The organism is Reyranella sp., from assembly GCF_004296935.1.
Lineage (GTDB): Bacteria > Pseudomonadota > Alphaproteobacteria > Reyranellales > Reyranellaceae > Reyranella.
On the sequence record NZ_SCVH01000163.1, the window covers coordinates 1 to 53896 of the forward strand.

The window sequence follows — 53896 nt, forward strand, 5'->3', positions numbered from 1 at the left end:
CGCTCTTGATCATGAGCGCGCGGGATGCGAGCGGTCCGGAAGACGATGATTGGAGCTCCGCGAAGATCTGCCAACCGATTCGAACTGATATCATCCCGATCTAGACGCCGAGCGCCACGAGGAGCGTCCTGACGGTCATGAAGATCAGAATGAGCGAGCCCACCGTCCACAAGGTGGCGCGCATGTCGTGGGTCTGGCCGGTGAAATAGGCGGCGAAGTGCAGCAGCCGCGACGCCACGTAGCCGTAGAGCAGCAGGCGCGCCAGCAGCAGCGACGGCTCGGTGAGGACGTAGAGGAAACCCGCGACCAGGAAGAACGGCAGGTTCTCCAGGTCATTCATCTGGATCCGCCGGATGCGGTCCACGCGCTCGTTGGGCTCGAGCTGTTTCGGATCGGGGGCGGGGTTGAGCGGAGTCTTCCGGAGATCCTCCGGCGAGCGGAAGCCGCCCTTCTCCTGCATCATGCGCACGACGGTGAGCCACGACATGCCGACGGCCTTCAGGATCATCAGCGTGGCGGCGATGGCGTAGGTGGCGAACAGCGGGTTCTGCAGGCTTAGCTGGGTCATGGCAGCCTCAAGCGGCGTAGAGCCGAACGGGCGCGTCGAACCCCTTGAGCTCGTACTCCCTGGCGGTGCTGTCCGGCAGCTCGGATCGGGCCTGCTCGTAGACGGCCTGCGTGACCAGGATCTGGCCGGCGCCGGCGGCGGATTGGGCGCGCGAAGCGGTATTGACCACCGTGCCGATGGCCGTCAGGTCGCGATGGGAACGGCCGAACTCGCCGAAACTGAGCTCACCTGAATGAATGCCGACGCCGACGCTGAGCGTCCCGTCGGACGGACCGGAAAACTCCGCCCGTCTGGCGTAAAACGCCCGCTGGATCTCGCGCGCCGCGAGGACCGCTTGCCGGGCGTGATCCTCCTGCCGGATGGGAAAATTGAAAACGGCCATCACGGCGTCGCCGATGGTCTTGTTGAGCAGACCGTCGAACTGCCAGATCGCGTTGGCGCAGTCGTCGTAGAAGGAATCGAGCAGGCCGCCCATCTCGGCCGAGGACAGCGACTGGGACAGGCTGGTGTAGGACCGGAGGTCGGCGAACAGGATGGTCGCATCGATGGTGACCTTGCGGGCCTTCATCACCCGCGTGAACATGAGCTCGCAGATCGTGCAGGTGTTCGGGTTCATCCGGCTGGGACGAATGCCGAAGACGCGAAACGGCACCGACAACACCCCCCTCAGCGGTATGGGTACGCGCATCTGCTGCCAGCATCCCTTGCAGATCGTCGATCGGTGCGGGGTCATTGGCGGATTCTACAGCGGGAACGGCGCCGGGCGCCAGCGCGCCGACCCGGACAGATTCCGGGCACCTCATGCCCGTTAATTTGCTATCTGTTGGACAACACATCTGGAGGAACGCGCAAATGGCATCGCCGCTTTTCGACCTCACCGGCAAGGTCGCCGTCGTCACCGGCTCGAGCAAGGGCATCGGCAAGTCGATTGCGATGCATCTGGCACTCCAGGGCGCCAAGGTCGTGGTGTCGTCGCGCAAGGCGCCGGCCTGCGAGGAGGCGGCGGCCGAGATCCGGGCGGCCGGCGGCCAGGCCACGGTGATCCCCTGCAACATCTCCAACAAGGCCCAGGTCGAGCGGCTGTTTGCCGAGACGAAGAAGCAGCTCGGGCCGGTCGACGTGCTGGTGTGCAATGCGGCATCCAATCCCTACTACGGGCCGAACGAGAAGCTGCCCGACGACGTCTTCATGAAGGTGATGCACAACAACATCCTGTCCAACATGTGGATGGTGAACCTTTGCCTGCCCGACATGCGGGCCAAGAAGGACGGCTCGATCATGATCGTGTCGTCGATCGGCGGCGTGCGCGGATCGCCGGTGATCGGCGCCTACTGCATCTCCAAGGCGGCCGACATGCAGCTCGCGCGCAACCTCGCGCTGGAATACGGGCCCGACAATATCCGCGTGAACACCATCGCCCCCGGCCTGGTGAAGACCGACTTCGCCAAGGCGCTGTGGGACGATCCCAAGTATCTCGAAAAGCGCCTGGCGACCGCGCCGCTGCGCCGCATCGGCGAGCCTGATGACATCGCGGGCCTCGCCGTCCTGCTGGCCGGCAAGGCCGGCGCCTTCATCACCGGCCAGACCCTCATCGCCGATGCGGGCGTGACGATCGGGGGGTAGAGTCGGCAAAACAGGGAGGAAACAACAATGAAGCGCATAAGCGTATTGATCGGAGTCCTCGGCGTTCTGTTCGCGACGGCCGCCGGTGCCCAGACTTATCCAACCAAGCCGATCCGCATCGTGGCGCCGTTCCCGCCGGGCGGCGTTGCCGACGTGCTGGCGCGGGCGATCCAGCCCGGGCTGCAGGAGGCGCTGGGGCAGCAGGTCATCATCGAGAACAAGCCCGGCGCCGGCGGCAACATCGGCGCCGATCTCGTCGCCAAGGCCGATCCCGACGGCTACACGCTGCTGCTGGCCTCGGCCGGCATCCTGACGATCAACGAGTTCCTCTATTCCAAGATGCCGTTCGATCCAGCCAAGGCCTTCGCCCCCATCACCGTGGTGGGCGACATGCCCAATATCGTGGTGGTCAACCCGAAGACCGGCCTCAAGACGCTGAAGGCGCTGATCGACAAGGCCAAGGCCGAGCCCGGCAAGCTCAACTTCGGCTCGGCCGGCAACGGCACCACGACCCATCTCGCCGTCGTGCTGCTGGAGCAGGCGGCCAAGATCAAGTTGGCGCACGTGCCCTACAAGGGCGCGGCACCCGCGGTTCAGGATCTCGTCGCAGGCCAGATCGACGGGCTCGTCGACAATCCGCCGCTGGTCATCGGCCACATCAGGAATGGCACCCTGACCGCGCTCGCCTGGGCCGCCCCGCAGCGCATGGCGATTCTGCCCGACGTGCCGACGGCGGCCGAAGCGGGCCTGCCGGGTTTCGAGGCGTCGTCGTGGTTCGCGCTGGTGGCGCCGGCCGGCACGCCCAAGGAGATCGTGGACAGGCTCAACGCCGCGACTGCGAAGATCCTGAAGGATCCCAAGATGGTCGAGCAGTTCGCCGCCCGCGGCGTGCGTCTGGTCGGCAATTCCGTGGCGTCGTTCACCGCGTTCATTCCGCCCGAACGCGCGCGCTGGGGCGAGATCGTGAAGACCTCGGGCGTGAAGCTCGACTGATGAGTCTCTATCAGGTTCAGAAGCTGATCTACGAGCTCAACCGCGACCCGCGCACCCGCGAGCGTTTTTCCGCGGGGAGGGATGCAGTGCTGGCCGAGTATCAGCTCACGGACGAGGAGAAGGGCGCACTGACAAAGCCCGACATCGGGTTGCTCTATGTGCTGGGCGTGAACGGCCAGCTGCTGATGCACTTCGCCGCCCTGCACAAGATCGAATGGCCGGACTATCTCGAGCGCATGCGGCAGGGATTGAAGGACCACGGCCAGGTGCGCGAGGGTGTCTATGCCGCGACCGGCTACGAGGGCGTCGAGGCGCACGATGCCCGCTTGAAGAATGAACGGGAGAAACGCTGATGCCCCTGATCTATTGCGGCGCCTGCAGCCACGCCCCCGGCATCACCGCCCGCGCCGAGCGGGCCGACACCCAGACGCGTCAGGCGGTGGAGGCGGCTTTCGGGCGCATGGGCGAGGAGATCCGCGCGACGAAGCCGGATGCGCTGGTGGTGATCGCGGCCGAGCATTTCGCCAATTTCTTCATGAACAACATGCCGGCTTTCGCGATCGGCATGGCCGACAGCTACGAGGGGCCGATCGAGGACGAGGCGTTCCTGCGGATCAAGCGCACCACGGTGCCGGGCAACAAGGCGCTGTCACGCAAGCTGATCGAGCGGGTGATGCAGACGGTGGACGTGGCCTATGCCGAGGAGTGGAAATTCGACCACGGCATCTCGGTGCCGCTCCATTTCCTGACGCCCAACTACGATCTGCCGATCATCCCGGCCAACATCAATTGCCAAGGCCCGCCGCTGGCGCCGCTGGCACGCGCCTGGGCCTTCGGCGAGGCTTTACGCGCGGCAGCGGATGCCGTTCCGGAACGCATCGCGCTGATCGGCACCGGCGGCATCTCGCATTGGCCGGCAACGCCCGATTCGGGGAAGATCAATGCCGCCTGGGACCAGGAATTCCTGCGCCGTTGGACGGCCAACGATCGCCAGGCGCTGCTCTCCTATACCGACGCCGAGACCTATCGCGACGGCGGTCAGGGCGGCTTCGAGATCCGGACTTTCATCGCCGCGGCGGCGGCGGCGAAAGGGGCGAAGGGCACGGTGCAGTTCTGCGAGCCGGTTCCGATCTTTGCGGTCAGCTGCACCGTCGCCAGGATGCAGATCGCGGCTTAGGTCTTCTTTCGGAACGTCACCACCAGCACGTCGCGATAGGCGGGCTGTGCGGGGTTCTCGGGCTCGACCGGCGTCACGCCGTGATAGCAGCGGCGATCGTCGACCAGGGCGGCATCGAGCGGATCTGTGAGGGTGAAGCTGCCGAGCGCGCGCTTGTCGAGATCATGCACCGTCGTGGTGCCGCTCCGGATGTTGCGGCGGTCGATCAGCAGCACCAGCACATAGTCGACGCCGTCCCTGTGCATGCCTTCGGGCGTCGGCTTGCCGTGCTGGCCGGGCTTGGCCTCGATGCGGAACTGATGGACCTCGACGTGCCACTTGATCGCGTCGGGTGCCAGCTTGCTGAAGAGGGCGCGGCAGTACTCCAGGATGGTGCGCATCGAGGCGCCGTCGCCGATCTCGTCGGCGACCGGCTTGAACCAGCGTTCGATGCCGCCGTTCAGCGTGTTGTAGTCGAGCCCCTGGTAGTGCGGCTGATGCGGCCCGCGCACGATCGCGCCCTGTCGGGGGGCGGCATAGACGGCGAAGCGCCGGCGGCGGTAGCGGCCGCCGTCGCCCATGTAGGTGTCGACCTCGAGATCGCCCCAGCTTTCGGCGAATTCAGGCCAGTCGGCCAGCGCCCCGAACCGGACGAGGGCAGTGCGCATGTCCGAGGCTTCGACGAAGGCATATCCGGCGCGGGCGACCGCGTTGCGGATGCCCGTGGCGTTTTGCAGGCCGGTTCCGATCTCGCTCATGACGGAAGCCTATCACTGCCGCCGGCGCCCGCCACATGAGCTATTGTCGGGGCCGACCCGGAGGAAAACGATGCCATATGCCAGGACCGACGACGGCGTGAAACTTTGGTTCGAGGAAACGGGGGCAGGGGTGCCCATCGTCTTCGTCCACGAGTTCGCCGCCGACCATCGCTCGTGGGAACTACAGATGCGCCATTTCGGCCAGCGCCATCGCTGCATCACCTACGGCGCCCGCGGCTATCCGCCGTCCGACGTGCCGGAAAAGCCCGAGAGTTACAGCCAGGACCGCGCCACAGACGACATCCTGGCGGTGATGGATCATCTCAAGATCGACAAGGCCCATGTCGTCGGCCTCTCCATGGGCGGCTTTGCCAGCCTGCACTTCGGTCTCCGTCATCCCAAGCGTGCCCTGTCGCTGGTGGTGGCGGGTGTGGGCTACGGCGCCGAGAAGGACCAGCAGGCCAAGTTCCGGGCCGAGGTCGAGGTCGTGGCCAAGTCGCTGCTGCAGGAGGGCATGCCGGCCTTCGCCGAGAAATACGCCTACGGACCCACGCGCGTGCAGTTCGAGAACAAGGACCCACGCGGCTTCGCCCAATTCAAGAAGGAGCTGGCCGAGCATTCTGCCTTGGGCTCGGCCAACACCCAGATCGGCTGCCAGGGTCGGCGACCCTCGCTCTACGACCTCGTCGAGGGGATGCGGGCGATGACGGTGCCGACCCTGGTCCTGACCGGCGACGAGGACTGGCCGTGTCTCGCGCCCTCGCTGCTGATGAAGCGCGAGATCCCTTCGGCGGCGCTGGCGGTGATGCCGAACTGCGGCCACACCATCAATCTGGAGGATCCCGACCAGTTCAACCGGATCGTCGGCGATTTCATCGCCCAGGTCGATGCAGGCCGCTGGCCCAAGCGCGACCCGCGTGCCATGAGCGCCTCGATCACCGGGATGAAGTCCTAGGCTGCTGCCCTACGCCGTCAGTCCGCCGTCGCAGACGAATTCCGAGCCGGTCGAGAAGGTCGATTCGTCCGACAGCAGGAACAGGATCATGTTGGCCACTTCCTCGGGCCGCCCGAGCCGGCCCAGCGGATGCAGCTCCTCGAGGAACTGGCGGCCGGACATATTCTCGACGTTCTGCTCGAGCCGTGGCGCGATCATCGGCGTGTCGATGTAGCCGGGATGCACCGAGTTGCAGCGGATGTTGTACTTCATCTGGGCACAATGCAGCGCCACGTTCTTGGTGAGCGACCGCACCGCGCCCTTGCTGGCCGAGTAGGCCATGGCGTGGGCCGCGCCGCGCAGTCCCAGCACCGAGGAGATGTTCACGATCGAGCCGCCGCCCGACGCTTTCATCGCCGGGATCGCCAGCTTGCAGCCGAGGAAAGTGCCCAGCGAGTTGATGTCGTTGACACGGCGGTATTCCTCGAGCGTGCAGTCTTCGATGGTGTTGCGCACGCCGACGCCGGCAGCATTCAGGAGCCCGTGCAGGGCGCCGAACTTTTCGACCGTCGCCGCGACGGCGGCCTGCCAACTCGGCTCCTGGGTGACGTCGAGCGGCACGAAATGCGCCGCCGTACCCAGTTCTGCGGCGAGCGCGAGGCCCTTGGCCTCGTCGCGGTCGGCGAGCACCGCCTTGCCGCCCTCGCGCACGACGAGGCGCGCCGTCTCGGCACCGATGCCCGATGCGCCGCCGCTCAGCAATACGACCCTGTTCTCAAGGCGGGGCAAGGAGTGACCTCCTCATCAGGCCTGCGGTGATGGCGCCGTCGGCCACGATCTCCGCCCCGGTGACGAAGCTCGAACGGTCGGAGGCCAGGAACAGTACGGCCTCACCCAGTTCGCTTGCTTCGGACATGCGGCCAATGGGATGGCGCGTGCCGATGAAGGCCTTGCCCTGGGCGTGGCCCACCATCTGCCACAGCGGATTGAAGATCGCCGTGTCGACGCCGCCCGGATGCACCGAGTTGCAGCGGATGTCGTATCTCTGCTCGGCACAGTAGAGCGCCACGCTCTTGCTGAGCAGCCGCACCGCGCCCTTGGCGGCGGTATAGGCGGTGGGTCCCGCCGAGCCGATCAGGCCGGCGATCGAGGAGATGTTGACGATCGAACCCTTGATGGCGGACTTGCCTGGCCCGGTCTTCTTCATGCCCTCGATGGCGTATTTGCTGCCCAGGAACACGCCGTCGGAGTCGACCGCCTGCACCTTCTGCCAGTTCTCGACCGTCGTTGTCTCGGGATTGCCCGAGCCGCCGGAGATGCCGGCGTTGTTGACCATGATGTCGAGGCGGCCCTCGCGCTTCAGCACGTCGGCGAGCAGGGCCTTCCAGGAATCCTCGGAGACGACGTCGTGGGCAACGAAGCGGCCAGGGCCATCGCCCTTGGCGTTCGGGCCTTCCTGGATATCGGCCACGATGACCGTGGCGCCAGCCGCCGCCAGCAGCGTTGCGGACGCCGCGCCGATGCCCGAGGCGCCGCCTGTGACGATCGCCACCCGTCCGGAAAGTTCACCGCTCATGTCCGACGGACCATAGCCGAGGAGCGGGCAATTGCAGTAGCCTCGTGTGCGAGGAGGATCGCATGGCGAAGCTCAGGGGACTTCTTTTCGGCGCGATCGCGCCTTTCATCGTGGCGGCGTGCACCCAGACGGCCGGTGGCCCGCCGGTGGGCATGACAGCGGCGCAAGGCATGGCCTACTGCACCCAGCTGGCGACCTTGTACTCCGAGTATGTCGGCGATACCGGCGATGACCTCGGCACGACCTACTCCGGCGGCGAGGAGGCCGATCTCCGGGCGCGCTTCGCCATCGCCGAATGCGAGGAAGGCAATACGGCCAAGGGGATACCGACGCTTCAGCACAGGCTGCGCGACGCCAAGGTTCCGGTGCCCCCGCCCGCGGGCTGATCGCCACGATCGAGCGAACGAACGGCGGACAAAGAAAAGCCCGGGCGGTCGCCCGCCCGGGCCTGGCGTTTCGGAATGAGGTGGCCGCTCTAGAAGAGCAGGTCGCCCTTGACCAGCACCCAGCGGCCGTTCTTGACCTCCTGCACCTGGGTGATCGTCGTCGCCAGATGGTTGGTCTTGGAGAACTTGGTCGGCGGCGAGGCGAAGATGTCCTGGTACACGCTGCCCGACTCCAGTGCGTCGAGCAGCTTCTGCCCCGTCAGGTCCTTGCCCGCGACCTGGGCATAGTGGGCGAAGGTCATGATGACGTTGTAGCCGATGACCGCCTGGCTGTTTGGTTCGACATTGAACTTCTTGAAGTAGGCCTCGCACCACGCCTTGACGGCGCCCGTCGAGGTGTCGCGGTAGGGGATCACGAAGCCCGCCGCGGCGTAGAGGCCTTCGACCAGTTCCTTGCCCAATGCCGGGATCTCGAGAACGTTGACCGGCGTGGCGCCGAGCCAGACCGGCGCGAAGCCGATCTTCTTGGCCTCGGCCATCAGGCCGATCGTCTCGCGGATCACGGTGCCCATCAGCACGAGGTCGCAGCCGTCCGACTTCATCTTGGCGGCCTGGGCACTGAAGTCCGAGGCACCGCGCTTGTAGGTCGTCACCGACGCCGCCTTCATCTTCATGGCGTCGAGCTGCTGGGTGAAGCCATCGAACACGTTCTTACCGTATTCGTCGTCCTGGTACATGATGCAGGCCGCCTTGGGCTTCTTCCATTCGATCATGTATTTCACGGCTGCCCGCGTGCTCTCGACGTAGGGCAGCAGGTTGTTGAACTTCAGCCGCTCCTGCGGCTTCTTCGGATCGAACTTGAAGGTGAATTCGGCCGCCGTCAGCGGGAAGAGCTGCGGCACGCCGGCATCGAACAGGACGTCCTGCGAGGCGAGCACGGTAGGCGAGCCCATCGGGCCGACCATGGCGAACACCTTGTCCTTCTCGACCATCTTCTGGCTGGCCAGCACGGCCTTCTTCGGATCGTACTGGCTGTCCTCGGCGACCAGACGCAGCTTGCGCCCGTTGATGCCGCCCTTGGCGTTCACCTCATCGACCCCGAGCTGCATTCCGTTGAGCACCGGCACGCCCCACACCTTGATCGGACCGCTGAGGTCCTGGTGGGTGCCGAGCACGATCTCGGTGGTCGTGACGCCCTGGTTGGTTACCTTGGTCTGTGCGAACGCCGGCAGGGCGGCGAGGCCGACCGCGACGCCCAGCAGGGCCGGTTTCAAGACTCTAAGTCTCATTGCGTTGCCTCCTAAATGCGGCGCCCGTCTCTAGACAGGGGAGAAGCGGGCGCCGACCCCCTCCCGTCCGGTGTTCCCCGGCTTAACGTCAATATGCCACGCCTGCGGCCAAATTAAAGGCCCGGCGCGGCGTCCGATCACGCCGCCTGGGCGCGATACATCGCATCGATCTCCGGCTTGTACTTCGTGTTCACGAAGCTGCGCTTCAGCTTCATGGTCGGCGTCAGTTCCTCGTCCTCGGGCGTGAGCTGCTGCTCGATCAGGAAGAACCGCTTGATGGTCTCGACCCTGGCGAAGTTGGCGTTGACCCGCTCGATCTCGGCCCAGATCAAGTCCTGAACCTCCTTGGAACGGCACAAGCTCGTGTAGTTGGTGAACGGCACGTCGTGGTCCTGGGCAAATTTCTCCACCGTCTCGCGCTCGATCATCACCAGGCAGGTGAGGTAGGGCCGCTTGTCGCCGATCACCACGGCATCGCTGATGTAGGGCGAGAACTTGAGCAGGTTCTCGATTTCCGATGGCGTGATGTTCTTGCCGCCGGCCGTGATGATGATGTCCTTCATCCGGTCGGTGATCTTCACATAGCCTTCATTGTCGATCATGCCGACGTCGCCGGTATGGAGCCAGCCCTCCTTGTCGAGGGTCTCGGCCGTCTTCTCGGGCTGATTGAGGTAGCCCATGAACACCATGTCGCCCTTGATCAGGATCTCGCCAGCCGGGGAGATTTTGACCTGGCCGTAGGGCACCGACTTGCCGACCGTGCCGAGTCTGATGGCGTTGGCGGGCATCGCCGTGGCCAGCCCGCAATTTTCCGTCTGGCCGTAGACCTCGTACATGTCGAGGCCCATCGCCAGGTACCAGCGGATCAGTTCGGGCGAGATCGGGGCGGCGCCGGTGAACAGCCAGCGGCAGCGATCGAGCCCGATCATCCGGCGGATGTTCTTTAGCACCAGCCAGTAGGCGATCTGGAAGTTGAGCTTCTGCAGCATAGAAGGCTCGCGCTGGGCGAGTCTTGCGTCGGCGACGGCGAAGCCCGCGTCGATTGCCTTCTTGTAGGCCCAGCGCTGCAGCGGCGTGGCGTCCTTGAGCGCGATCATGATGCCGGCGTAGAACTTCTCCCAGACCCGCGGCACGGCGCCGAACAGGGTCGGCTGCACTTCGCGGATGTTGTCGGGCACCGTCTCGGGGCTCTCGGCAAAGTTGCTGCAGACGCCTGTCGCGACCGAGTAGTAGCTGCCGGCGACGCGCTCGGCGACATGGCAGAGCGGCAGGAACGCCAGCCGCTCGTCGCCTTCGTACCAGGAGAGCGACAGATCGGGGTGCATGCAATTCTGCATGGTGTAGACGACGTTGTGATGGCTGTGCATGGCGCCCTTGGGCGGCCCCGTCGTGCCCGAGGTATAGACCAGGATGGCGAGATCGTCGGGCTTGCGCGCGGCGACCAGTTCGTCGAACAGGCCTTCCTTGCCCTGGGCGTAGTTACGCCCGGTCGCGATGAATTCGTCTAGCGACACGACCATGGGATCGCTGAAGGTGGTGAGGCCTTCCATGTCGAACACCACGATCTTCTTCAGCGTCGGACAGCGATCGCGGACCTCGAGCGCCTTGTCGAGCTGCTCGTCGTCCTCGACGAACAGCACCACGGTGCGGGAATCGTTGATCAGGTACTCGACCTGCTTGGCCGAATCGGTCGGGTAGATGCCCGACGAGACGCCACCGGCGCACAGGATGCCGAAATCGGCGTAGTTCCACTCCGGCACCGTATTGGCCAGCACCGAGGCCACGTCGCCGGGGCGGAAGCCGATGGAGTGCAAAGCGTAAGTGATGGCGCGTGAACGCTCCAGCCACTGGGTCCATGAGATGGCGTTCCAGATGCCGTAGAGCTTCTCGCGCATTGCCGGCTTGTCGCCGCGTGTCGTGCACGACAGCACGAAGCTCTTGGGCAGGGTTTCTGCAACCGTCAGCGTCGCTTTGTGGGCCATGGTCCGCTTGCCTCCCTGGTCGTCAGCGCCAGTTCTTCTTCTTTTTCCAGCGGCGTTCGCCGCGCGCACTTTCTTCCTTGGCGCCGAGGTAGAATTCCTGGATGTCCTTGCTGCTCATCAACCGTTCGCAGGTATCGTCCATCACCACGCGGCCGACTTCGAGGACGTAGCCGTAGTGCGCGGTCTCGAGCGCCATTTTGGCGTTCTGCTCGACCAGCAGGATCGACGTGCCTTGCTCGACGTTGACGCGCTTGATGATGCTGAAGATCTCCTTGACCAGGATCGGCGACAGCCCCAGCGAGGGCTCGTCGAGCAGCAGCAGCTTCGGCCTATTCATCAGGGCACGGCTGATCGCCAGCATCTGCTGCTCGCCGCCGGACAACGACCCGGCCGGCTGGTCGATGCGCTCCTTCAGTCGCGGGAAATATGCGAACACCCGCTCGAGGTCCTGGGCGACGCCGTCCTTGTCACTGCGCAGGAAGGCGCCCATCGCCAGGTTCTCGCGCACCGACAGGAACGGGAAGACCTCGCGGCCCTCGGGAACGTGGCTGAGGCCCAGTCGCACGATCTTGTCGGCGTCGATGCGCTGGATCGGCTTGCCTTCGAATTCGATCGAGCCCTTCTGCGGGTCGAGCACGCCGGAGATCGTCTTCAGGATGGTGGTCTTGCCGGCACCGTTGGCGCCCAGCACCGTGATGATCTTGCCGCGCGGCACCGACAGGCTGACGCCGCGGATCGCCATGATCGGGCCGTAGTAGCTCTCGATGTTGCTGACCTTGAGGATCGGCTCGGAAGTGTCGGTATCCAGAGGCATGTTCGCTCCGCTCAGGCGCCGAGGTAGGCCGCGATGACGTCGGGATGCGCCTGCACCTCCGACGGCGTGCCCGAGGCCAGCACCTTGCCGTAGTTCAACGCCAGTACGCGATCCGACACACGATTCACCAGGGTCATGTCGTGTTCGACCATCAGCACGGTGATGCCGAGCTCACTCCTGATGTCGCGGATCCAGAATGACATGTCGTCGGTCTCCTCGACGTTGAGGCCGGACGACGGTTCGTCGAGGAGAATGAGCTTGGGTTCCGAGCAGAGCGCGCGCGCCACCTCGATCACCTTGCGCACGCCGTAGGGCAGGCCGGCGATAAGCTTTTCGCGGTAGGCCTGCAGGTCGAGGAACTCGATGACCTCCTCGACCTTGCGCCGGTGGTCCTTCTCGGCGCGCCGCACCGAGGGAAGGAACAGCATCTCCTGCCACATCTGCGTGGTCGCGTGGCAATGCCGGCCGACCAGCAGGTTGGCCAGCATGGTGGCGTTCTCGAACAGCTCGATGTTCTGGAAGGTGCGCGCGATGCCGAGCTTGGCGATCTGGTGCGGCGGCACCTCGGTGATGTCGCGGCCCTCGAAGAACAGCTTGCCCGAGGTCGGATTGTAGAGCCTGGAGATCAGGTTGAAGATCGAGGTTTTCCCGGCGCCGTTGGGGCCGATGACGGTGAAGATCTCGCCCTTGGCGACGCTGAAGCTCACGTTGTCGACCGCCTTGAGGCCGCCGAACTGCAGCGAGATGCCGTCGACCGTGAAGAAGCTCATCGGTTGCGCTCCGACTTCACGTAGGTCTTCTGCCGCTTGAAGGTCGCGCGCTTGTAGAGCGGGAAAAGCTGGAAGAACAGCTTCACCTTGAGCCAGCGGCCGTAGAGGCCATAGGGCTCGAACAGGATGAACATCATGATGATGAGACCGTAGATCGCGCCCTTGAGGCCGGCCGCCGAACCGATCTTGGAAAGCTTGTCCTGCAGCTGCGTTGCGGCGTCCTGTGCCATGCCGAACGACGAGGCGACGCTGGCCGCCAGCACCGGGACGTCGTCCTTGAGCGCCGTCAGGAACGGATCGACCATGACCATGAAGATCGCGCCCAGGATCGCGCCATGCACGCCGAAGGCGCCGCCAATGATGATCACCATGATGAACTCGATGGAGAGCAGCAGGGTGAACATCTCGGGGCTGATGAAGGTCATCTTGTGGGCAAACAGCACGCCCGCCATGCCGGTGATGGCGGCGCTGATGGCGAACGACTTCACCTTGTAGGCGGCGAGGTCGATGCCCATGCTCTTGCCGGCGGTTTCGCTGTCGCGGATGGCGACGAAGGCGCGCCCGGTCGGCGAGCGCAGAAGATTGAGCGCCAGCAGGATCACGCCCACCAGCACCAGCAGGCAGAGAAAGTAGAAGGCCTCGCTGTCGCGCGGCACCGGAATGCCCGCGAGGTCGAGGGCGCGCACCCGCATGCCCTCGTTGCCGTGGGTCACCGACTCCCAGCGGGCAAGGACTTCCTCGACGATGAAGGCGAAGGCGATGGTCGCGATCACGAGATAGATGCCGGTGAGCCTGAGCGCGGGGAATCCGACCAGGGCCCCGACCACACCCGTCAGAATCGCCGCCGTCGGGAAGTAGACGATGAACGGCACGCCGTGGCTCTGCAGGAAGCCGGCGGTGTAGGCGCCGATCGCCAGGAAAGCGGCGTGTCCCAGGGAGGCTTGGCCGGTGAAGCCGGTGAGGATCATCAGCGCCACGCCGACGATGGCGTAGATGAAGACGAACACGAGCTGGCTCTGCAGGTAGCTGCCGAGCAGGAAGGGGGCGGCGATCAGCACCGCCAGCAGCACGCCATACGACCACCAGTAGCCGCTGTGCTTCAGGATGCGGATGTCCTGGTCGTAGTCGGTCTTGAAGACGAAACGCATGAGCTCAGACCTTCTTGCGCATGCTGGGACCGAACAGGCCATGCGGCCGGACCACCAGCATGACGAGCAGCACGATGTACGGCGCGATGTCCTTCCAGCCCTGCGGCAGGTAGAAGCCGGCCAGGCTCTCGATGACACCGATGATCAGTCCGCCGACCAGCGCCCCGGGGATCGAGCCGAAGCCGCCCAGCACGGCGGCCGGGAAGGCTTTCAGCCCGAGGACAAGGCCGACGTTCGAATGGATGAAGGTGATCGGCGCCAGCAACACGCCGGCGCAGGCCGCGACCGCGGCGCTGATCGCCCAGATCAGCGACACCACGCGCTTGACCGGAATGCCCATGTAATAGGCAGCCAGCATGTTCTCCGACGTGGCCCGCATGGCGGTGCCCATGCGCGTGTAGTTGAAGAAGGCATAGAGCACGCCGCACAGGATGACGGTGGCCACGATCACCGACAGCTTGTCGTGCGCCAGCACGAGGTCGCCGACCTTGAGGACGCCGGCCGAGAACGGTGTTTCGATCCGCAGATCGTCGGTGCCCCAGATCATGCCGGCGATGGAGCGCAGGAAATAGCCCAGCCCGATCGTCGCCATGACGATGGAAAACTGCGGGTAACCCAGGATCGGCCTGACCAGGATGCGTTCCGTCGCCATGCCGAACACGGCCATGCCGCAGACGGCGAACAGGAAGCCGAGCCAGTAATCGAGGCCCATCAGCCCGATGAAGGTGAAGACGAAAAAGCCGCCCAGCATCATCAGGTCGCCTTGGGCGAAATTAACGACTTCGGTCGCCTTGTAGATGAGCACGAAGCCCAGCGCGATGAGGCCATAGACGCAGCCGAGCGCGATGCCGCTCACCAGCTGCTGGATGAAATCAAGCATTCTCCTACCCTGTACTCCGGCCGTTTCCCGGCCTCGCGCTTGTCTTGTTTTTTGGCCCAATCTCGCGAAGCGCGGTCATAAGACATGGCCGTGCATCCGGGAGTCAATGGATTTCCGCTGCCGGCGCGGTACTGTGGCCGAACCCCATCTTTCTCGTGGAGAATTCGATGTCGCTCGCCGCCCAATTGGCCCCGCCGGGCAGGCCGCCGTCGCCCTTCTATACCGAGGAGCATGAGGCCTTCCGCGACACCGTCCGTCGCTTCGTCGAGCGCGAGCTGATGCCCCATGTCGACCAATGGGACGAGGCGGAGGAGTTTCCGCGCGAGCTTTACCGCAAGGCCTCGGCTGCAGGGCTGCTGCAACTCGGTTTTCCGGAGGCCTACGGCGGGGTACCGACCGACCCGTTCTTCGGGATCATCAAGGCCGAGGAGATGGCGCGCCATGGCAGCGGCGGGCTCAACGCCAGCCTCAACAGCCACACGATCGGCTCGCCCCCCATCGCCGCGCTCGGTCCGGAATGGATGAAGCGCAAGGTCCTGCCCGAGGTGCTGGCCGGCGAGAAGATCAGTGCGTTGGCCATCACCGAGCCCTCGGGCGGCTCCGACGTCGCCAACCTCAAGACTACGGCGCGGCGCGAGGGCGACCACTATGTCGTCAACGGCTCGAAGATGTTCATCACCTCGGGCATGCGCGCCGACTACTACACCGTCGCCGTCCGCACCGGCGGGGCGGGGGCTTCAGGCGTTTCGCTGCTGCTGATCGAGCGCGACCGCGAGGGTTTCGCGCGCACCAAGCTCAAGAAGATGGGCTGGTGGGCCTCCGACACCGCGCAATTGTTCTTCGACAATGTGCACGTGCCGGTCGAAAACCTGATCGGCGAGGAGAACCGTGGCTTCATCGGCATCATGCTGAACTTCAACCAGGAGCGGCTCGGCATGGCGGCCGGCGCCTGCGGCTATGCCAAGGTTTGCCTCGACGAGGCGATCGCCTACGCACGCGAGCGCCACACCTTCGGCAAGCCGCTGATCGCCAACCAGGTCGTGCGCCATCGCCTGGTCGACATGGCGATGCGCATCAATGCCGTTAAGTCGACGCTCGAGCTGCTGGCCTGGCGGGTCGGCCAGGGTGAGAAGCCGGTGGCGGATATCTGCATGCTGAAGAACCTCGCGACTTCGACCATGGAGTTCTGCGCCAACGAGGCGATGCAGGTCTTTGGCGGCGCAGGCTACCTGCGCGGCGCCAAGGTCGAGCGCATCTATCGCGAGACCAAGGTAATGTCGATCGGCGGCGGCTCGGTCGAGATCATGAAGGATCTCGCCGCCCGCCAGATGGGGTTTTAGATGGAAAGGGACGAACGCATCGCGCTGTTCCAGAAATGGTTCTCCGACACCATTCCGCACAACAAGGCGTTGGGCCTCAAGGTGATCGACGCCCGCCGCGGCTTTGCCTCGATGCAGCTCGAATGGCGCGAGGAGCTGGTGGGCAATCCCGAGACCGGCGTGCTCGCGGGTGGGCCGCTGACGGCAATGCTCGACGGCTGCTGCGGCATGGCCGTCGCCACCATGCTGAAGGAACCGATGCCCTTTGCCACGCTCGATTTGCGCATCGACTACGCCAAGCCCGCGACACCGGGCAAGCCGGTGATCGCCGAGGCGGAGTGCTACCGCATCACCAGCTCGGTCGCCTTCACGCGCGCCTTCGCCCATCACGGTGACGCCAGGGACCCGATCGCGGCCGCCGCCGGGACTTTCATGCTGGGCACCAAGGGCAAGGTTACGCGGGCGCAGTCGATCGGCGCGGAAACAAAGATATGAGCGCGTTGCTCGAGCGGCTGGCGGAGGCCCGGAAGGCGGGCGAGGTGGGACGCCTCGCCGAAGCGATCCCCTATGCGCGCTGGATGAGGATCGCCCCTGAGAATGGCACCGGCGAGCTACTGACGCGCATGCGCTACCACGGCGATCTGATCGGCAACACCTTCCTGCCGGCAATCCACGGCGGCACCCTGGGTGCCATGCTGGAGATGGCGGCGATCTTCCATCTTCTGTGGGAGACCGAGACCGAGACGGTGCCGAAGATCGTCAACATCACGGTCGATTACCTGCGCTCGGCGCGCCCGGTCGACGTTATCGCCGCAGCCAAGGTGACCAAGCAGGGCCGGCGCATGGTGAACGTCTTCGCCGAGGCCTGGCAGGACGACCGCTCCAAGCCGGTCGCGACGGCCAACGCCCATTTCCTCGTGAAATCAGACGCCGACGCGGAGCCGTCGCTCTGAGCAATCAGCTCAGCGGGTTGGCGAGGTCGATGCCGTAGGTTTTCGCGTTGCGCGTCATGTAGGCGTCGCGCGGCGCCACCGGCTCGCCGCGCAGCGCCGCGGCCACCATGTCGAGATAGGTGTGCCAGCCCATGGCGTTCAGCTTCACAAAGCGCTCGAGCACGGGCAGGTGCGTGAGGGTGAGGGCGGTATCGCTACCCGCGGCTTTCAGGTCCAGGGCCAGGAAGGACTCGGGGTAGGGCGAGACCTCGTCGCCGGGATTGAACACGTTCCAGCTGTAGGCGAGCCGCAGCGGCGGCAGCCACTGCGTGACGGTCCCGCGGATATGGCCGCCCATCAACTCGACGGTGCCGCCGATCCTGGGCTCGATGCGGCCCTCGCCATACCAGCCCGGCAGCAGGCTTGCTTCCGTCAGCATCTGCCACGTGCGCTCGAGCGGGCCCGGCAACAGGCGCTCGAAGCGCACCATATGCGCATGGGTGAATTGCGCGTCTTCGCTCATGGACTTTCCCGTCTCTTGCAGTAAACAACGCCCGGCATGGAATACGATTCCTTCAGGACCCCGGACGACGATGTCGTGCGCGACGGCGCCGATTTCGAAGCCTACCGGCGGCCGGGCGACCTGATCGACTCAGAGCACCCCAGAATCGTGGCCTATGCAAGGCGCGTGGCCGGCGAGGGCGCCGACCGCGACCGGGCGCTCCGGCTCTACTACGCGGTCCGCGACGATCTCCGGTACGACCCCTACAACACGCCGATGAAGCGCGAGGCCTATCGCGCCAGCACGACCCTGGCGGCAGGGCACGGTTATTGCGTCAACAAAGCTGGGGTCATGGCCGCCGTCTGCCGCGCCGCAGGCATTGCGGCCCGCGTCGGCTATGCCGATGTGCGCAACCACATGACGACGCAGCGGTTGGCCGAGCTGATGGGCAGTGACGTGTTTTTTTACCACGGCTACACCGACGTCTGGCTGGACGGACACTGGGTGAAGGCGACACCGGCCTTCAATCGGGAACTCACCGAACGATTCGGCCTGAAACCGCTCGACTGGGATGCGGTGGGCGACTCGATCTATCATCCGTTCGATCTTGGCGGCCGGCGGCACATGGAATATCTCGCCTACCGCGGCGTCTTTGCCGACATCCCGTTCGACGAAATCCGCGGTGCGTTCCGACACTATTATCCGCGCATGACGCGCGCCCAGGAGGAGATGCCTCTGGGTGGAGACTTCGGTGCCGAGGGCGCTTCGGAAGCGAAATCGAAGTGACGCTTAAGCCGAGGTCGGCCGCATACATCGCCTTGTTGGTGGCACTTGGCAGTTTCGGGCCGCTTACCATGAGCATCTACACGCCGGTCATGCCGTCGGTCGGCCATGACCTTGTCACCACGCCCGACAGCGTCAAACTCACGCTCACGACCTACATGCTGGGCTTCGCGGTCGGTCAGCTCTTCTATGGCCCGCTCAGCGACCGCTATGGCCGCCGGCCCGTGCTGCTGGGTGGATTGCTGTTCTTCGCCGCCACGACCTTCGGCTGTTCGTTCGCCAATTCGATCAGTGACTTGATTGTGCTGCGCGTGTTGCAGGGCCTGGGTGCCGCCTCCGGATCGGTGCTGGGCCGCGCTCTCACGCGCGACGCCTACACTTTCCAGGAAATGCCGCTGGTGATGAGCTGGATCTCGCTCGGCCAGAACATCGCGCCGTCGCTGGCGCCGACCATCGGCGGTTTCCTCGGTGAATGGGCGAGCTGGCGTGCGACCTTCTGGTTCGTGGGCGGGTTCGGCGCGATCCTGTTCCTGGTGACGCTGCTGGGTCTCGGCGAGACCAACAAGTATCGCAGTGAACGCATCGACCTCGGCAGTCTCCTCAGCGGTTCGGGCGAGATGCTGCGCGACCGCCGCTTCCTGGGCCACATCCTGCCGCTGGGCTTCGCCTTCGCGCTGAACTTCGGAATGCTGGCGGGTGTGCCCTTCATCCTGCAGGAAAGCCTGGGCTTCTCACCCAAGGAGTTCGGCCTGATCGTACTGCTCTCGGTCGGCGGATTCACGGCGGGCACGTTCGTCAACAACCGGCTGGTCGGCCGCATTGCGCCGACGACCATCATCCGGTTCTCGGGCTGGTTCCACATCGCGGCATTGGTTGTCATGGCGGTCCTCTCGCTGTCGGAAATCGTCACCTGGTGGGCCATCGTCGGCCCACACATGCTGCTGAGCTTCGGCACCGGCATGATGGTGGCCAACGCCAATGCTGGCGCCGTCGGCATGTATCCGCGGCTGGCCGGCACGGCATCGTCGCTGGCAGGCCTCGCCCAGATGGGCATGGGCGCCATGGGCACGATCTCGGTGGCGATCCTGGCCGTGGTCGGCAGCCGCTACATCGCCATGCCGCTGGTGATCGGCCTAGCACCGTTCGCCGTCGCGACACTGTTGAGCGCGCGCCTGTTGCGCGGCGGGCCGCGCACCCCGAAACTGGAATCTTGAGCAGAGGGAGAAGACGATCATGACGAACATGCTGAAGGACAAGGTCGTGCTGGTGACCGGCGCGGGTGGCGGCATCGGCCGCGAGATGGCGCTGCTGGCGGCCCGCGAAGGCGCCAAGGTCGTGGTCAACGATCTCGGCGGCGCGGTCGACGGCGAAGGCGGCGGCAGCACGACGCCGGCGCAGAAGGTCTGCGACGAGATCGCCGCGGCGGGCGGCAAGGCGGTTCCCAACGGCGACAGCGTCACCGATCCGGCCGGCGCCGAGCGCATGGTCAAGGCCGCGGTCGAGAACTTCGGGAGGATCGACGGCGTCATCAACAATGCCGGCATCCTGCGCGACCGCATCTTCCATCGCATGAGCCACATGGACTGGAAGATGGTGATCGACGTGCACCTGAACGGCGCCTTCAACGTCAGCCGTGCTGCCGCCAACTACTTCAAGGAGCAGAAGTCGGGCGCCTTCGTGCATTTCACCTCGACCTCGGGCCTCGTCGGCAATTTCGGGCAGGCGAACTATTCCGCCGCCAAGATGGGCATCATCGGCCTGTCGCGCTCGATCGCCCTCGACATGGCGGCGTTCAACGTCCGCTCCAACTGCATCTCGCCGTTCGCCTGGACGCGCATGATCGGCACCATCCCGGCCGATACCGATGCGCAGAAAGCGCGCCTCGAGCGCTCGAAGAAGATGACGCCGGCCAAGATCGCGCCGATGGCGGTGTTCCTGCTGTCCGACGCCGCCAATACTGCGGGCGTCACTTCGCAGATCTTCGGCGTGCGTATGAACGAGATCATGCTGTTCAATGCCAACCGGCCGGTACGATCCGTGCACATGTCCGAGGGATGGACCCTGGAGGCGATCGACGAGATCGCGGTGCCCGCGATGAAGCCCTACTTCACCGATCTCAAGCGTTCGCCCGAGTATTTCACGTGGGATCCGATCTGATGGCGACAGACAAGATGAAGAACGAACCGAAGATCGATGCCGACGAAGTGTTGGGCGGCATCGTCGAATGGGTGTCGATCGAAAGCCCGAGTCATGACGCCAAGTCGGTCAACAAGGTCGTCGACCACGTCGAGGGTCAGTTCCGTGACCTCGGATTGAAGCTCGAGCGCACACCGGGCGTCGACGGGTTCGGCGACATCCTGGAGTGCAAGACGCAACCGGGATGGAATGAGGCGGGCGAGGGCAAGGGCATCCTGGTGCTGGCGCATCTCGATACCGTGCATCCCATCGGCATGATCGAGAAGGAGCTGAAGGTACGCCGCGAGGGCGACAGCATCTTCGGGCCCGGCATCTACGACATGAAGGCAGGTGGCTACATCGCCTACTACGCGCTGCGCCACCTGATCCGGCAGGGCAAGAAGACCAAGCTGCCCGTGACGTTCATGTTCATTCCCGAGGAAGAGGTCGGCAGCCCGACCTCGCGCGCCCGCATCGAGAAAGCGGCCAGGGGCCATAAGTACGCCCTGGTGATGGAGCCGGGCCGCGACGGCGACAAGGTGGTGACCTCGCGCAAGGGCGTCGGCCGCTTTGGCCTAACGGTGAAGGGCCGGGCGAGTCACGCCGGCGTCCGCCACGAGGACGGCCGCAGCGCCATCCTCGAAATGGCCAGACAGATCGTGCGCATCGAGGGCAAGACCGACTATGCCCGCGGCATCACCTGCAATGTCGGGCTGATCAGCGGCGGCACCGGCGTCAACGTCGTCTCCGCCGAGTGCAAGGCCGAGATCGACCTGCGCGTGCCCAGCCAGCAACTTGCCGAGGAGATGACCCACTGGTTCCTCGGCCTGGAAGCGATCGGTCCCGACGTCGAGGTGACGGTCGAGGGCGGCATGAACCGGCCGCCCTACCAGAAGGACGCCGGCATCGCCGATCTGTTCGGCAAGGCGCAGGCGATCTACCGCGAGATCGGCAAGGAGCTGGCCGACGTGCCGCTGACCGGGGGCGGCAGCGACGGCAACTTCACGGCCGCGCTGGGCATCCCCACGCTCGACGGCCTCGGCGCCGACGGCAAGGGCGCGCATGCCGCCAACGAGCAGATCTACTATTCGTCGCTGGTGCCGCGCACCTATCTCTGCACGCGGCTGCTGGAGACGCTGGAGTAGTTAGTAGGCTGCCGTGAATCGCTTGCGGATGTGCTTGGGCTTTTCGATCTCGTCGACGATGGCGATGGCGAAGTCCTCGCGGCTGATGCGGCTCTCGCCCTTGGAGTCGACGAGGAACTGATCGAGGCCGAGCCGGAACTTGCCGGTGCGCTGGCCGGCCGGGATCGCAGCTGCGGGCGAGATCGCGGTCCAATCGAGGTCCTTGATCGCCCGGATGGCTTCAAGGGCCTGCATTGCCGGCTTCGAGGTCGGCGGCTGCACGCCCTTGTCCATCATGTGATCGAAGTGGGTGCGGCCGTCCTTGCGGATCAGGCTGCCGGCGCCGACGACGAACAGCGCGCGCTTCACGCCTGACTTGCGAACCGTGTCGATGACGCGGTTGACGTCATTCTCGTTCCATTTGACCGACACCACGACGGCGTCGTGACCTTTGAGAACCTGGGTCAGGACGACGGGATCGGTCGTGCTCGCGGCCTTGACCGTCATGCCGGGGCGAGCCGTGAGTTTGCGCGGATCGCGCGTAATGGCCGTGACCGTGTGCGAACGGCCAAGCAACTCGGTGAGCACACGGCTGCCGATATTCCCGGTGGCGCCAATCAGGGCGATGTTGCTCATTCCGTGGTTCCTTTCATCAGATCGCGAAGCGCCGCAATCGTATCAGACGGCGCTTCTTGCGGTACGTTATGGCCGACATGGGGGATCAGGCGTCGTTCATAGGCGCCGGTGAAGAATTTTGCATTGCCGTCGACCTGTGGCGCCGGCCCGACCCCGTCATGGCCGCCGTGCAGGTTGATCGTCGGCACGGTGATCTTCGGCTGGGCGGCGAGCCGTTCCTCAATGCCCGCGAGCGCCGGATCGCCCAGCGCATAGCCGTAGCGATGACGATAGGACTGTATCACGACCTCGACGAAATCAGGATTGTCGAAGGAGATGGCGGACTTCTCGAAGGTGGCTTCGTCGAAGGCCCACTCCGGCGACCACAGCTTCCACAGCAGCCGGCAGATGTCGCGGCGATCCTTGGTGAGTCCCGCCCGGCCGCGTTCGGTATGGAAGTAGTACTGGTACCAGAAGCGGTGCTCCTGCTCGGCCGGCACGGGGTCGACCGATCGGGCGATATTCTGGATGTTGTAGCCGGTGCAGCTCACGAGACAGCGTACCCGCTCGGGCCACAGGGCCGCCACGATGCAGGCGGCGCGGCCGCCCCAGTCGTACCCGGCAAGAACGGCGCTCCCGAGGCCGAGGGCGTTCATGAACTGCAGCAGGTCGTGGCCCAGCGCCGCCTGTTCCCCGGAGCGAGGAGTGGAGGGCGAGAGGAAGCGGGTCGGCCCATAGCCGCGCAGGTAGGGCACCAGCACGCGGCAGCCGGCGGCGGCCAGCGACGGTGCGACCTCATCGAAACAGCGGACATCGTAGGGAAAGCCGTGCAGCAGAACGACCACTGCCCCCCCGGAGGGGCCGTGTTCTTCGTAGGCGACGTCGAGGACGTCGGTGCGGATGGTCCGGCTCTGCATGTGATTCGGAAGATAGCGGCTTGCCGGCGGCGTTGACAGTGCGGAGACGCGCGCTCAGTTTCGCCGGGAGGACGGCATGCACGCGACCGTGGTCAAAGTCAGCGACTATTTGGCACCCGAGCAGATTCGGCAGCTGCGCGGCAAGTCGGACCTCGTGGGTACATTGCTGGTCTTGCATGCTTGGACGCTGATTGTCGGCAGCATGGCGCTGTTCGTGTGGTGGCCCAATCCCTTCACGTTCCTGGTCGCCGTGATGGTGATCGGAGGCCGCCAACTCGGCCTCGCCATCCTGATGCATGATGCCGCGCACGGGTTGCTGTTCGCCGACCGGCGACTGAACGACAGCGTGGGACGCTGGCTCTGTGCCTATCCCGTCTTCACCAGCCTGATGCTCTATCGTCCCTATCACCTGCAGCATCACCGGTTCACGCAACAGCCCGAGGACCCCGATTTGGGGCTATCGGCGGCCTTTCCGGTCAGCCGCCGGAGCCTGCACCGCAAGCTCCTGCGTGATCTGACGGGGCAGACGGCCTACCTGCGGCGAGGCGACCAGATCCGTCGCGCCTTGGGGCCGTCTGACCTCGACGTCATGGCACGGCTGGGCAATCTCTGGCGCCGGGAGAAGGGCCCTCTGACGGTGAATCTCGCATTGTTCGGGGCCCTCGCCGCGGCCGGGTACTGGTGGCTCTATCCGGTGCTCTGGCTGGTGCCGCTAGCGACCTGGTATCAGCTCGCAAGCCGGGTACGAAACATAGCCGAGCATGCAGTCGTTCCCGACAACGACGACCCCTTGTGCAACACCCGGACGACCCATGCCAATCCTATGATCAGGCTCCTGCTGGCGCCCTATTGGGTTAACTTCCACCTTGAGCACCATTTGTTCATGTTCGTGCCGTGCTGGCGTCTGCCGACCGCCCATCGCCTGCTGGTTGACGGCCGCCGCGGGCGCCGGATGGAGTTCAAGCCGGGTTATCTGGCGGTCCTTCGAGCGGCGACATCGCGCCTTGACGATTCGCCACGCGGTCCCGGGGCGCGCGGCACCGCGCAGCACATCTGAAACCATACTTGTTCTGGCGAGTGTGCCCCAAACGGCGCTAGTATTCGTCCTGTTATGGCTTCGCAATGGGGAGACAAGACTATGATCAAGAGGCTTTTGGCCGTCGTCGCGGCTGCGTTCCTTCTGGGCGCCTGCGACGAGCCCGCGCCGCAGGCGGCACCGCCGCCGCCGCCGCCGGTGAAGAACTTCCTGGTGTTCTTCGACTTCGACAAGTCGACGCTGACGCCGCGCGCGATGGACATCGTGAAGGAAGCCGCCGCGACCGCGAAGTCAGGACAGAACGCGCGTCTGACCTGTACCGGCCACACCGATACGTCGGGACCGGCGAACTACAACATGGCTCTGTCGCTGCGTCGGGCCAACACGGTCAAGGCGGCATTGGTGCGCCAGGGCGTGCCCGCGGACACGATCACGGTCGTCGGCCGGGGCGAGACGGCGCTGCTGGTGGCAACTAAGGACGGTGTCCGAGAGCCGCAGAACCGGCGCGTCGAGATCGTGATCCAGTAGGTTCTCCCGACCCGAGCGAAACGGAAAAAGGCGGTCCCTTCGGACCGCCTTTTTTTACCGCCTGCTACTGAGCCGGACAGGCGAAGATGTTCATTTCGGGACCGAGGTCGTAAGGCGGCGGCACCTGGGCCAGCGACGACACCTTGGGATCGAGCGCCCAGTCCAGTGCCCGCTTGTTGCGCGAGCAGAATTCGCGGTCGACCGGGGCGCGCTGAGCCGTGCGGTTCGCGACCTCGGTGACGAAAACGTCGACGTTCAGGCGCTTGCGCCGGGCAACCTCCGACAGCGCGCGCGAGTTGCCGCTGAGCTCCGACTGATACTTGCTGACGAAGGCGCCATACTGTGCCTCGAAGGCGCGGCTGCCGCCAGGATTCTGGCATTGCAGCGTGGCCACCACGAGTTCCTGCTGCACCATGCGTGCGCGAACCACCGCCAAGTCCGCGGCATTGTAGCAATAGGCCCGAATGTTCCCCGCGGGCGGGCTGGGCGGAACAGGCGCCTGATAGTCGGCTGCCGCCGCCTTCTGTGCGGGCGCCGTGGTCTTGGCCTGGTTGAGCGTACAACCGCCCATCGTCAGGACCCCTGCCATCAGAATCGTCGCCTGCGAAAGCATCTTGATCATCCGTACACTCCCAACGCGTTGGCCGGAAACCGCCAGCGGGTACAACAGTTAGACGCGTGTTTCAAACCCAATTACCGCCCGGAGCCGCACAGAGGGCAGGCGGGCGCGGAAAAGCTGGGTATTTTAGTGTAAGGCCTTGGCTAGCGCCCGGTCGAAGATCTCCAGGCCGAGGTCGATTTGCTCGTCCGTAATCGTCATCGGCGGCGCGATGCGGAATATCCCGAGCCCACCCCGGACGACGCTGGTCATCATGCCGAGTTCGAGACATTCGCAGGCCACGCGCTGAGCAAGTTCGGGGTCGGGCGTCCGCGTCCGCCGATCCTTGACCAGGTCGAGGCCGAGCAGAAGGCCGCGGCCGCGGATGTCGCCAATACAATCGTAGCGCTGCTGCAACGCCTGCAGACCGTCCTTCAGCCGTTGGCCGAGTTTGGCGGCACACTCGGTCAGGCGGTCCCGCAGGATGATCTCGATGACCTTGAGGCCGACTGCTGCCGGCAGCGGATCGGACGCATGCGTAGTGTAGAACAAAAATCCGCGCTCCGCTGCGATGTCCTCGATCTCGGGAGTCGTGAGCATTGCCGCAAGCGGCAATCCCGCGCCCAGAGTCTTGGAGAGGGTGAGATACTGCGGCACCACGCCGTCGCGCTCACTGGCGAACAGATGGCCGGTGCGGCCGAGTCCCGTCTGCGCCTCGTCGAAGATGAGCTGCATGTCGCGCTCGCGGCATTTTTCGGCCAGGGCCATCATGTAACCTTCCGGTGGTTCGAGCACGCCACCCGAACTCAGGATGGGCTCGACGATGCAGGCGGCCAGGGCGCCGCTCGACTGACGGTCGACGAGCTCGAAACCGAAATCGAGTTCGGACTGCCAGTCGTAGACGCCCTGTGCGTCGATGAAGCGTGAGCGGTAGGTGTCGGGCGCCGGCAGGACGAGCGCGCCAGGCGTCGGCGGGCCGTAGCCCCTGCGGCTCGAGGAGTAGGTGGCCGCAGCAGCGCCGCCGGTGACGCCGTGCCATGAACGGCTCATTGCCACGATCTCATGCCGGCCGGTCACCAGCTTGGCCATGCGAAGCGCCGCTTCGTTGGACTCGCCCCCGGTCGAGACCAGCAGGACACGGTCGAGATGGCCCGGCGAGACCTCGGCGATCAGCGCCGCCAGATCGACCACCGGGCGGGAGAGGATGGTCGAGTAGAGGTGGTCGAGTTCGCCGATCCAGCGACGCGCCACCTCGACGATCTCGGGGTGACTGTGGCCCAGGATCGCACTCATCTGGCCCGAGGTGAAATCCAGGATCTTCCGCCCGTCGGCGTCGGTGAAGAAATTGCCGGCGGCGCTTTCGGCGATGAGGGGGGAGAAGGCGCCGCCATAGCGAACGAGATGTGCGCGCGCCTTCGCCCAGAATTGCGGATCGTCGTTGGCGCTCATGTCGCCTCCAGGGCCGATTTCACCAGCGGCATGCGGTCGTTGCCAAAGAACATGTCGTCGCCGACGAAGATGGTCGGGCTGCCGAATCCGCCGCGTGCGATCAGTTCGTCGGTGCTGGCGCGCAGCCGTGCCTTGCACGAGTCGGTCTCGATGCCGGCGAAGAAGTGCTGGCGCTCGAGGCCAGCTTTGGCGGCGATCTCGGCCAGTACGTCTTCACGCGCCAGATCGCGGTCATCGGCCCAGTAGGCCTCGAAGGCGGCGGTGGCGTAGGGCACGAGCTTGCCCTCGTCGAGTGCCACGAAGGCGCCGCGCATGCATTTTACGCTGTTCACCGGGAAGACCTTGGGCGGAAAGACGATATCCAGGCCATAGAGCCGGGCCCAGTCGGCGAGGTCTTTCAGCATATAGGATTGCTTGCGCGGGTTGGGCTTGGCGCGGTTGTCGTAGACCGTCTGGTTGACGGCATTGAACACGCCACCGACCAGGATGGGCTTCCACGCAATTTCCGCGCCGAGTTCGGCTGCGAGCGGTTGCACGGCGTGAAAGGCGAGATAGGTCCAGGGGCTGGAGCAATCGAAGTAGAAGTCGAGCTGGCGCGCCATTTCGTCTCTCCGCCGTCGGTTCGCCTTGTCGATGCCACAAGCGACGCGTATCTTGCAAATCCATGACGGTACCGGCTTTGCAGCCTAAAAAGATTGGTCCCAAGAAAGTAGCAATCGTCGTGCACCAGGAGCACTCCAGACCCGGACGGGTCGGAGTCCTCCTCGAGAAGCGCGGATACGAGCTTCACCGCCTTTGCCCGAACCTCGGCTGCGATCTGCCGGAAGACATGTCCGATTACGCTGGCGTGGTGATTTTCGGCGGGCCCATGTCGGCCAACGATTGCGGCACCCTGGCCGGCATCAAGTGCGAGCTGGAATGGATTCCCAAGGTGGTCGAGGCGGGCGTGCCGTTCCTCGGGCTTTGCCTGGGCGCCCAGCTCCTGACGCGCGCCGTCGGCGGTCGCGTCGGGCCGCATCCCGAGGGGCTGGTCGAGATCGGTTATGTCGACGTCGAGCCGACCGAGGCCGGCCGTGACTGGATCAAGGCGCCGATGAAGGTCTACCAGTGGCATCGCGAAGGCATGCGAGTGCCGGATTGCTGCGAGCTGCTCGCCACCAACGATCGTTATCCCGTCCAGGCCTTCCGCTACGGCGGCAACGCCTTCGGATTCCAGTTTCACCCCGAGGTGACGCTGGAGATGAAGGAGATCTGGACGCTGAAGGCCTCGGAGCGCCTCAAGATGCCGGGCGCCCAGCAGCGCGGCGTGCATCTCGCGATGCACGCGCTCTACGATCCGCCGCTCAATCGCTGGATCGACGGCTTCCTCGATCGCTGGCTGGCGACGGACACTAGATCCACGAACTGATTTCCCCGAGCGGCTTTCGCAAGCCACCGTGCACGGGAACCCGGCAATCCACCCGGGGATAACCGACGACCAGCAGGATCGTCGGCTTTTCCCAGGCTGGACGCGCGCAGATCTCGTTGAGAAAGCCCATCGGGCTCGGCGTATGGGTAAGCGTAGCGAGTCCTGCGTTGTGCAGGGCTGAGATCAGGAAGCCCGTGGCGATCCCGACCGACTCGGGCACATAGTAGTGCTTCACCGTGCGCCCATCCGGTCGCGTCCCCGATTTCTGCGCGAAGATCGCGATCAGCAGCGGAGCCTCCTCGAGGAAGGGCTTGTCGGCATCGGTACCGAGCGGCGCCAGCGCTTCGAGCCACTCCTTGGGTGCGCGACCATTGTAGAAGGTGCGCTCCTCGGCTTCAGCGGCAATACGAATGCGCTTCTTCGACGCCGGGTCTTCGATGACGGCGAAATGCCAGGGCTGAAGATTGGCGCCGGACGGCGCCGTGCCAGCCGCAAGCAGGCACGTCTCGATCACTTCGCGAGGTACTGGCCGGCGGTCGAAGTCGCGCACCGTGCGCCGCCGCCGCAGGTCGGCGTGGAAGGCTAGAGCACGTTCCGCCATTTCTTCTGGCGCGTAGCTTCGATAGTCGGGAAGGGGTTCCCAAACCGGGTCGGTCACCATGAAACCTCCTGTGTCCAGCGCCGAACTCTAGCGGCGGCGATGGCCCGGCGCACCGGCTTGGGCTAGGGTCCCGGCGAAAAGCCTGGGAGGCGCGGCAATGTCTGGTGCTCTGATCTTCGTCCTGGCGCTGGTTCTGGTGGCGCTGGTGCTGGTGTTCGCTGGCGTGAAGACCGTGTCGCAGGGCACCAACTGGACCATCGAGCGGTTTGGGCGCTACACGCGCACGCTGCAGCCCGGCCTGCATCTCATCGTGCCCTTCATGGATCGCGTCGGGCGCAAGATCAACATGCAGGAGAACGTGCTCGATATTCCGCCGCAGAAGGTCATCACCAAGGACAACGCCAGCGTGCAGGTCGATGCCGTGTCGTTCTATCAGGTGATCGACGCCGCGCGCGCCGCCTACGAGGTGCAGAACCTCCATCTTGCCATCACCAACCTGGCGCTGACCAACATCCGCAGCGTCATGGGCAACATGGCGCTCGACGAGGCGCTGTCCAAGCGCAACGATATCAACAACACGCTGCTCTCGGTGATCGACCAGGCGACCGGTCCGTGGGGCGTCAAGGTGCTGCGCATCGAGGTCAAGGACATAGCGCCACCCGAGGACATCGTGGTGGCGATGGGCCGGCAGATGAAGGCCGAGCGCGAGAAGCGCGCCACCATCCTCGAGTCCGAGGGCGTGCGCGAATCGAGCATCCAGCGCGCCGAGGGCGAGAAGCAGTCGGCCATCCTGACCGCCGAGGGACGGCGCGAGGCGGCGTTCCGCGACGCCGAGGCGCGCGAGCGCATGGCCGAGGCCGAGGCCAAGGCGACCTCCGTCGTGGCCCAGGCGATTGCTGGCAACGGCGTGCAGGCGACCAACTACTTCCTCGGCACGAAATACGTCGAGGCGCTGGCCAAGATGGGCTCCAGCCCCAATGCCAAGGTCTTCTTCCTGCCGGTCGAGGCGGCCGGGATCATGGCCTCGATCGCCGGCATCGGCGAACTCGCCAAGGAAGCCCAGGCGCGCGGCGTCGAGGCTGCTGCCCGGCCGCGCGGTTCGGTTCCCAACGCAGGCTAGGGCGGCGGCGATGACGATGTTCAAGGTTGTCTTCTGGTACTGGTGGGCGCTCGCCGCACTGCTGCTCGTCTTCGAAATGATGCTGCCCGGCATCGTCTTCCTGTTCTTGGCGCTGGGCGCGGCGGCGGCCGGCCTGTTCCTGCTGGTCGTGGCCGACCTGTCGCTCGAATGGCAGCTTGCGGTGTTTGCCGTCGTGGCCGTGGCCTCGGCGATCGGCCTGCGCCCGACCCTGCGCCGGCTGCAGGCGCGCGATACGACACCCAACACCATCAACGCCCGGGGCGACAGCCTGGTCGGGCGGATCGTCGTGCTCGACCAGCCGATCCTGAACGGCCGCGGCCGGGTGGTACTGGGCGACGGCAGTTGGACTGTCATCGGGCCCGACATGGCGGTGGGCGCCAAAGTGCGTGTGACGGCCGTGAACGGCACCGAGCTGTCGGTCGTGCCCGCGCCTTAAACCGACGCCCGTTCATCGGGGTTGTTAATAGTTAACCAAAGGGTTATGTATTGGCTTCTTCGGAAGGGGTAGCCATGAAGCTGTTCTATGGTTGGGTGATCGTCGGCGCCGGCGCGCTGATGGGATGCGTCGCCATCGGCGCGATGTTCTCGCTGGCGGTATTCCTGCAACCCATGTCCGACGCGACCGGCTGGTCGCGCACCGGCATCTCGACCACCATGACGATCGACTTTCTGGTGATGGGCGTCGCCGCCTTCGGCTGGGGCGCACTCACCGACCGCTTCGGTCCGCGCATCGTCGTGCTCGCTGGCGCGATCCTGCTGGGCCTCGGGTTGGTGCTGGCGAGTCGCGCCACCAGCCTGCTCGAATTCCAGATCGTCTATGGCGTGGTGGTGGGTGTCGCGGCCGGCGCCGTCTTCGCACCGATGATGGCCACGGTCACCGGCTGGTTCGACAAGCACCGGAGTCTCGCCGTCTCGCTGGTGTCGGCCGGCATGGGCATGGCGCCAATGACGGTGGCGCCGTTCGCGCAGTGGCTGATCCAGTCCTACGACTGGCGCACCGCGCAGCTCATCATCGGCATCGCGGCCTGGTTGCTCCTGATCCCGGCGGCGCTGCTGGTACGCCGCGCGCCGACCGCGGCAGTAGGCGCGCCAGGCCTGCCGGCCGAAGGCGGCGAGGACCTGACCGTGGGGCGTGCGCTGCGCTCGCCGCAGTTCATCGTGCTGTCGCTCACCTTCTTCTTCTGCTGCGCCGCGCACTCCGGTCCGATCTTCCATGTCGTGAGCTATGCCTTGGCCTGTGGCCTGCCCGCCATGACGGCGGTCACCATCTACAGCGCCGAGGGCCTCGCGGGCCTGGGCGGCCGGCTGCTGTTCGGCCTGCTCGGCGACCGGTTCGGCGCCCGCCGCATCGTCGTGCTTGGCCTGATGGTGCAGGCGGTGGGCGCCGGCGCCTACTACTTCGCGCGCAGCGCCGGCGAGTTCTATGCCGTCGCCATCGTGTTCGGCATGGCCTATGGCGGCGTGATGCCGCTCTACGCCGTGATCGCGCGCGAATACTTTCCCATGCGCATCATGGGCACCGTGATCGGTGGTTCGTCGATGATCGCGAGCCTCGGCATGGCGCTGGGACCGGCCGCCGGCGGCTGGATCTTCGATACCTTTGGCGGCTACGGCCTCCTCTATATCGGCTCGTTCGGCGTCGGTCTTGCTGCCGTGGCGATGGCGCTCGCCTTTCCGTCGCTGCCCGTCGCGTCGGGCAGGGCATTGCAGCCCCGCCGACTCGCGTCCCAGGGCGGCGCTCAATCGTAGTGGAAATCGTCCCAGCGCAGGATGTGCTTGCCCGACAGGATGTCGCGCATGGCGACGACGGGGTCGCCGACGGAGAGATTGCTGCTTGCCCTCCAGGCGTCGATGACCATGTCACGGACCGCCGCGGCACCCATGCTGAGCTGTGACGTCACCAGGGCGATCGCTTCCGGCGCGGCCGCCTTGAATGCACCCTTCTTGTCGAGCTCGTACATCGGCACGACGAACTTGTTGCTGTCGAGGATCAGCTTGGTGGTCCGGTCCCAGATCGAGCAACCGCAGGCGTCGTAGGGCGGCACGCCGCTTTTCACCACGTCACGCTTGATGTTTCGGCGCACGAACGTTCCCTTGATGAAAATGTCCATGGCGTCGCCGGTGGCATAGCCTTGCGGGTTGGGATAGGTCCCCCAACCGTAGAAGTGCTGCGAGGTGTGCAGCGGCATGCTAGCGTCTCCGGGAAAGTGACTCCAATAGCCGAGATCCCTCAGGATCAGCAGTTCGCGTTGCTGGCGATCCTTGTCGAAGCGGGCGCGGTCGGCGGGATCGACTGCCGTCTTCGCGCCGATCGATGACGCCCGCCAGTAGGCGAAATCCTTGGCGAGCTGCTGCCAGCCGATGACGATGGCGTAGGGCAGGTAGCCCGCCTTGTACTGGCTGCTGCCACCCTTGAGCAGCCGCGTGGCGTACTCGTCGAGCGTGATCGGCAGCTCGCGCAACGGCAGGATGCCGGCAACGGCGCCTTGGTCCGACAGAAGAACGAAATGCATGGCGTTGAGGGCATTGTCGTGCGGGTCACCGGTGTGCTTGTCGCGGTCCGGCTCGCGGCCGAAGGGCGCGATGATCTCCACGGCCTGTGGTGTGCGCAGGAACGCTGGAATCTCGTCGGGAAACAACTCGGCGGCGATGCCACTGATGAATTCATGACCGGTCGCACCCCAGGCATGGGCCGGGCCGGGAGGCGACAACACGGCAGCTTCCGCCACGAGCAGCCAAATCCCCAGCCGCTTCACGATCTGCAGAATTCTCATGGTCTCCCAGTTGCAAACCACGCTCGTCTTACCATCCGTCCAGGAACTTGGCGATGCGGCCCGAGGCCGGCACGCATCAGCCGCCAATCAGGCTCTTGGCGATCATGCAGTGGATGCCCTTATTGCCGTCGACCGTCTGCGTGACGTGCAGATCGGCCTGCAGGCTGCACAGCATGTAGGCGTCTGCCGCCGAGAGGCCGGTTTTGGCTGTGATCAGCCGGATCATGTCGCGCAGTGCTTCCTTGGCGGCGTCGTCGAGGTCGGGATCGAAACCGTGCGTGATCCAGTGCGTCGCGGTCTCAGCGCGCGGGTTGTTGAGTTTCATGTCCTTGCGCACGGTGAAGCGAAAGGTGCCGCTGAGAGACGTTTCGAGCGCCGTCAGGTTGACCTCGCCATCGCCCTGCACGCCGTGGCCATCGCCGGTCGAGAACAGCCCGCCCGGGGCGAACACCGGCAGGTAGACTGTCGTGCCTACGTTGAAGTGCTTGTTGTCGATGTTGCCGCCGAAGGCGCGCGGCTCGACCGAGCTGCACTGGCCCCATTCCGGTGGCGGTGCCACGCCCATGATGCCAAAGAACGGCTTTAGCTGGACCTCCAGCCCCCACGGCATGGTGCAGACGCCGCGGTTCGAATCGATCAGGATGTGCGTCAGGCGATAGAAGGGGAAGTCCTCAGGCAGGGTGCCCATCAGCGGCCGCTGCACGTTCCAGCCCCAGTTGGTGCGGAACTTGATGTCGAGAACCTCGACCGCCAGCGTGTCGCCGCGTTCGGCGCCCTCGACATGGACCGGGCCGGTGAGGATATGGCGGCCGATGTGCGGCTTCAGCTTGGCCAGGATCTCGCGATGTTCGGGCAGCACGTTCATCGGCGGCTCAGGCAGGATCTCGGCGGCGCCGGACACGCAGTGGATGGTGGCGATGTCGCCCGACTTGATGCTGAGTTGGGGCTTCAGCTGGCTGTCGAAATAGCCCCAGTGGCAGGTCTCGGGCGAGGAATGAAGTTCATGCGTGGCCATGCGGTCTCCCATTCTTACGCAAGGGTTGAAGCACATACCGTGCCCCCAAATCCATTGGCGATGCTATAGCCGGAGCATGAACTACCGCCACGGCTACCATGCCGGCAATTTCGCTGATGTCCTAAAGCACACAGCGCTGTGCGAACTGCTGCGGCTGCTGCTGTCCAAAGACAAGAAGCTGTTCGTGCTCGACACCCATGCCGGGACCGGCGGCTACGATCTCGCCGGTGCGCTGGCCGGGCGCACCGGCGAGGCCGACGCGGGCATCGCCCGTCTCGCCACGGCGCCGCGTGAAGGCATGCCGGCCCCTGTGGCGCGCTACCTCGCCGCGGTAGCAGCCTACGACCGCAAGTTCGGTGCCTCGGGCGGGAGACTGCGGCGTTATCCTGGCTCGCCGCGGCTGATCCGGGCCGCCCTTCGGCCGGGCGACCGTTTCGTCGCCTGCGAATTGCATGCGGAAGATGCGCTGGCGTTGAAGCGCGAGTTCGCGGGTGACCGTGCGGTCGAGGTGCGCGCGGCTGATGGCTACAAGGCGCTGAAGGCGATGCTGCCGCCGCCGGAGCGGCGAGGCCTGATCCTGATCGATCCACCTTTCGAGGCTGTGGACGAGTTCGAGCGTCTGGCGCGCGCGGTGCGGCAGGGCCTGCGCCGGTTCGCCACCGGTTGCTATGCGATCTGGTATCCGATCAAGGACGAAGCGGCCGCCGCTGCCTTCGTGGCGGCGCTGGATGCTCCCAAGCGCCTGGTCCTGGAACTCCGGGTCGCTGGCGAGGTTGGTGCCGGCAAGCTCACCGCCTGCGGCCTGGCCGTGATCAATCCACCATGGCGCTTCGAGGAAGCGATGGCCGAGGCCTTGCCCTGGATCGCTTCAGTGCTGGGCGGGCGGGCTAGCCTCGTCGCGCCGCCAGCCAGCGTCCCGGCTCCGGCATCGCCAGCGTAATGGCAAAAGACACCAGACAGAGCGCGGCGCCCGCCAGGATCGCCCCGGTGTAGGAGCCGAAGAAGTCGTAGGCATAGCCCGCGACGGGCGCGCCGAGCAGGGCGCCGAACGCCACACCGCTGTAGAGCGCGCCGATGATCGAGCCCAGCGCCCGGCCGCCGAAGTAATCCGCGGCGAGCGACGGCGCGATGGCCACGAACCCGCCGTAGAAGGCGCCGAACACCAGGGCAAAAACGATGAGCGCGGGCCCACTGGTCGACACCGACCAGATCACCAGCATGACGCCTGCGCCGACATACATCAGGCTGAACGAGAGGCGGCGGCCGAGCCAGTTGGTGACGCTCGCGAACAGGAATCGCCCGACGGTGCTGCCGACTCCCAGAAGGACAATCAGCAGGACGCCGAAGCCCTCGCCCAGTCCGAGGTCGGTGGCGTAGGGCGCCAGGTGCACGAATGGCACGAACAGGCCGAACGACATCATCAGGGCGCCGACATAGATCGCCCAGAAGGGCAGGGAACGCATCGCCTGGCCCAGGGTATGGCCGGCCGGAATCGCCGATGCACCGCCAGGCGAGGGCGTATCGCCGTCGGGCGCAAGGCCGTAGTGCTCCGGCGACGGGCGCACCAGGATTCCGCTTGCGATGGCACCGACGACCGTCAGCGTGGCCAGCACGAGATAGGTCTGGCGCCACCCCAGCGCAGAGATCAACTCGTGGGCGAGCGGCGCGCCCACCAGGGTGCCAACGCCGATCCCGGCCACGGCGAGCCCGCTTGCCGCGCCGCGGCGGCGGATGAACCAGCGCTGGACCGCGGCGATGCTCGGCACATAGGACAGCCCGACGCCGACGCCAACGCCGAGGCCGTAGCCGAGATAGATCTGCCACAAGGCGGTCGCCTGTGAAGCAGCCGCAAGGCCCAACGCCACCAGCAGCAGGCCGCCCACGACGAGCGGGCGCGGCCCGGTGCGGTCGGCGATCAGACCGGCGGGAAAGCCCAGCTGGAAGTAGAGGAACGCCGAGATCGAGAAGACCAGCGAGGTCTCGCCGCGACGGGCGCCGAACTCGGTTTCGAGGGCGCCGAAGAACGCGGCAAAGGAATAGGCCACCGCGTAGCCGGTCATCATGCACAGGAAGGCCCCGGCGACGACCCACCAGCCGGCGAACGGACGCACGAAAGTCATTTCTCGGTCTCGGTCATGGCGAAAGGTTAGGGTGCCGAAATGTCAGGCACCACGGTCAACCATTCGGCCGGTACCGAGGTGTTTTGCAGATCGTCCGTGTTCCGCCCGGGATCGGCGGTCACTTCTTGTCGCCGTTCTTCTTGTTGTTGCCTTTGCCACCTTCCTTGCCGTTCTCCGGCGTCCAGCCCCACATGTTGAAGGCGGCGGCCGCGACTGCGGGATCGAGCTCGGGTTCGGTGAGGGTCATTCCGCTGCCCAGAGTGTCGGCAACGATCTTCAGGCCGGTGAGGCGGGCCTGCATCTTGTTGTCTGACGCGATAACGTGCCAGGGAGCCTGTTCTGTGTCGGTGCGCTCGAGCATGTTGTCGTAGGCTTCCAGATACTCCTTGCGTTTGGCGATGTTGCGGAAATCCTCCAGCCCGATCTTGTAGCGCTTGTGCGGCTTGCTCAGCCGATCGAGCATTCGCCGCTTCTGTTCCTCGGCGCTGACATGGACGAGAAGCTTGACGATGCAGACGCCGTCGTCGGTGAGCTGGCGTTCGAATTCGTTGATCTCGCGGTAGGCCCGCTTCCACGAGTCCTTGTCGCAGAAGCCCTCGACGCGCTCGACCAGAACGCGGCCATACCAGGTGCGGTCGAAGATCGCCCAGTCGCCGGGAACCGGCAGGCGCTGCCAGAAGCGCCAGAGATAATGGCGGCCCTGGTCTTCGGGCGATGGCGCGCCGATGCGCCAGACATGCACCGATTTCGGCTCGAGGCCGTCGACCAGACGCCCAATCAGGCCGCCCTTGCCGGAGGCGTCCCAGCCGTCGATGCAGATGATGGCCCGCCGGCGGTCGTGCAGATAGTGGATCTGCAGGTCGAGCAGCCGGGTCTGCAGCTTCCGGAGGTCGCGTTCATAGGTCTCTTCATCCAATGGACCTTCGATCATCTCGATCTTGTCCAGGGCCGGCCATTTTCCCATTTGTTCCTCCCGCCGCAGATCGTGCCAGTGGCCGAGAAGTAGGGCAATGAGTGCGGACCGGCTGTAGGGAGATTGACAGCATGAACCGTGGCGACGACTAATCTCGCCAATGTCCGACGTCGAACCGACCATTCGCTACACGATGCGCGCCGGGAAGCCTGTCGTCGAGATCGGCGGCAATTGGACGGTGCTCAATCTCCGCGGCATTCGGCAGAAGGCTGCCCGGGCCCTCGCTGCCGCCGGGACTGGCCGTGCCGCCCGCATGGTGGATGCGAGCAGCGTCGAGCGGCTCGACACGGCGGGCGCGCTGGAGATCCTGCTCCTCGCAGGCGGCGGGCCGGATACCGAGGTGACGACCCGCGAGAAGAGTCACGCCGATCTGTTCGTGGTCGTCCAGAAGAACATGTGCGAGGCGATGCCCGAGCGGCACATGAACTGGCTGGCCCACTGGCTGGAGGAGATCGGACGCAACGCCATTGAGTTCTACCATCAGGCCGTCAATCTCTGTGCCTTTTTCGGCGAGATCCTCGTGGTCTTTGTCGAGGCCTGCCTGCAGCCGCGACGGTTCCGCATGAATGCCGTGGTGCGCCAGATGTACGAAGTCTGGGTCAGGGCGCTGGCGATCGTCGGCGTCCTCTGTTTCCTGATCGGTGTGGTGATCGCGTACCAGGGAATACAGCAACTGCGCCGGTTCGGCGCCGAGACCTTGGCGGTGGAGGCGGTCGCCATCAGCATGTTCCGCGAATTGGGCGTGTTGCTCACCGCGATCATCGTCGCCGGCCGCTCCGGCAGCGCCTTCACGGCCCAGATCGGCACCATGCAGGTCAACCAGGAAGTTGATGCCATGCGCACCATCGGTCTCAATCCGATCGAATGGCTGGTCATGCCACGCATCGTGGCGCTGGCGGTGTCGATGCCGTTTCTGGCGTTCTGGGGCGACATGGCGGGCCTGCTCGGCGGGGCCGTCGCCTGTACGATCTACCTGGATTTCACCTTCGCGCAGTTCTTCGAACAGCTGCGCGACACTGTCGGCGCCTGGCACTTCTATACGGGCATGATCAAGGCCCCTGTCTTCGGCCTTGTGATCGCCACCATCGGCTGTTTCGAGGGCCTGCAGGTGCGCGGGAGTGCCGAGAGCGTTGGACAGCTCACCACCCGCTCGGTGGTCGAATCGATCTTTTGTGTCATCGTGCTGGACGCAGTGTTCTCGATCATCTTCCTGTTGGCGGACGTTTGATGCCCGAGGGAGGGCAACTCGTCGACCACCGCGATGGCCGTGACGTCGTGTTGCGGCTGCGCGGGGTGCGCACGCAGTTCGGCGACAACGTCATCCACGACAAGCTCGACTTCGACGTCTTTCGCGGCGAGATCGTCGGGCTCGTGGGTGGCTCGGGTACCGGCAAGTCGGTGCTGTTGCGCACGATAATCGGTCTCAATCAGGTGACAGCCGGCACCATCGAGATGCTGGGAGTCGATACCGCCACCCTTCACGGTCGGGCGGAGCGGGCCATGCAGGCCCGCACCGGGGTCCAGTTCCAGGACGGCGCCCTGTTTTCCTCACTCACAGTGTCCGAGAACATCATCGTACCGGTCCGCGAGCACGCCGGGTTGGACGAGGAGACGATGCGGGACATCGCCGCCCTCAAGATCGCCCTGGTCGGCCTGCCGCCCGACACCGGCGAGAAGAAGCCGTCCGAGCTCTCCGGCGGCATGCGCAAGCGGGCAAGCCTCGCCCGCGCGCTTGCCCTCGACGCCGAGCTCCTCTTCCTGGACGAGCCGACCGCCGGGCTCGACCCGATCGGCGCGGCTCACTACGACGAGCTGGTCAAAGGCCTGAGCCGGAGCCTCGGCCTGACGGTTCTGATGGTGACCCACGACCTGGATAGCCTCAACGCCGTGTGCGACCGCATCGCCGTCCTGCTCGACAAGCGCGTGGTGGTAGGTACGATGGAAGAGTTGCTGGTATACGATCATCCCTGGGTCCGGGAATATTTTCACGGTCCGCGCGGGCGGGCGGCTCGACAGGAGCAGAAGTAGCGTCGGATGGAAAGAAAGTCGCCTTACGTACTGATCGGTGCGGCGATGATCGCGTTCATCGTCGCCGTCGCGGGCTTCGTCGTCTGGAAGCTGCGGGCGGGCGACCAGACCGCTTATGTCTATTACGACATCTTTTTTTCCGGTGACGTGCAGGGATTGACCAAAGATTCACCCGTGTTCTACCGCGGCCTGCGCGTCGGCCGGGTGTTCAGCATAAAGCTGACCAAGCGCACTGATATCCAGCGCAGTACGGGCCGGGAACGCCTCAGCGAAAAGATCGAGGTCACTGTCGCTGTCGATAAGGAAATCGGCATTCCCGAGCGCTCTTACGCCGTCTTCGAGAAGCCATTTATTACCGGTAGCCCGTTCATTCAGATCGTCGGTCGTGTCGATGTCGACCAGGTCAAGCCGAAGAAGAAACTGGGTGAGAAGCCTTACCCGGAGATCCGTGAGGGGGCCTCCTTCCTCCAGGCGACGTCGACGTCGGCGCAGGAGCTGTTGTCGAAGGCCAGTACCACAGTCGACCGGCTCAACGATCTTCTCAGCCCCGACAATATCAGCGCCGTCAGCGATACGCTGCGCAATCTGTCGACGGCTACAACGGCGCTCGCCAAGCAGGATGGCGCGATTCAGGCGACGCTGGCCGAACTTCCGGGTGCCATCACCGAGTTCCGCCGTACCTTCAGCACGTTGAACGGGCTCGCCGAGTCGCTCAATCTGGTAGCGCTCGAGATCGGTCCCCAGGATACCGCGACCCGCAAGGCGCTGGCCGGTAAGGACCCCGGGGAGCTGCGCAAGGCGATCACCGAAGCGCGTCTGGCGCTTGCCAACATCGACGCCGCGGCCGGCCAGCTCGGCAAACTCGTGGCCGACAACAAGGGACCGATCAGGAGCTTCACCGAGTCCGGATTGACCGAATTCTCGCTGGCTCTTCGCGAGTTGCGTCAACTCACCGCGAACTTGAACGTCATCGCCACCAAGCTGGAGCGGGATCCGGGCGCCTTCGTGTTCAGTGGCAAGCAGGGATACACGCCGAAATGATGCTTCGTTGGGCCGTTTGCGCAGCGGCGGCCATTGTCCTCACCGGATGCCAGGCGCTCAGCGCGATCGATTCGGCAGTGGAGCCGACCGATCTCTATACGGTGTCTCCCAAGAGTACCTTCGATCGCGACCTGCCCAACGTTTATTGGCAGCTCGCCGTCGAGGTGCCGGTTTCGGCGGCCAGCCTCAATACCGGACGTATTGCCATTCAGATGACGCCGACTTCGACGGACTACTATGCCAAGGTGGCGTGGACCGACCGTGCGCCGCTGATGATACAAACCCGCATCGTCGATTCATTCGAGAACACCCGCAAAATCGTCGCCGTGGCGCGTGAATCGATCGCGCTGCGCGCCAACTATGTGCTGCAGCCCGACCTGCGCAACTTCGAGGCGATGTATTTCTACGGCCAGCCGCCGATCGTGAAGGTCCGCATCATCGCCAAGCTGGTGCGCATGCCGGATCGCCAGATCATCGGCGTCGCCTCGGTCGAGCGCTGCGTGCGTGCCCGCGCCGACAAGGTGCCGAAGGTGGTCGATGCCTTCGACCAGGCGCTGGGCAGTGTCATCAAGCGGCTCGTCTCCTGGACCTTGCGCACGCCGCCGACGCGGCCACCGAGCGACTCCGCGCCCTACGATATCGGCAGGTATCGCAACCCTGAGAACGCGCTGGTCGACAGCGAGAACTGCCCGAAGGGCAACGATGCCTCGATGGTACCCTACACCGACGAATAGCTGAGCTGGGCGGGCTCAGGCGCGATCCTTGACCAGCGACCAGGCGAGATCGGCCAGCACGCGCGCGCGATTGCCGTACTGTTTCGCGGTTTCCGACGAGGCATTGCCGTCGAGGCCGCGCTTGTAGACGCCCTGTACGATGGCGGCGAGGCGGAACAACGAGAACGCCACGAAGAAATTCCAGTCCGCGATCTCCTTTCGGTTGGTACGACGCGCATAGGCGGCAAGATATTCCTGCTCGGTCGGAATACCGAACGCCTTGAGATCCATGCCGGCGTAACCTTCGGAGGCGCCGAAGCCCTCGCTGAAATGATACATCATGCAGTTGTAGCCGAGGTCGGCCAGCGGGTGGCCGAGCGTCGACAGTTCCCAGTCGAGCACGGCGATGACACGCGGCTCGGTCGGGTGGACGATGGTATTGCCGAGCCGGTAATCGCCGTGGTTGATGCGCGTCTCGTCGCCGGGCGGGAGGTTGGCCGGCAGCCACTGCTTCAGCAGTTCCATCGATTCGACCTGGTCGGTCTTGGCGAGGTCATACTGGCTCGACCAGCGATTGAGCTGGCGCTGGATGTACTGGCCCTCGCGGCCAAAGTCGCCGAGGCCGACGGCGCGGTAGTCGACATTGTGGAGACGGGCCAGCACGTCGTTCATCGAATCGAATATCTTGCCGCGGTCGGCCGGCGAGATGCCGGGCATCTTGGGGTCGGACAGGATGCGGCCGGGCAGGAACTCCATGAGGTAGAAGGCTGTGCCGATCACCGAATCGTCCTGGCAGAGCGCGTAGGGCCTGGGCACCGGCACGTCGGTGTGATCCGACAACGCCTTGATCACGCGATACTCGCGATCGACTTGGTGCGCCGACGGCAACAGCTTGCCTGGCGGCTTCTTGCGCAGCACATACATGCGGCCGCCACCGTCGGTGACATGGTAGGTTGGATTGCTCTGGCCACCCTCGAACTGCAGGACCTTGATGGGGCCGCGACAGCCCTCGACGTTCACCTTCATGTAGTCGGTGAGTTTCGCCTCGTCGAAGAGGTGGGCCTGGCGGACAGGGGTGAGGTTCTTGGGCAGGTCGGACATGGGATGTTTCTAGAACCGTGTGGCTGGATTTTCGAGGCGTGTTTGCGAAAGAAGCCGCAGGGCGGTCAGTTGACCTGCCGCTGCTTGTCTCCCCAGTAGGGCAGGCGCAGCTCGCGCTTCAGGATCTTGCCGGTCGGATTGCGCGGCAGCGCCTCGATGAAGTCGACCGATTTCGGCAGCTTGTAGCCGGCGATGCGTTCGCGCGCCCACGCGATCAATTCGCCCGCCGTGACGCCGGCGCCGGGCTTCCTTACCACGACGGCTTTCACCGCCTCGCCCCAGCGCTCGTCGGGCACGCCGATCACCGCCACGTCGGCCACGTCGGGATGGCCGAACAGCGCGCTCTCGATCTCGGCTGGATAGATGTTTTCGCCGCCCGATACGATCATGTCCTTCACGCGATCGTAGATGAAGAGATAGCCATTCTCGTCGAGGTACCCGGCGTCGCCAGTGAAAAACCAGTCGCCGTGAATTGCCCGCTTGGTCGCATCGGGCAGGCGCCAGTAGCCCCGCATGATCTGCGGCGAGCGGACCGCGATCTCGCCGACCTGGCCCATCGGCAGAGCCTTGCCGGCATCGTCGACGATGCGCAGCTCGACACCCACCTGGGCATAGCCGCAGGACAGCAGCTTCTTGGCATCTGAGGGATCGTGATCCTCCGGCGGCAGCAGCGTGATCGCGCCCGTCGTCTCGGTGAGGCCGTAGACCTGCTGGAAGCCGCAGCCGAAAACTGCCATCGCCTGCTTCAGGAGCTCGGCGGGGATCGGCGCCGCGCCATAGACGATGAGCTGCAGGCTCGAAAGGTCGGTCTCGCGGATTTGCGGCGCCTGGACCAGGAACAGGATCATCGCCGGCACCAGCAGCATGACCTGGATGCGCTCGCGCTGGATGGTCTCGAGCACGTTGGCAGGTACGAACTCGCGCATGACGTGGTTGGTGGCGCCGGCGAAGAGACCGGCGATACCCCAGCCCGCGCCACCGATATGGAACATCGGCAGGCAAACGATGTTCTGTGCGCCGGGCTTCAGCAGCCAGCTCTTGGTCCACTGCTCGAACATGAAGGCGAAGTTGGCGTTGGTGAGCTCGGCCCCCTTGGGCAGGCCGGTGGTGCCGCTGGTGTAGAACTGCACCGCGGTGTCGTGGCTGCGGGCGGGCAGGCGGGGGTCAGCCTCGAGGTTGCGGTCGCGCCACTCCACGAAGGGCTCCCAGGCGCCATGGCGCGGCCCGAGCGTCACGATCTTGCGCACGGTTTTCAGCTCGTCGCGGATCTTCTCGATGACCGGGAAGTACTCTTCGCCCACGAACAGGATCTCGGCCTCGGCATCGTTGATGATGTGCAGCGCTTCGGGTGGCGCCAGCCGCCAGTTGACCGACACCATGACGGCATTCGCCTTGGCGACGCCGAACAGCAACTCGAAAAAAAGGTCGCTGCTCTTGTCGAGATGGGCGACGCGGGTGCCGGGCTTGATGCCCTCGGCGATCAGGCCATTGGCCGTCCGGCTGGCGGACCGGTCGAGGGCTGCGTAGCTGGTGGTGCGCCCTTCATAGACGAGGGCCGCCGCATCCGGCCGTTCGGCCGCATGGACGCGCACGATATCAGCCAGCCCGACCATCTCGATACTCATTGGACGCTTCTTCTCCTGCAGCCTTGCCCTGTGTCTTGGCCCGCCCGGACGAGGGCGAAGCGGCGGCATCCTTCGGTGGTTTTGGAGTGAATTCAAGAGCTTGATCGCCTAGTGTCGGCTGCGAAACACGACGACATTCCAGGGGTCACATGGGCAAGCGTATCTTGGTCACCGGCGGCGCGGGGTTCCTTGGGTCGCACCTGTGCGAACGGTTGCTGGACGCCGGCAACGACGTGCTCTGCGTCGACAACTACTTCACCGGCTCCAAGGCCAACGTCGAGGCCTGCCTCGGCAATCCACGCTTCGAGCTGATGCGCCACGACGTGACGTTCCCGCTCTATGTCGAGGTCGACGAGATCTACAATCTGGCCTGTCCGGCCTCGCCTGTTCACTATCAGCACGATCCCGTGCAGACGACCAAGACCAGCGTCCACGGCGCCATCAATATGCTGGGGCTGGCCAAGCGCGTGCGGGCCAAGATCTTCCAGGCCTCGACCAGCGAGGTCTACGGCGACCCGACGGTCCACCCGCAGGTCGAGGGCTATCGCGGCAGCGTCAATCCGATCGGACCGCGCGCCTGCTACGACGAGGGCAAGCGCTGCGCCGAGACCCTGTTCTTCGACTACCATCGCCAGCACAAGCTCCGCATCAAGGTGGCGCGCATCTTCAATACCTACGGCCCGCGCATGCATCCCAACGACGGGCGTGTGGTGTCGAATTTCATTGTCCAGGCACTGAAGGGCGAGAACATCACGATCTACGGTGACGGCATGCAGACCCGCGCCTTCTGCTATGTCGACGACCTGCTCGACGGCTGGCTGCGCCTGATGGACCATACGCCGGACGACTTCACGGGCCCGGTCAACATCGGCAATCCGGTCGAGACGCCCATCCGCCATCTCGCCGAGAAGATCCTGGAGAAGGTCGGCGGCAAGTCGAAGCTGATCTTCGCAGCCCTGCCGGTCGACGATCCGATGCAGCGGTGTCCGGACATCAGCCTGGCGCGGGAAAAGCTCAAGTGGGAGCCGAAGATTGCCCTCGACCAAGGGCTGGCGAAAACGATCGCTTATTTCGACAGCCTGCTGAAGAGCAACAAGGCCGTGAGCCGCGTCGGCCGCTAGGACCGACGCGACGCAAGCAAGATCTTACTGGGCGGCGACGGCGCGCGGCAGCGCGTTGACGACCGAGGCCTTGCCCGAGGTCATCTCGTCGTAGATCCACTTGTAGGTCTTCTCCATGCCGTCCTCGAGACGGATGGACGGAGCCCAGTTCATCAGCTTCTTGATCAACGTGTTGTCGCTGTTGCGGCCGCGCACGCCCTTGGGGGCGTCGAGCTTGTAGCTGCGCTTCAGCTTGATGCCGGCGATCTTCTCGACCATGTCGACCAGAGTGTTGATGCTGACCAATTCGTCGCTGCCGATATTCAGCGGCTCGATGATATCGCTCTCTGCGAGCTTGATCGTGCCCTGGGTGCAGTCGTCGATATACATGAAAGAGCGGGTCTGCTCGCCGTCACCCCAGATCTCGATCTCGTGCTTGCCCGACAGCTTGGCGGCGATGACTTTGCGGCACATCGCGGCCGGAGCCTTCTCGCGGCCGCCGTCGTAGGTACCTTCCGGGCCGTAGACGTTGTGATAGCGCGCGACGCGGGTGGCGATGCCGTAGTCCTCACGATAGTGGCGCGCCATGCGCTCGCTGAAGAGCTTCTCCCAGCCGTAGCCGTCTTCCGGCAGGGCAGGGTAGGCGTCTTCTTCCTTGAGCGCCGTCACGTTGGCGTCAGTCTGCTTGTCGCCGTTGTAGACGCAGGCCGACGACGCATAGAAGAAGCGCTCGGTGCCGGCTTCCTTGGCGGCGACCAGCATGTGGGTGCTGACCAGCACCGACAGCATGCACTCGGCCTTGTGGGTTTCGATGAAGCCCATGCCGCCCATGTCGGCGGCGAGGTTGTAGATCATCTTGGCGCCCTTTGCGGCGGCGCGGCAGGGCTCGAGCAGCGACAGGTCGCCGACCTGATTCTCGACACCCGGGGTCTTCTGGTACCACTCGTTGAGCGGCTTGATGTCGACCCCCCGGATCTTGGTGTGGCCTCGCTGCTGGAGGACGCGGACCAGATGGCCGCCGATGAAACCACCGGCACCGGTGACGACCACGAGATCATTCTTGGACATGAAAGAGCCTTTCAATCGACGCGAGGGGCCGTTTTAGCGGACTTTTCAAAGGCTTGCGAGACGGGTTGCTCGTTCCCTGGTCCCGCGCCTTCGGCGGCTCGACCCTATAGCCGCCGTCCCCGGGTTCGGGGCTGGGCTGGGAGGGGCACGCAAGGCAGCGTTTGCTCGCCTGACGCTTCGGCGTCAAGCCACTGCTGAGTTGCAGTTGTTGTGCGGATACGATGCCGACCATCCGAGATCAGCCTCCTGATAGCGATGGTTTCCCGGAAAAAATTGATTTATACCAAACACATAGCTGCTTCCCTTATCGTTTTTGCGCCGTGCTGGCCGACATCACCCCCGTCATCCTGACCTACAACGAAGCGGCGAACATTGGCCGGTCGCTGGAGCGGCTGGCCTGGGCCCGCGACGTCGTGGTCGTCGACAGCGGCTCGACCGACGAGACGCTGGCGATTGTTGCCCGGTTCTCCAATGTCCGGACTGTCCACCGGCCATTCGATACCCATGCCCAGCAGTGGCGGTTCGCCGTTGGTGAGACCGGGGTGGCAACGGATTGGGTCCTGCGGCTGGATGCCGACTACATGATGGAGCCGGCGTTGCGCGACGAGATCGCGGCCCTCGCTCCTGCGGCCGATCTGGCGGCCTATGAAATCGCCTTCTCCTATTGCATCGATGGCCGTCCGCTGCGGGCCTCGCTCTATCCGCCGCTGCCGGTTCTGTTCCGGCGGGGGCGGGCGCGCTTCGAGCAGGATGGCCATACCGAAAAACTGCGCATCGACGGCCCGGTCGGGCGTCTGAACAATCGTCTGCTGCATGACGATCGCAAGAGTCTCGAACGCTGGCTGCAGTCGCAGGTCCGCTACCAGGCTTCCGAAGCCGAGAAGCTCACGATGCGATCCTGGTCGGAGCTTGGCTGGGCCGATCGACTCCGTTGCACGCGCGTGCTCGGTCCGCCCGCGGTAGCGCTGCATTGCCTGCTGCTCAAGGGGCTGGTGTTCGACGGCAAGGCGGGGCTTCTCTACACGGCCCAGCGCGTCGCCGCCGACCTGATCCTGTCCATGCACCTGCTGCGTCTCGATCTCGAGCGTGCCGGAATCGGAAAATCTTCCGGATGACGTACATTCTCGGGCTGAATGCCTTTCACGCCGACGCCGCGGCCTGCCTGGTGAAGGACGGCGAGCTGATCGCTGCCGCCGAAGAGGAGCGCTTCCGGCGGATAAAGCACTGGGGCGGTTTTCCCAGCGAGTCGATCCGCTATTGCCTGGCCGAGGCCGGCATCTCGCTGGGCGATGTCGGCCACGTCGCGGTCAACAGCGACAATCGCGCGAACCGCTGGCGCAAGCTTGCCTATGCGCTGACGTCGGGCGTCAGCCCGGGATATGTGCTCAGTCGTTTGCGTCAGCGTAGCGAGCGCGCCGACATCGCCGGCAATCTCGCGCGGGATCTGCCGGAGCAGGAATTCCGCGGAACCGTGCATGCCGTCGAGCATCACCTCTGTCATCTCGCGTCGGCGTTCCTGGTGTCGCCGTACGACAAGGCGGTCGCGGTATCGGTCGACGGATTCGGGGACTTTTCCTCGGCCGCCTGGGGACTCGGCCAGGGCGGTACCCTTCAGGTCGATGGACGCGTTTTCTTTCCGCACTCGCTGGGCGTTTTCTACGAGGCGATGACGCAGTTCATCGGCTTCCCGCACTACGGCGACGAATACAAGGTGATGGGACTCGCCCCTTATGGTGAGCCGCGCTTCGTCGAGCAGATGAAGCAGATCGTCCGGCTCAGGGACGACGGCAGCTTCGCCCTCGATCTGCGTTACTTCCGACACGCTTCAGGCGAGGGCGCCAACTACTCGGTGAAGGAAGGCATCCCGTCGGGCGGACGGCTGTGGAGCGACGCGCTGACGGGCCTGCTCGGGCCGGCGCGCGATCCCGCGGCTCCGCTGGAGGATCGTCACCGCGACATCGCGCGATCGGCGCAGGTGACCTACGAGAACGCCTTCTTCCATCTGCTGGGCGCGCTCCATCGGCGCTACGATACCGATGCCGTCGTCCTGGCGGGCGGGTGCGCCTACAACTCCGTCGCCAACGGCAAGGTTCTCGAGCGTTCGCCGTTCAGGAAGCTCTATGTCCAGTCGGCGGGCGGCGACGCCGGTGGCGCGATCGGTGCGGCGTTCGCCACCTGGCACAAGCTGGCCGGCCCGGCGGTGAAACGCCACTTCGTGATGGACCACGCCTACTGGGGCCCGTCGGCGACGCCGGACCAGATCGCTTCGGCAATCGCGGCGCGCCGGGCGGATTTCGACGCGGCGGGCTGTACCATCGAGCGTGTCGGCGACGAGGCGGCGCTGTGCCGGCGCACGGCGCAGGTGATCGCCGACGGCAAGGTGATCGGCTGGTTCCAGGGTCGGCTGGAGTGGGGACCTCGCGCGCTCGGCAACCGCTCCATCCTGGGCGACCCGCGCCGCGCCGACATGAAGGACATCCTCAATCTCAAGATCAAGCGCCGCGAATCCTTCCGGCCGTTCGCACCCTCGATCCTGCGCGACGCCGTGCCCGCCTGGTTCGAGACCGACGGCGACGTACCGTTCATGATGCAGGTCTTCCGGATCCGCGCCGAGCAGCGAGCGCAAATTCCAGCCGTCACCCATGTCGACGGCACCGGCCGTCTCCAGACCGTCACCTGGGCCGGCAATCCGCGCTATGCCCGCCTGATACAGTCCTTCGGCGATCTCACCGGCGTTCCCATCGTGCTCAACACCAGCTTCAACGAAAACGAGCCGGTCGTCTGCAAGCCCGAGGAGGCGATCGACTGTTTCCTGCGGACCAAGATGGACGTTCTCGTCCTGGGTGATACCTTTATCGAACGATGATCCCGCTCACCGTGAACGGTCAGGCGCGTCAGGTCGACGCCGAGCCTGATAAGCCGCTGCTCTGGGTCCTGCGCGAGGACCTGAATGTCGTCGGGCCGAAATTCGGCTGCGGCATTGCCGTTTGTGGCGCCTGCACGGTCCATGTCGAGGGCCAGCCGGTGCGGTCCTGCTCGATCGCCGTGGGCGATGTCGCCGGCAAGTCGGTGATCACCATCGAGGGCCTCGCCGGGGGCGAGAGCACGCTGCACGCCGTGCAGCGCGCCTGGATCGAGAACCAGGTGCCGCAATGCGGTTACTGCCAGCCCGGCTTCATCATGGCCGCGGCGGCGCTGCTCAAGGGCAAACCCAGGCCCAGCGACCAGGATATCGACGATGCCCTGAACAATATCTGCCGTTGCGGTACCTACAGCGCCATCCGGCGCGCCGTGCATCGCGCGGCGGCAATCCTGGGCGGGGCACTGTGAAGTTCACCCGGCGCAAGGCGATCATCGGCGGCATCGTCGGCGGTGGGTTCCTGGGCGTCGGTTTCTGGTTTGCCCGCGAACGCGACCGTCTGGGCAACCGCACGCTGTTCAACCTCAAGCCCGGCGAGGCCGGTCTCAACGGCTGGGTGAAGATCTCGCGCGACAATTCGGTGGTCGTGGCGGTGCCGCGGGCGGAGATGGGCCAAGGCATCCAGACCGCGCTCGCCATGCTCGTGGCTGAAGAGATGGACGCGCGTTGGGACCAGGTGCGGGTCGAGGATCCGCCCGAGGATGCCGTCTATCGCAATGTCGACATCCTGGTCGATGGGCTGCCGTTCTCGCCGGAGGAAGCGGGCACCGTGGTCGATGTCGCGCACTGGATGGCGGGCAAGCTGGGGGGCGTACTGGGCGTGAACGCGACCGGCGGGTCGACGTCGACGCGCGATGCCTGGGTGCCGATGCGGACGGCAGGCGCCGTGGCGCGCGACCTGCTGCTGCGGGCGGCCAGTCGCAAGGCGTCGATCCCCATCGCTGACCTGGTCGCCGTCGACGGCGAAATCCGCCGGCGGGACGGTGCCAAGGTGGTGACGTTCGGCGAACTGGTCGATTCGATCGGCGATCTCGCGGTCAGGCCGCCGCCGCCCCTGAAGGAGCCGTCCGAGTTCAAGCTGATCGGCACTTCGCCGCCGCGAACCGATGTGCCGGCGAAGGTGACGGGCACCGCGACGTTCGGCGTCGACGTTCGCCTGCCTCATCTGCTCTACGCCGCGGTGCGCAATGCGCCCTCCTTCGGCGGTGCGGCGAACGGCTTCAAGCTGAAGCAGGGGGCCCTGCCCGAGGGCGTCGAGAAGGTCGTCATCGTGCCGGGCGGCATTGCCGCCATCGGCAAGAGCTGGTGGCGCGCCAACAAATTCCTCGACGAGGAGGTCGAGGTCCAATGGCAGGACGGGCCGGAGCCCAAGCTCGACAGCGCCACCCTGTGGAAGCGCTACGAGCAGCTGCTCGAGACCGGCGAGCCGGCCCTGACGCGCACCTTCGGCAGCGAGAGCAGGCCGGACAAGGTTCAGACCCTCACGGCGACCTACCGCGCGCCCTACCTCGCGCATACGCCGATGGAGCCGATGAACTGCACGGCCCATGTCAGGGAGCATGAGATCGGCAGGCAGGGCGTCGAAGTCTGGATGCCGAACCAGTCGTCCACCCTGATGCGGCTCGTGGCCGCCAGGACGGCGGGCGTGTCGCAGTCGGACGTGACCGTGCACACGACCTTCCTCGGCGGCGGCTTCGGTCGTCGCGCCGAGGTGGATCTGGTGCGCCAGGCCGTCACCTGTGCGCTCGCGATGCCGGATCGGCCGATCCAGGTGCTGTGGTCGCGCGAGGAAGACATTCGCCATGATGTCTATCGCCCGATGGCACTGGCGCGCTGGCGGGCCGATCTCGATGTCGGCGGATCGACACCGAAACTGACGGGCGTCGCCAAGCGCCAGGTCGCGCAGTCGCCGACCGACCAGTTTCCGGCGCGCGTGATTGGCCTCCCCGCCCAGGGCAAGCCCGAGGGCAACGCGGTCGAGAATCCGCCCTATGCCTTCGCCTCCTACCGGCTCGACGCGATCGTCGCCGACGGATCGGTACCGGTCGGCTTCTGGCGCTCGGTCGGCCATTCGCACACCGCCTTCTTCGACGAGAGCTTCATCGACGAACTTGCGCATGCGCTGGCCAAGGATCCGCTGGCGCTCCGTCGCGAACTGCTGGCCGGTAAGCCACGCTACCTCAAGGTGCTGGACACGGTGGCGCGAGAAGCCGGCTGGGGAACGCCGCTGCCGGCCGGGTCGGGCCGTGGCATGGCGCTCCGGGCCTCGTTTGGCTCGATTGTGGCGCAAGTCGCCGAGGTGGCCGTGACCGACGGCAAGACCCTGCAGGTTAAACGCGTCACCTGCGCCATCGACTGCGGCCCCGTCGTCAATCCCGCAACCGTGCGGGCACAGATGGAGAGCGGCATCATCTATGGCCTGTCGGCTGCCCTCTACGGCGAGATCACCCTGGCCGGCGGCGCGGTCGAACAGGGCAACTTCCCGGATTACGATGCGGTGCGCCTGGCCGATGCGCCGGTGATGGCGGTCCACCTCGTCGACAGCGGTTCGTCCGCGATCGGCGGCATCGGCGAGCCCGGCACGCCGCCGATTGCCCCGGCCGTCGCCAACGCGATCTTCGCGGCGACGGGAAAGCGCCTGCGCAGCCTGCCGCTGCGTTTGAGCTGAAGCCGGCCCCGGGGGGACCGTTTTCTGGCACAGCTCGTTGTGCCACGGCCTGTCCCGCTGCCTGTGCCGAAAACCGCCGCCAAGTCCCTGAGCGGACGGGCGAATCGCCCCCCGACCGGCTGTGCCACCGAGGCCGTCTACCCGGCATCGTCGGATTTCTCCCTGCTGCGTGCGGCCTGGGCGCGAAGCTCGGCCTCATAGACGGCGATCCGCTTGTCCGCCGCGTCGAGCCGGCGCGTCATCTCGGCGTCGCGCTCGCGCTTGGCGCGCAGTTCGGCGGCGCGCGGCCCGTAGGTCTCTGCCTGCAACGCCTGCAGCAACCTCCACAGCACGCCGTTGTCCGGCACCGGTTCGTGCCCGACGATCCGGCCGTCGTGCCACACCGGCACGTCGTCGCCGACCGTGGCGCGGTGCATGGCCTCGTCGTGCAGGCGCCCGACGCCGCGCTCGCGGGCGGCCTCCCAGCGGTTCCGGAAATCGGCATCGGCTTCGCGCCAGTTGTAGACGGTGCGCCGTGCGAGGCCCGCGGCCCGGCAGGCGGCGGAGACGGAACAGGTGCGCGCGAACTCGCGCAGGAAGCGGCCCTGCGGCCGCCAGCAGCGTTTGATCCGGGTCATTTGAAGGTCCTGCTTGGGCAAAGAAAAACGCCCGCCGGGAGATCCGGCGGGCGTTTGGCGGGGCGGGCGTAGTAACCCACCGTGACGAAAATACTGGCAGAAACCTGCTGAACTTGCAAGTTCTCCTGTCAGCCTGCCTTATCGCGGCATCTTGCGCCGCCAGCGCAGCGTGTCCTCGATCTGCGTGGCGAGGTCGTGCGTCGGTTGCCAGCCTAGTCCGAGGCGGGCCTTGGTGATGTCGCCCACCAGCTTGGGCGAGTCGCCGGGACGGCGCGGCCCGATACCGTGCGGCACGGCGACGCCGGCGATGCGCGCCGTCTCGGCGATGACCTGCCGCACGCTGTAGCCGGTACCGGAGCCGAGGTTGAATATTTCGTGGATGCCGCCCTTGGGCGCCGCCGCCAGCCAGTCGATGGCCTTGAGATGGGCCTGGGCAAGGTCGCTCACGTGGACAAAGTCACGGACGCAGGACCCGTCGGGTGTTGGATAGTCCGTGCCCAGGAGCGTGAGGGCAGGGCCCAGTCCCAGGGCCGCATCGGCGGCGAGCGGCAGCAGGTGGGTTTCGGGATCGTGCGCCTCGCCGATCTCGCCGCCGGCATCGGCGCCCGTGGCGTTGAAGTAGCGCAGCGACGCCGCGCGCAGTCCGCGTCCGGCGGCCACGGTCAGCGCCTGTTCGACGCGGGCCTTGGATTCGGCATAGGGGCTGATTGGCGCGAGGCGATGCGTCTCGGCCAGCAGGTCGGTCTGGGGGATGCCGTAGACCGCGCAGGTGCTGGAAAAGACGAAGGCTTCGACGCCGTGGCGAAGGACTGCGTCGATCAGCGTGCCGGTCTTGCTCGTGTTGTTGGTGAGGTATCGCTCGGGCTGCCTGACCGATTCGCCGACCTCGATGTAGCCGGCGAGGTGGATGATGGCGGCCGGCCGGTGGCGGGCAAAGACCTCATCGAGGCGGGTGGCGTCACCGATGTCGCCGCGTTCCAGCGGCCCCCATTTCACCGCCCAGGCATGACCCTTCTCGAGCGTGTCGTAGCAGACCGGAACGGCACCGGCGTCGGCCAGCGCCTTGCAGACGTGGCTGCCGATGTAGCCGGCGCCGCCCGCGACGAGAACGGCGCGGCTCATGACGCGGCTCTGGAAATGGTGCCGGGTGAGGGATTTGAACCCCCGACCTTCGGTTTACAAAACCGCTGCACTACCACTGTGCTAACCCGGCATTTTCAATTGTTTCAACCACTTGGGCCTTGGATCGGCGCAACGTTACGGCAAATGCCGCCAAGTCCCGCCGACCATGTGTCCGCGAGGGGTTTCTAGCGTCTACCGGCGCCATGCGTCCACCCGCAGCGCCGCCGCTAGTCTGACCGTTTGATGCCCCAGAGTTCGGCGAGGTCCGGCCGCGAATATCTCGCGTCGGCGCCCGAAGGCAGGGGAGCATACTTGTTGTTTATCCAGGCAACGATGTCGTTGGCCACGATCGGCCCTTCATTGTCCCGCAGCAGCATGTGATAGCCATCGCGGTAGAATGCGAGATGCGAGTCGGCGCGTTTCGGCATGACCTCGATGGCCGATCGCACCGGCCCCTGGGGCACAAGGCGATCGCCCAGCCCGTACAACATGAGGTAGGGCTTGTGGATGTGTGGGGCTGCTGCTTTGGCCGCGTCCATCGCCTCGACCAGCCCATAGCCAAGATCGACCCGCGCATTGCGCAGAACCATGGGGTCCTTGCGCATTTTCTCCATCGTTCGCGGGTTGTCGGTCGGCTGGAAGTCGATCGAAGTCGGCCCGGAGGGCAGCCACGGCACGGTATGGGCGAAGAAGGCGAGGCCACCGCTCAAAAACGGGCCCAGCGTGTCGCGCGAGCGCAGCGCCGCGGCGACCAGGATCAGCCCATCGACATCGATGTCGCGATCGGCGGCGGCAAGGACGAGGGCACCGCCCATGCTTTCGCCGGCGAGATAGAGCGGCACGTCGGGGTGACGCGCGCGCACCAGGTGGGCGACCGCCCTGATGTCATCGACCATGGTCGGAGTCCCCGCCCAGCGGCCCCGCGTCGGGCTGGCACCGAAGCCACGCTGGTCATAGGCATAGGTGGTGATCCCTTCGAGCGCCCAAATCTCGGCCGGTTCCTCCC

57 protein-coding genes and 1 tRNA gene (1 of these 58 cut by a window edge) are annotated in these 53896 nt (G+C 65.4%); 29 read left to right on the forward strand and 29 right to left on the reverse strand.

From position 1 onward, the window contains the following. Window positions 1-100: 100 nt before the first annotated feature. Both EPO55_RS23845 and EPO55_RS23850 read right to left on the reverse strand, forming a co-directional pair. On the reverse strand, window positions 101-568 hold the full coding sequence (locus tag EPO55_RS23845) for an MAPEG family protein (protein WP_296339929.1): 468 nt from the start codon (window positions 566-568) through the stop codon (window positions 101-103). Between the two features lie 7 nt (window positions 569-575). Next, complete coding sequence (locus EPO55_RS23850) at window positions 576-1301, reverse strand: adenylate/guanylate cyclase domain-containing protein (protein ID WP_296339930.1); 726 nt, start codon at window positions 1299-1301, stop codon at window positions 576-578. A gap of 119 nt (window positions 1302-1420) precedes the next feature. Here EPO55_RS23850 and EPO55_RS23855 point away from each other — a divergent pair, with 119 nt between their 5' ends. From EPO55_RS23855 to EPO55_RS23870, 4 genes are read left to right on the forward strand one after another with little or no spacing between them, the layout of a single operon-like run. Then, window positions 1421-2191, forward strand: a complete 771-nt coding sequence (locus EPO55_RS23855; RefSeq protein WP_296339932.1) for an SDR family oxidoreductase — start codon at window positions 1421-1423, stop codon at window positions 2189-2191. A gap of 27 nt (window positions 2192-2218) precedes the next feature. Further along, window positions 2219-3184 (forward strand): tripartite tricarboxylate transporter substrate binding protein, encoded by a 966-nt coding sequence (locus EPO55_RS23860; RefSeq protein ID WP_296339933.1) that lies wholly within the window; start codon window positions 2219-2221, stop codon window positions 3182-3184. Beyond that, window positions 3184-3537 (forward strand): hypothetical protein, encoded by a 354-nt coding sequence (locus EPO55_RS23865; RefSeq protein WP_296339934.1) that lies wholly within the window; start codon window positions 3184-3186, stop codon window positions 3535-3537. Before EPO55_RS23860 ends, EPO55_RS23865 begins: the two co-directional genes overlap by 1 nt. After that, window positions 3537-4361, forward strand: coding sequence for a hypothetical protein (locus EPO55_RS23870; RefSeq protein ID WP_296339935.1), 825 nt, complete (start codon window positions 3537-3539; stop codon window positions 4359-4361). Before EPO55_RS23865 ends, EPO55_RS23870 begins: the two co-directional genes overlap by 1 nt. Here the strand turns inward: EPO55_RS23870 and EPO55_RS23875 are convergent. Next, window positions 4358-5098, reverse strand: coding sequence for a 2OG-Fe dioxygenase family protein (locus EPO55_RS23875; protein ID WP_296339936.1), 741 nt, complete (start codon window positions 5096-5098; stop codon window positions 4358-4360). The two genes, EPO55_RS23870 and EPO55_RS23875, sit on opposite strands and share 4 nt — an antisense overlap. Before the next feature lie 70 nt (window positions 5099-5168). Here EPO55_RS23875 and EPO55_RS23880 point away from each other — a divergent pair, with 70 nt between their 5' ends. Then, window positions 5169-6053: an alpha/beta hydrolase gene (locus EPO55_RS23880; RefSeq protein WP_296339937.1), complete on the forward strand. Its 885-nt coding sequence runs from the start codon at window positions 5169-5171 to the stop codon at window positions 6051-6053. Between the two features lie 9 nt (window positions 6054-6062). Here EPO55_RS23880 and EPO55_RS23885 read toward each other — a convergent pair whose 3' ends face one another. Together EPO55_RS23885 and EPO55_RS23890 are read right to left on the reverse strand one after the other, a co-directional pair. Beyond that, complete coding sequence (locus EPO55_RS23885; RefSeq protein ID WP_296339938.1) at window positions 6063-6821, reverse strand: SDR family oxidoreductase; 759 nt, start codon at window positions 6819-6821, stop codon at window positions 6063-6065. Then, on the reverse strand, window positions 6808-7608 hold the full coding sequence (locus EPO55_RS23890) for an SDR family oxidoreductase (protein WP_296339940.1): 801 nt from the start codon (window positions 7606-7608) through the stop codon (window positions 6808-6810). Before EPO55_RS23890 ends, EPO55_RS23885 begins: the two co-directional genes overlap by 14 nt. A 62-nt stretch (window positions 7609-7670) precedes the next feature. Between EPO55_RS23890 and EPO55_RS23895 the strand changes: the two genes are divergently transcribed. After that, window positions 7671-7994, forward strand: coding sequence for a hypothetical protein (locus EPO55_RS23895; protein ID WP_296339942.1), 324 nt, complete (start codon window positions 7671-7673; stop codon window positions 7992-7994). An 89-nt stretch (window positions 7995-8083) separates the two neighbouring features. Here EPO55_RS23895 and EPO55_RS23900 read toward each other — a convergent pair whose 3' ends face one another. From EPO55_RS23900 to EPO55_RS23925, 6 genes are all read right to left on the reverse strand, one after another. Further along, window positions 8084-9283, reverse strand: coding sequence for an ABC transporter substrate-binding protein (locus EPO55_RS23900; protein WP_296339944.1), 1200 nt, complete (start codon window positions 9281-9283; stop codon window positions 8084-8086). Between the two features lie 137 nt (window positions 9284-9420). Then, entirely contained in the window at window positions 9421-11265 is a 1845-nt protein-coding gene (locus tag EPO55_RS23905; protein ID WP_296339945.1) for an AMP-dependent synthetase/ligase, read from the reverse strand. A gap of 22 nt (window positions 11266-11287) precedes the next feature. After that, the gene (locus tag EPO55_RS23910; protein ID WP_296339947.1) at window positions 11288-12079 is read right to left on the reverse strand and encodes an ABC transporter ATP-binding protein; all 792 of its coding nucleotides are present in this window, start codon (window positions 12077-12079) and stop codon (window positions 11288-11290) included. An 11-nt stretch (window positions 12080-12090) separates the two neighbouring features. Next, complete coding sequence (locus EPO55_RS23915) at window positions 12091-12849, reverse strand: ABC transporter ATP-binding protein (protein WP_296339949.1); 759 nt, start codon at window positions 12847-12849, stop codon at window positions 12091-12093. After that, window positions 12846-13997, reverse strand: a complete 1152-nt coding sequence (locus EPO55_RS23920) for a branched-chain amino acid ABC transporter permease (RefSeq protein ID WP_296339951.1) — start codon at window positions 13995-13997, stop codon at window positions 12846-12848. Before EPO55_RS23920 ends, EPO55_RS23915 begins: the two co-directional genes overlap by 4 nt. Window positions 13998-14001: 4 nt before the next feature. Next, on the reverse strand, window positions 14002-14877 hold the full coding sequence (locus EPO55_RS23925; RefSeq protein WP_296339952.1) for a branched-chain amino acid ABC transporter permease: 876 nt from the start codon (window positions 14875-14877) through the stop codon (window positions 14002-14004). A 167-nt stretch (window positions 14878-15044) separates the two neighbouring features. On the opposite strand from EPO55_RS23925, the gene EPO55_RS23930 reads away from it, so the two are divergent. From EPO55_RS23930 to EPO55_RS23940, 3 genes are read left to right on the forward strand one after another with little or no spacing between them, the layout of a single operon-like run. Next, the gene (locus tag EPO55_RS23930; RefSeq protein ID WP_296339953.1) at window positions 15045-16217 is read left to right on the forward strand and encodes an acyl-CoA dehydrogenase family protein; all 1173 of its coding nucleotides are present in this window, start codon (window positions 15045-15047) and stop codon (window positions 16215-16217) included. Continuing rightward, window positions 16218-16691 carry a PaaI family thioesterase gene (locus tag EPO55_RS23935; protein ID WP_296339954.1) on the forward strand — a complete coding sequence of 158 codons (474 nt, stop codon included), beginning with the start codon at window positions 16218-16220 and terminating at the stop codon, window positions 16689-16691. Further along, window positions 16688-17149 carry a PaaI family thioesterase gene (locus EPO55_RS23940; protein ID WP_296339955.1) on the forward strand — a complete coding sequence of 154 codons (462 nt, stop codon included), beginning with the start codon at window positions 16688-16690 and terminating at the stop codon, window positions 17147-17149. The genes EPO55_RS23935 and EPO55_RS23940 overlap by 4 nt, the downstream gene beginning before the upstream one ends. Window positions 17150-17153: 4 nt before the next feature. Here EPO55_RS23940 and EPO55_RS23945 read toward each other — a convergent pair whose 3' ends face one another. Then, complete coding sequence (locus tag EPO55_RS23945; RefSeq protein ID WP_296339956.1) at window positions 17154-17651, reverse strand: SRPBCC domain-containing protein; 498 nt, start codon at window positions 17649-17651, stop codon at window positions 17154-17156. 36 nt (window positions 17652-17687) lie between these two features. On the opposite strand from EPO55_RS23945, the gene EPO55_RS23950 reads away from it, so the two are divergent. From EPO55_RS23950 to EPO55_RS23965, 4 genes are read left to right on the forward strand one after another with little or no spacing between them, the layout of a single operon-like run. Beyond that, window positions 17688-18416, forward strand: coding sequence for a transglutaminase family protein (locus tag EPO55_RS23950; protein WP_296339957.1), 729 nt, complete (start codon window positions 17688-17690; stop codon window positions 18414-18416). Next, on the forward strand, window positions 18413-19627 hold the full coding sequence (locus EPO55_RS23955; protein WP_296339958.1) for a multidrug effflux MFS transporter: 1215 nt from the start codon (window positions 18413-18415) through the stop codon (window positions 19625-19627). Before EPO55_RS23950 ends, EPO55_RS23955 begins: the two co-directional genes overlap by 4 nt. 19 nt (window positions 19628-19646) lie before the next feature. Then, on the forward strand, window positions 19647-20570 hold the full coding sequence (locus EPO55_RS23960) for an SDR family NAD(P)-dependent oxidoreductase (RefSeq protein ID WP_296339960.1): 924 nt from the start codon (window positions 19647-19649) through the stop codon (window positions 20568-20570). Beyond that, complete coding sequence (locus EPO55_RS23965) at window positions 20570-21733, forward strand: M20 family metallopeptidase (protein ID WP_296339961.1); 1164 nt, start codon at window positions 20570-20572, stop codon at window positions 21731-21733. The genes EPO55_RS23960 and EPO55_RS23965 overlap by 1 nt, the downstream gene beginning before the upstream one ends. Here the strand turns inward: EPO55_RS23965 and EPO55_RS23970 are convergent, their stop codons facing one another. Together EPO55_RS23970 and EPO55_RS23975 are read right to left on the reverse strand one after the other, a co-directional pair. Continuing rightward, window positions 21734-22348: an NAD(P)H-binding protein gene (locus EPO55_RS23970; protein WP_296339962.1), complete on the reverse strand. Its 615-nt coding sequence runs from the start codon at window positions 22346-22348 to the stop codon at window positions 21734-21736. Then, a complete protein-coding gene (locus EPO55_RS23975; RefSeq protein WP_296339963.1) occupies window positions 22345-23244 on the reverse strand; it encodes an alpha/beta hydrolase in 900 nt (299 codons plus the stop codon). The genes EPO55_RS23970 and EPO55_RS23975 overlap by 4 nt, the downstream gene beginning before the upstream one ends. A gap of 76 nt (window positions 23245-23320) precedes the next feature. On the opposite strand from EPO55_RS23975, the gene EPO55_RS23980 reads away from it, so the two are divergent. After that, window positions 23321-24301, forward strand: coding sequence for a fatty acid desaturase family protein (locus EPO55_RS23980; protein WP_296339964.1), 981 nt, complete (start codon window positions 23321-23323; stop codon window positions 24299-24301). Window positions 24302-24382: 81 nt separating this feature from the next. Continuing rightward, the gene (locus EPO55_RS23985) at window positions 24383-24808 is read left to right on the forward strand and encodes an OmpA family protein (protein WP_296339966.1); all 426 of its coding nucleotides are present in this window, start codon (window positions 24383-24385) and stop codon (window positions 24806-24808) included. 64 nt (window positions 24809-24872) lie between these two features. On the opposite strand, the gene EPO55_RS23990 is transcribed toward EPO55_RS23985, so the two are convergent. From EPO55_RS23990 to EPO55_RS24000, 3 genes are all read right to left on the reverse strand, one after another. Beyond that, window positions 24873-25430, reverse strand: a complete 558-nt coding sequence (locus EPO55_RS23990; protein WP_296339967.1) for a hypothetical protein — start codon at window positions 25428-25430, stop codon at window positions 24873-24875. Between the two features lie 123 nt (window positions 25431-25553). Then, entirely contained in the window at window positions 25554-26855 is a 1302-nt protein-coding gene (locus EPO55_RS23995) for an aspartate aminotransferase family protein (RefSeq protein WP_296339969.1), read from the reverse strand. Then, window positions 26852-27457 (reverse strand): 2-hydroxychromene-2-carboxylate isomerase, encoded by a 606-nt coding sequence (locus EPO55_RS24000; protein WP_296339970.1) that lies wholly within the window; start codon window positions 27455-27457, stop codon window positions 26852-26854. The genes EPO55_RS23995 and EPO55_RS24000 overlap by 4 nt, the downstream gene beginning before the upstream one ends. Window positions 27458-27684: 227 nt before the next feature. Here EPO55_RS24000 and EPO55_RS24005 point away from each other — a divergent pair, with 227 nt between their 5' ends. Continuing rightward, window positions 27685-28263 (forward strand): gamma-glutamyl-gamma-aminobutyrate hydrolase family protein, encoded by a 579-nt coding sequence (locus tag EPO55_RS24005; protein ID WP_296339971.1) that lies wholly within the window; start codon window positions 27685-27687, stop codon window positions 28261-28263. On the opposite strand, the gene EPO55_RS24010 is transcribed toward EPO55_RS24005, so the two are convergent. Then, on the reverse strand, window positions 28247-28924 hold the full coding sequence (locus tag EPO55_RS24010; RefSeq protein ID WP_296339972.1) for a nitroreductase family protein: 678 nt from the start codon (window positions 28922-28924) through the stop codon (window positions 28247-28249). The genes EPO55_RS24005 and EPO55_RS24010 overlap by 17 nt on opposite strands. 97 nt (window positions 28925-29021) lie before the next feature. Between EPO55_RS24010 and EPO55_RS24015 the strand changes: the two genes are divergently transcribed. The 3 genes from EPO55_RS24015 (at window position 29022) to EPO55_RS24025 (ending at window position 31754) form a co-directional block, all read left to right on the forward strand. Continuing rightward, window positions 29022-29984 carry an SPFH domain-containing protein gene (locus EPO55_RS24015; RefSeq protein WP_296339973.1) on the forward strand — a complete coding sequence of 321 codons (963 nt, stop codon included), beginning with the start codon at window positions 29022-29024 and terminating at the stop codon, window positions 29982-29984. Between the two features lie 10 nt (window positions 29985-29994). Beyond that, window positions 29995-30441, forward strand: coding sequence for an NfeD family protein (locus EPO55_RS24020; RefSeq protein WP_296339975.1), 447 nt, complete (start codon window positions 29995-29997; stop codon window positions 30439-30441). Window positions 30442-30515: 74 nt separating this feature from the next. After that, entirely contained in the window at window positions 30516-31754 is a 1239-nt protein-coding gene (locus tag EPO55_RS24025) for an MFS transporter (RefSeq protein ID WP_296339976.1), read from the forward strand. Here the strand turns inward: EPO55_RS24025 and EPO55_RS24030 are convergent. Together EPO55_RS24030 and EPO55_RS24035 are read right to left on the reverse strand one after the other, a co-directional pair. Next, window positions 31745-32779, reverse strand: a complete 1035-nt coding sequence (locus EPO55_RS24030; protein WP_296339978.1) for a hypothetical protein — start codon at window positions 32777-32779, stop codon at window positions 31745-31747. The two genes, EPO55_RS24025 and EPO55_RS24030, sit on opposite strands and share 10 nt — an antisense overlap. A gap of 76 nt (window positions 32780-32855) precedes the next feature. After that, window positions 32856-33794, reverse strand: coding sequence for an acetamidase/formamidase family protein (locus EPO55_RS24035; protein ID WP_296339979.1), 939 nt, complete (start codon window positions 33792-33794; stop codon window positions 32856-32858). A 76-nt stretch (window positions 33795-33870) separates the two neighbouring features. On the opposite strand from EPO55_RS24035, the gene rlmJ reads away from it, so the two are divergent. Continuing rightward, complete coding sequence (gene rlmJ, locus EPO55_RS24040) at window positions 33871-34734, forward strand: 23S rRNA (adenine(2030)-N(6))-methyltransferase RlmJ (protein ID WP_296339981.1); 864 nt, start codon at window positions 33871-33873, stop codon at window positions 34732-34734. Here the strand turns inward: rlmJ and EPO55_RS24045 are convergent. Together EPO55_RS24045 and EPO55_RS24050 are read right to left on the reverse strand one after the other, a co-directional pair. Beyond that, window positions 34682-35914 carry an MFS transporter gene (locus EPO55_RS24045; protein ID WP_296339982.1) on the reverse strand — a complete coding sequence of 411 codons (1233 nt, stop codon included), beginning with the start codon at window positions 35912-35914 and terminating at the stop codon, window positions 34682-34684. The two genes, rlmJ and EPO55_RS24045, sit on opposite strands and share 53 nt — an antisense overlap. 118 nt (window positions 35915-36032) lie before the next feature. Continuing rightward, window positions 36033-36878, reverse strand: a complete 846-nt coding sequence (locus EPO55_RS24050; RefSeq protein WP_296339983.1) for a polyphosphate kinase — start codon at window positions 36876-36878, stop codon at window positions 36033-36035. 109 nt (window positions 36879-36987) lie between these two features. On the opposite strand from EPO55_RS24050, the gene EPO55_RS24055 reads away from it, so the two are divergent. The 4 genes from EPO55_RS24055 to EPO55_RS24070 are packed head-to-tail and all read left to right on the forward strand — an operon-like array spanning window position 36988 to window position 40690. After that, window positions 36988-38115 carry an ABC transporter permease gene (locus EPO55_RS24055; RefSeq protein ID WP_296339984.1) on the forward strand — a complete coding sequence of 376 codons (1128 nt, stop codon included), beginning with the start codon at window positions 36988-36990 and terminating at the stop codon, window positions 38113-38115. Continuing rightward, a complete protein-coding gene (locus tag EPO55_RS24060) occupies window positions 38115-38915 on the forward strand; it encodes an ATP-binding cassette domain-containing protein (RefSeq protein WP_296339985.1) in 801 nt (266 codons plus the stop codon). The genes EPO55_RS24055 and EPO55_RS24060 overlap by 1 nt, the downstream gene beginning before the upstream one ends. 6 nt (window positions 38916-38921) lie before the next feature. Continuing rightward, a complete protein-coding gene (locus EPO55_RS24065; RefSeq protein WP_296339987.1) occupies window positions 38922-39956 on the forward strand; it encodes an MlaD family protein in 1035 nt (344 codons plus the stop codon). Further along, window positions 39953-40690, forward strand: a complete 738-nt coding sequence (locus tag EPO55_RS24070; RefSeq protein WP_296339988.1) for an ABC-type transport auxiliary lipoprotein family protein — start codon at window positions 39953-39955, stop codon at window positions 40688-40690. The genes EPO55_RS24065 and EPO55_RS24070 overlap by 4 nt, the downstream gene beginning before the upstream one ends. A gap of 15 nt (window positions 40691-40705) precedes the next feature. Here EPO55_RS24070 and EPO55_RS24075 read toward each other — a convergent pair whose 3' ends face one another. Together EPO55_RS24075 and EPO55_RS24080 are read right to left on the reverse strand one after the other, a co-directional pair. After that, entirely contained in the window at window positions 40706-41770 is a 1065-nt protein-coding gene (locus tag EPO55_RS24075) for a phosphotransferase (RefSeq protein ID WP_296339990.1), read from the reverse strand. Window positions 41771-41835: 65 nt separating this feature from the next. Beyond that, a complete protein-coding gene (locus EPO55_RS24080) occupies window positions 41836-43395 on the reverse strand; it encodes a fatty acid--CoA ligase (protein ID WP_296339991.1) in 1560 nt (519 codons plus the stop codon). A 149-nt stretch (window positions 43396-43544) separates the two neighbouring features. Here EPO55_RS24080 and EPO55_RS24085 point away from each other — a divergent pair, with 149 nt between their 5' ends. Continuing rightward, window positions 43545-44516: a UDP-glucuronic acid decarboxylase family protein gene (locus tag EPO55_RS24085; RefSeq protein ID WP_296339993.1), complete on the forward strand. Its 972-nt coding sequence runs from the start codon at window positions 43545-43547 to the stop codon at window positions 44514-44516. Between the two features lie 24 nt (window positions 44517-44540). Here the strand turns inward: EPO55_RS24085 and EPO55_RS24090 are convergent, their stop codons facing one another. After that, entirely contained in the window at window positions 44541-45563 is a 1023-nt protein-coding gene (locus EPO55_RS24090; RefSeq protein WP_296339995.1) for an NAD-dependent epimerase/dehydratase family protein, read from the reverse strand. A 221-nt stretch (window positions 45564-45784) separates the two neighbouring features. Between EPO55_RS24090 and EPO55_RS24095 the strand changes: the two genes are divergently transcribed. Genes EPO55_RS24095 through EPO55_RS24110 form a run of 4 tightly spaced genes read left to right on the forward strand, consistent with a single transcriptional unit; the run spans window position 45785 to window position 51151 of the window. Further along, entirely contained in the window at window positions 45785-46678 is an 894-nt protein-coding gene (locus EPO55_RS24095) for a glycosyltransferase family 2 protein (protein WP_296339996.1), read from the forward strand. After that, window positions 46675-48429: a carbamoyltransferase C-terminal domain-containing protein gene (locus EPO55_RS24100; RefSeq protein WP_296339997.1), complete on the forward strand. Its 1755-nt coding sequence runs from the start codon at window positions 46675-46677 to the stop codon at window positions 48427-48429. The genes EPO55_RS24095 and EPO55_RS24100 overlap by 4 nt, the downstream gene beginning before the upstream one ends. After that, on the forward strand, window positions 48426-48893 hold the full coding sequence (locus EPO55_RS24105) for a (2Fe-2S)-binding protein (RefSeq protein WP_296339998.1): 468 nt from the start codon (window positions 48426-48428) through the stop codon (window positions 48891-48893). Before EPO55_RS24100 ends, EPO55_RS24105 begins: the two co-directional genes overlap by 4 nt. Then, window positions 48890-51151 (forward strand): molybdopterin cofactor-binding domain-containing protein, encoded by a 2262-nt coding sequence (locus tag EPO55_RS24110; protein WP_296339999.1) that lies wholly within the window; start codon window positions 48890-48892, stop codon window positions 51149-51151. The genes EPO55_RS24105 and EPO55_RS24110 overlap by 4 nt, the downstream gene beginning before the upstream one ends. A 137-nt stretch (window positions 51152-51288) precedes the next feature. On the opposite strand, the gene EPO55_RS24115 is transcribed toward EPO55_RS24110, so the two are convergent. The 4 genes from EPO55_RS24115 to EPO55_RS24130 form a co-directional block, all read right to left on the reverse strand. Beyond that, complete coding sequence (locus EPO55_RS24115; RefSeq protein ID WP_296340001.1) at window positions 51289-51768, reverse strand: hypothetical protein; 480 nt, start codon at window positions 51766-51768, stop codon at window positions 51289-51291. Window positions 51769-51906: 138 nt separating this feature from the next. Continuing rightward, a complete protein-coding gene (galE, locus tag EPO55_RS24120) occupies window positions 51907-52890 on the reverse strand; it encodes a UDP-glucose 4-epimerase GalE (RefSeq protein WP_296340003.1) in 984 nt (327 codons plus the stop codon). A 16-nt stretch (window positions 52891-52906) separates the two neighbouring features. Next, window positions 52907-52981, reverse strand: a tRNA-Thr gene (locus tag EPO55_RS24125). Window positions 52982-53117: 136 nt separating this feature from the next. Further along, window positions 53118-53896: the 3' portion of an alpha/beta fold hydrolase gene (locus EPO55_RS24130; protein ID WP_296340005.1), read on the reverse strand. 202 nt of this gene lie beyond the right edge of the window; the window shows 779 of its 981 coding nt (coding positions 203-981); its start codon lies off the right edge, out of view — the gene reads right to left on this strand; it ends in the stop codon at window positions 53118-53120.

What these genes read in the sequence shown, in the direction of transcription:
- EPO55_RS23845 (WP_296339929.1), bottom strand. Translation starts at nt 568, where the DNA reads ATGACCCAGCTAAGCCTGCAGAACCCGCTGTTCGCCACCTACGCCATC.
- EPO55_RS23850 (WP_296339930.1), bottom strand. Translation starts at nt 1,301, where the DNA reads ATGACCCCGCACCGATCGACGATCTGCAAGGGATGCTGGCAGCAGATG.
- EPO55_RS23855 (WP_296339932.1), top strand. Translation starts at nt 1,421, where the DNA reads ATGGCATCGCCGCTTTTCGACCTCACCGGCAAGGTCGCCGTCGTCACC.
- EPO55_RS23860 (WP_296339933.1), top strand. Translation starts at nt 2,219, where the DNA reads ATGAAGCGCATAAGCGTATTGATCGGAGTCCTCGGCGTTCTGTTCGCG.
- EPO55_RS23865 (WP_296339934.1), top strand. Translation starts at nt 3,184, where the DNA reads ATGAGTCTCTATCAGGTTCAGAAGCTGATCTACGAGCTCAACCGCGAC.
- EPO55_RS23870 (WP_296339935.1), top strand. Translation starts at nt 3,537, where the DNA reads ATGCCCCTGATCTATTGCGGCGCCTGCAGCCACGCCCCCGGCATCACC.
- EPO55_RS23875 (WP_296339936.1), bottom strand. Translation starts at nt 5,098, where the DNA reads ATGAGCGAGATCGGAACCGGCCTGCAAAACGCCACGGGCATCCGCAAC.
- EPO55_RS23880 (WP_296339937.1), top strand. Translation starts at nt 5,169, where the DNA reads ATGCCATATGCCAGGACCGACGACGGCGTGAAACTTTGGTTCGAGGAA.
- EPO55_RS23890 (WP_296339940.1), bottom strand. Translation starts at nt 7,608, where the DNA reads ATGAGCGGTGAACTTTCCGGACGGGTGGCGATCGTCACAGGCGGCGCC.
- EPO55_RS23895 (WP_296339942.1), top strand. Translation starts at nt 7,671, where the DNA reads ATGGCGAAGCTCAGGGGACTTCTTTTCGGCGCGATCGCGCCTTTCATC.
- EPO55_RS23900 (WP_296339944.1), bottom strand. Translation starts at nt 9,283, where the DNA reads ATGAGACTTAGAGTCTTGAAACCGGCCCTGCTGGGCGTCGCGGTCGGC.
- EPO55_RS23905 (WP_296339945.1), bottom strand. Translation starts at nt 11,265, where the DNA reads ATGGCCCACAAAGCGACGCTGACGGTTGCAGAAACCCTGCCCAAGAGC.
- EPO55_RS23910 (WP_296339947.1), bottom strand. Translation starts at nt 12,079, where the DNA reads ATGCCTCTGGATACCGACACTTCCGAGCCGATCCTCAAGGTCAGCAAC.
- EPO55_RS23915 (WP_296339949.1), bottom strand. Translation starts at nt 12,849, where the DNA reads ATGAGCTTCTTCACGGTCGACGGCATCTCGCTGCAGTTCGGCGGCCTC.
- EPO55_RS23920 (WP_296339951.1), bottom strand. Translation starts at nt 13,997, where the DNA reads ATGCGTTTCGTCTTCAAGACCGACTACGACCAGGACATCCGCATCCTG.
- EPO55_RS23925 (WP_296339952.1), bottom strand. Translation starts at nt 14,877, where the DNA reads ATGCTTGATTTCATCCAGCAGCTGGTGAGCGGCATCGCGCTCGGCTGC.
- EPO55_RS23930 (WP_296339953.1), top strand. Translation starts at nt 15,045, where the DNA reads ATGTCGCTCGCCGCCCAATTGGCCCCGCCGGGCAGGCCGCCGTCGCCC.
- EPO55_RS23935 (WP_296339954.1), top strand. Translation starts at nt 16,218, where the DNA reads ATGGAAAGGGACGAACGCATCGCGCTGTTCCAGAAATGGTTCTCCGAC.
- EPO55_RS23940 (WP_296339955.1), top strand. Translation starts at nt 16,688, where the DNA reads ATGAGCGCGTTGCTCGAGCGGCTGGCGGAGGCCCGGAAGGCGGGCGAG.
- EPO55_RS23945 (WP_296339956.1), bottom strand. Translation starts at nt 17,651, where the DNA reads ATGAGCGAAGACGCGCAATTCACCCATGCGCATATGGTGCGCTTCGAG.
- EPO55_RS23950 (WP_296339957.1), top strand. Translation starts at nt 17,688, where the DNA reads ATGGAATACGATTCCTTCAGGACCCCGGACGACGATGTCGTGCGCGAC.
- EPO55_RS23960 (WP_296339960.1), top strand. Translation starts at nt 19,647, where the DNA reads ATGACGAACATGCTGAAGGACAAGGTCGTGCTGGTGACCGGCGCGGGT.
- EPO55_RS23965 (WP_296339961.1), top strand. Translation starts at nt 20,570, where the DNA reads ATGGCGACAGACAAGATGAAGAACGAACCGAAGATCGATGCCGACGAA.
- EPO55_RS23970 (WP_296339962.1), bottom strand. Translation starts at nt 22,348, where the DNA reads ATGAGCAACATCGCCCTGATTGGCGCCACCGGGAATATCGGCAGCCGT.
- EPO55_RS23975 (WP_296339963.1), bottom strand. Translation starts at nt 23,244, where the DNA reads ATGCAGAGCCGGACCATCCGCACCGACGTCCTCGACGTCGCCTACGAA.
- EPO55_RS23980 (WP_296339964.1), top strand. Translation starts at nt 23,321, where the DNA reads ATGCACGCGACCGTGGTCAAAGTCAGCGACTATTTGGCACCCGAGCAG.
- EPO55_RS23985 (WP_296339966.1), top strand. Translation starts at nt 24,383, where the DNA reads ATGATCAAGAGGCTTTTGGCCGTCGTCGCGGCTGCGTTCCTTCTGGGC.
- EPO55_RS23990 (WP_296339967.1), bottom strand. Translation starts at nt 25,430, where the DNA reads ATGATCAAGATGCTTTCGCAGGCGACGATTCTGATGGCAGGGGTCCTG.
- EPO55_RS23995 (WP_296339969.1), bottom strand. Translation starts at nt 26,855, where the DNA reads ATGAGCGCCAACGACGATCCGCAATTCTGGGCGAAGGCGCGCGCACAT.
- EPO55_RS24000 (WP_296339970.1), bottom strand. Translation starts at nt 27,457, where the DNA reads ATGGCGCGCCAGCTCGACTTCTACTTCGATTGCTCCAGCCCCTGGACC.
- EPO55_RS24005 (WP_296339971.1), top strand. Translation starts at nt 27,685, where the DNA reads ATGTCCGATTACGCTGGCGTGGTGATTTTCGGCGGGCCCATGTCGGCC.
- EPO55_RS24010 (WP_296339972.1), bottom strand. Translation starts at nt 28,924, where the DNA reads ATGGTGACCGACCCGGTTTGGGAACCCCTTCCCGACTATCGAAGCTAC.
- EPO55_RS24015 (WP_296339973.1), top strand. Translation starts at nt 29,022, where the DNA reads ATGTCTGGTGCTCTGATCTTCGTCCTGGCGCTGGTTCTGGTGGCGCTG.
- EPO55_RS24020 (WP_296339975.1), top strand. Translation starts at nt 29,995, where the DNA reads ATGACGATGTTCAAGGTTGTCTTCTGGTACTGGTGGGCGCTCGCCGCA.
- EPO55_RS24025 (WP_296339976.1), top strand. Translation starts at nt 30,516, where the DNA reads ATGAAGCTGTTCTATGGTTGGGTGATCGTCGGCGCCGGCGCGCTGATG.
- EPO55_RS24030 (WP_296339978.1), bottom strand. Translation starts at nt 32,779, where the DNA reads ATGAGAATTCTGCAGATCGTGAAGCGGCTGGGGATTTGGCTGCTCGTG.
- EPO55_RS24035 (WP_296339979.1), bottom strand. Translation starts at nt 33,794, where the DNA reads ATGGCCACGCATGAACTTCATTCCTCGCCCGAGACCTGCCACTGGGGC.
- rlmJ (WP_296339981.1), top strand. Translation starts at nt 33,871, where the DNA reads ATGAACTACCGCCACGGCTACCATGCCGGCAATTTCGCTGATGTCCTA.
- EPO55_RS24045 (WP_296339982.1), bottom strand. Translation starts at nt 35,914, where the DNA reads ATGACTTTCGTGCGTCCGTTCGCCGGCTGGTGGGTCGTCGCCGGGGCC.
- EPO55_RS24050 (WP_296339983.1), bottom strand. Translation starts at nt 36,878, where the DNA reads ATGGGAAAATGGCCGGCCCTGGACAAGATCGAGATGATCGAAGGTCCA.
- EPO55_RS24055 (WP_296339984.1), top strand. Translation starts at nt 36,988, where the DNA reads ATGTCCGACGTCGAACCGACCATTCGCTACACGATGCGCGCCGGGAAG.
- EPO55_RS24060 (WP_296339985.1), top strand. Translation starts at nt 38,115, where the DNA reads ATGCCCGAGGGAGGGCAACTCGTCGACCACCGCGATGGCCGTGACGTC.
- EPO55_RS24065 (WP_296339987.1), top strand. Translation starts at nt 38,922, where the DNA reads ATGGAAAGAAAGTCGCCTTACGTACTGATCGGTGCGGCGATGATCGCG.
- EPO55_RS24070 (WP_296339988.1), top strand. Translation starts at nt 39,953, where the DNA reads ATGATGCTTCGTTGGGCCGTTTGCGCAGCGGCGGCCATTGTCCTCACC.
- EPO55_RS24075 (WP_296339990.1), bottom strand. Translation starts at nt 41,770, where the DNA reads ATGTCCGACCTGCCCAAGAACCTCACCCCTGTCCGCCAGGCCCACCTC.
- EPO55_RS24080 (WP_296339991.1), bottom strand. Translation starts at nt 43,395, where the DNA reads ATGAGTATCGAGATGGTCGGGCTGGCTGATATCGTGCGCGTCCATGCG.
- EPO55_RS24085 (WP_296339993.1), top strand. Translation starts at nt 43,545, where the DNA reads ATGGGCAAGCGTATCTTGGTCACCGGCGGCGCGGGGTTCCTTGGGTCG.
- EPO55_RS24090 (WP_296339995.1), bottom strand. Translation starts at nt 45,563, where the DNA reads ATGTCCAAGAATGATCTCGTGGTCGTCACCGGTGCCGGTGGTTTCATC.
- EPO55_RS24095 (WP_296339996.1), top strand. Translation starts at nt 45,785, where the DNA reads ATGCCGACCATCCGAGATCAGCCTCCTGATAGCGATGGTTTCCCGGAA.
- EPO55_RS24100 (WP_296339997.1), top strand. Translation starts at nt 46,675, where the DNA reads ATGACGTACATTCTCGGGCTGAATGCCTTTCACGCCGACGCCGCGGCC.
- EPO55_RS24105 (WP_296339998.1), top strand. Translation starts at nt 48,426, where the DNA reads ATGATCCCGCTCACCGTGAACGGTCAGGCGCGTCAGGTCGACGCCGAG.
- EPO55_RS24115 (WP_296340001.1), bottom strand. Translation starts at nt 51,768, where the DNA reads ATGACCCGGATCAAACGCTGCTGGCGGCCGCAGGGCCGCTTCCTGCGC.
- galE (WP_296340003.1), bottom strand. Translation starts at nt 52,890, where the DNA reads ATGAGCCGCGCCGTTCTCGTCGCGGGCGGCGCCGGCTACATCGGCAGC.